This window comes from Longimicrobiales bacterium, from assembly GCA_029245345.1.
GTDB lineage: Bacteria > Gemmatimonadota > Gemmatimonadetes > Longimicrobiales > Gaopeijiaceae > CALFPJ01.
Map to the genome: position 1 here is coordinate 1 of JAQWPM010000013.1, position 57,671 is coordinate 57,671.

General features: G+C 62.2%; 49 protein-coding genes (1 of these 49 running past the window's edge). 25 read left to right on the forward strand and 24 right to left on the reverse strand.

What is annotated here, in order from left to right:
* The coding region (locus P8L30_07015) for a hypothetical protein (GenBank protein ID MDG2239936.1) at positions 1 to 615 on the forward strand (615 nt) is incomplete at its 5' end.
* A 157-nt stretch (positions 616 to 772) separates the two neighbouring features.
* Positions 773 to 1,219, forward strand: coding sequence for a hypothetical protein (locus P8L30_07020; protein ID MDG2239937.1), 447 nt, complete (start codon positions 773 to 775; stop codon positions 1,217 to 1,219).
* Between the two features lie 12 nt (positions 1,220 to 1,231).
* Here P8L30_07020 and P8L30_07025 read toward each other — a convergent pair whose 3' ends face one another.
* Positions 1,232 to 2,503, reverse strand: coding sequence for an anthrax toxin-like adenylyl cyclase domain-containing protein (locus P8L30_07025; protein MDG2239938.1), 1,272 nt, complete (start codon positions 2,501 to 2,503; stop codon positions 1,232 to 1,234).
* A gap of 232 nt (positions 2,504 to 2,735) precedes the next feature.
* On the opposite strand from P8L30_07025, the gene P8L30_07030 reads away from it, so the two are divergent.
* The 4 genes from P8L30_07030 (at position 2,736) to P8L30_07045 (ending at position 8,434) form a co-directional block, all read left to right on the forward strand.
* Positions 2,736 to 3,881: a fumarylacetoacetate hydrolase family protein gene (locus P8L30_07030; protein ID MDG2239939.1), complete on the forward strand. Its 1,146-nt coding sequence runs from the start codon at positions 2,736 to 2,738 to the stop codon at positions 3,879 to 3,881.
* Positions 3,882 to 4,016: 135 nt separating this feature from the next.
* On the forward strand, positions 4,017 to 4,235 hold the full coding sequence (locus tag P8L30_07035) for a hypothetical protein (protein ID MDG2239940.1): 219 nt from the start codon (positions 4,017 to 4,019) through the stop codon (positions 4,233 to 4,235).
* A 541-nt stretch (positions 4,236 to 4,776) separates the two neighbouring features.
* On the forward strand, positions 4,777 to 6,984 hold the full coding sequence (locus P8L30_07040; GenBank protein MDG2239941.1) for a TonB-dependent receptor: 2,208 nt from the start codon (positions 4,777 to 4,779) through the stop codon (positions 6,982 to 6,984).
* Positions 6,985 to 7,090: 106 nt separating this feature from the next.
* Complete coding sequence (locus P8L30_07045) at positions 7,091 to 8,434, forward strand: M24 family metallopeptidase (protein ID MDG2239942.1); 1,344 nt, start codon at positions 7,091 to 7,093, stop codon at positions 8,432 to 8,434.
* Between the two features lie 26 nt (positions 8,435 to 8,460).
* Here the strand turns inward: P8L30_07045 and P8L30_07050 are convergent, their stop codons facing one another.
* Together P8L30_07050 and P8L30_07055 are read right to left on the reverse strand one after the other, a co-directional pair.
* The gene (locus P8L30_07050) at positions 8,461 to 9,798 is read right to left on the reverse strand and encodes a M24 family metallopeptidase (GenBank protein MDG2239943.1); all 1,338 of its coding nucleotides are present in this window, start codon (positions 9,796 to 9,798) and stop codon (positions 8,461 to 8,463) included.
* An 83-nt stretch (positions 9,799 to 9,881) separates the two neighbouring features.
* Positions 9,882 to 10,751: a radical SAM protein gene (locus P8L30_07055; GenBank protein MDG2239944.1), complete on the reverse strand. Its 870-nt coding sequence runs from the start codon at positions 10,749 to 10,751 to the stop codon at positions 9,882 to 9,884.
* A 186-nt stretch (positions 10,752 to 10,937) separates the two neighbouring features.
* Here P8L30_07055 and P8L30_07060 point away from each other — a divergent pair, with 186 nt between their 5' ends.
* From P8L30_07060 to P8L30_07080, 5 genes are read left to right on the forward strand one after another with little or no spacing between them, the layout of a single operon-like run.
* Positions 10,938 to 11,510, forward strand: a complete 573-nt coding sequence (locus P8L30_07060; protein ID MDG2239945.1) for a RidA family protein — start codon at positions 10,938 to 10,940, stop codon at positions 11,508 to 11,510.
* A gap of 32 nt (positions 11,511 to 11,542) precedes the next feature.
* Positions 11,543 to 11,953, forward strand: a complete 411-nt coding sequence (locus tag P8L30_07065; GenBank protein MDG2239946.1) for a nuclear transport factor 2 family protein — start codon at positions 11,543 to 11,545, stop codon at positions 11,951 to 11,953.
* The gene (locus P8L30_07070) at positions 11,950 to 12,651 is read left to right on the forward strand and encodes a M15 family metallopeptidase (protein ID MDG2239947.1); all 702 of its coding nucleotides are present in this window, start codon (positions 11,950 to 11,952) and stop codon (positions 12,649 to 12,651) included. Before P8L30_07065 ends, P8L30_07070 begins: the two co-directional genes overlap by 4 nt.
* Positions 12,648 to 13,343, forward strand: a complete 696-nt coding sequence (mpaA, locus tag P8L30_07075; GenBank protein ID MDG2239948.1) for a murein tripeptide amidase MpaA — start codon at positions 12,648 to 12,650, stop codon at positions 13,341 to 13,343. Before P8L30_07070 ends, mpaA begins: the two co-directional genes overlap by 4 nt.
* Before the next feature lie 9 nt (positions 13,344 to 13,352).
* On the forward strand, positions 13,353 to 14,585 hold the full coding sequence (locus P8L30_07080) for a nucleoside recognition domain-containing protein (protein MDG2239949.1): 1,233 nt from the start codon (positions 13,353 to 13,355) through the stop codon (positions 14,583 to 14,585).
* Here the strand turns inward: P8L30_07080 and P8L30_07085 are convergent.
* The 5 genes from P8L30_07085 to P8L30_07105 form a co-directional block, all read right to left on the reverse strand.
* Positions 14,582 to 14,800: a hypothetical protein gene (locus P8L30_07085; GenBank protein ID MDG2239950.1), complete on the reverse strand. Its 219-nt coding sequence runs from the start codon at positions 14,798 to 14,800 to the stop codon at positions 14,582 to 14,584. The genes P8L30_07080 and P8L30_07085 overlap by 4 nt on opposite strands.
* On the reverse strand, positions 14,775 to 15,062 hold the full coding sequence (locus P8L30_07090) for an SRPBCC family protein (protein ID MDG2239951.1): 288 nt from the start codon (positions 15,060 to 15,062) through the stop codon (positions 14,775 to 14,777). The genes P8L30_07085 and P8L30_07090 overlap by 26 nt, the downstream gene beginning before the upstream one ends.
* A gap of 46 nt (positions 15,063 to 15,108) precedes the next feature.
* Positions 15,109 to 15,858 carry a hypothetical protein gene (locus P8L30_07095; GenBank protein ID MDG2239952.1) on the reverse strand — a complete coding sequence of 250 codons (750 nt, stop codon included), beginning with the start codon at positions 15,856 to 15,858 and terminating at the stop codon, positions 15,109 to 15,111.
* A gap of 178 nt (positions 15,859 to 16,036) precedes the next feature.
* Positions 16,037 to 17,800 (reverse strand): gamma-glutamyltransferase, encoded by a 1,764-nt coding sequence (gene ggt, locus P8L30_07100; GenBank protein MDG2239953.1) that lies wholly within the window; start codon positions 17,798 to 17,800, stop codon positions 16,037 to 16,039.
* Between the two features lie 198 nt (positions 17,801 to 17,998).
* Positions 17,999 to 18,985 (reverse strand): MBL fold metallo-hydrolase, encoded by a 987-nt coding sequence (locus tag P8L30_07105; protein ID MDG2239954.1) that lies wholly within the window; start codon positions 18,983 to 18,985, stop codon positions 17,999 to 18,001.
* A gap of 208 nt (positions 18,986 to 19,193) precedes the next feature.
* Between P8L30_07105 and P8L30_07110 the strand changes: the two genes are divergently transcribed.
* Entirely contained in the window at positions 19,194 to 20,426 is a 1,233-nt protein-coding gene (locus tag P8L30_07110; GenBank protein MDG2239955.1) for a serine hydrolase, read from the forward strand.
* A gap of 178 nt (positions 20,427 to 20,604) precedes the next feature.
* Here P8L30_07110 and P8L30_07115 read toward each other — a convergent pair whose 3' ends face one another.
* Both P8L30_07115 and P8L30_07120 read right to left on the reverse strand, forming a co-directional pair.
* On the reverse strand, positions 20,605 to 23,073 hold the full coding sequence (locus P8L30_07115) for a response regulator (protein ID MDG2239956.1): 2,469 nt from the start codon (positions 23,071 to 23,073) through the stop codon (positions 20,605 to 20,607).
* Between the two features lie 291 nt (positions 23,074 to 23,364).
* The gene (locus tag P8L30_07120) at positions 23,365 to 24,048 is read right to left on the reverse strand and encodes a hypothetical protein (protein MDG2239957.1); all 684 of its coding nucleotides are present in this window, start codon (positions 24,046 to 24,048) and stop codon (positions 23,365 to 23,367) included.
* A 252-nt stretch (positions 24,049 to 24,300) separates the two neighbouring features.
* Between P8L30_07120 and P8L30_07125 the strand changes: the two genes are divergently transcribed.
* Positions 24,301 to 24,438 carry a hypothetical protein gene (locus P8L30_07125; GenBank protein ID MDG2239958.1) on the forward strand — a complete coding sequence of 46 codons (138 nt, stop codon included), beginning with the start codon at positions 24,301 to 24,303 and terminating at the stop codon, positions 24,436 to 24,438.
* 12 nt (positions 24,439 to 24,450) lie between these two features.
* Here P8L30_07125 and P8L30_07130 read toward each other — a convergent pair whose 3' ends face one another.
* Complete coding sequence (locus P8L30_07130) at positions 24,451 to 25,914, reverse strand: hypothetical protein (GenBank protein ID MDG2239959.1); 1,464 nt, start codon at positions 25,912 to 25,914, stop codon at positions 24,451 to 24,453.
* A complete protein-coding gene (locus tag P8L30_07135) occupies positions 25,911 to 27,395 on the reverse strand; it encodes a DUF2867 domain-containing protein (GenBank protein MDG2239960.1) in 1,485 nt (494 codons plus the stop codon). Before P8L30_07135 ends, P8L30_07130 begins: the two co-directional genes overlap by 4 nt.
* Before the next feature lie 130 nt (positions 27,396 to 27,525).
* On the opposite strand from P8L30_07135, the gene P8L30_07140 reads away from it, so the two are divergent.
* Entirely contained in the window at positions 27,526 to 30,648 is a 3,123-nt protein-coding gene (locus tag P8L30_07140; protein MDG2239961.1) for a TonB-dependent receptor, read from the forward strand.
* On the opposite strand, the gene P8L30_07145 is transcribed toward P8L30_07140, so the two are convergent.
* From P8L30_07145 to P8L30_07155, 3 genes are all read right to left on the reverse strand, one after another.
* The gene (locus tag P8L30_07145) at positions 30,632 to 30,874 is read right to left on the reverse strand and encodes a hypothetical protein (protein MDG2239962.1); all 243 of its coding nucleotides are present in this window, start codon (positions 30,872 to 30,874) and stop codon (positions 30,632 to 30,634) included. The two genes, P8L30_07140 and P8L30_07145, sit on opposite strands and share 17 nt — an antisense overlap.
* 268 nt (positions 30,875 to 31,142) lie before the next feature.
* The gene (locus P8L30_07150) at positions 31,143 to 32,765 is read right to left on the reverse strand and encodes an SDR family oxidoreductase (GenBank protein ID MDG2239963.1); all 1,623 of its coding nucleotides are present in this window, start codon (positions 32,763 to 32,765) and stop codon (positions 31,143 to 31,145) included.
* Between the two features lie 45 nt (positions 32,766 to 32,810).
* Positions 32,811 to 34,388 (reverse strand): M20/M25/M40 family metallo-hydrolase, encoded by a 1,578-nt coding sequence (locus P8L30_07155; protein MDG2239964.1) that lies wholly within the window; start codon positions 34,386 to 34,388, stop codon positions 32,811 to 32,813.
* Positions 34,389 to 34,555: 167 nt separating this feature from the next.
* Here P8L30_07155 and P8L30_07160 point away from each other — a divergent pair, with 167 nt between their 5' ends.
* The 3 genes from P8L30_07160 to P8L30_07170 all read left to right on the forward strand — a co-directional run bounded on the left by P8L30_07160 (position 34,556) and on the right by P8L30_07170 (position 36,824).
* The gene (locus P8L30_07160) at positions 34,556 to 34,753 is read left to right on the forward strand and encodes a hypothetical protein (GenBank protein MDG2239965.1); all 198 of its coding nucleotides are present in this window, start codon (positions 34,556 to 34,558) and stop codon (positions 34,751 to 34,753) included.
* Between the two features lie 243 nt (positions 34,754 to 34,996).
* Complete coding sequence (locus P8L30_07165; GenBank protein MDG2239966.1) at positions 34,997 to 35,173, forward strand: hypothetical protein; 177 nt, start codon at positions 34,997 to 34,999, stop codon at positions 35,171 to 35,173.
* 103 nt (positions 35,174 to 35,276) lie between these two features.
* Entirely contained in the window at positions 35,277 to 36,824 is a 1,548-nt protein-coding gene (locus P8L30_07170; protein MDG2239967.1) for a M20/M25/M40 family metallo-hydrolase, read from the forward strand.
* Between the two features lie 15 nt (positions 36,825 to 36,839).
* Here the strand turns inward: P8L30_07170 and P8L30_07175 are convergent, their stop codons facing one another.
* Complete coding sequence (locus tag P8L30_07175; protein ID MDG2239968.1) at positions 36,840 to 38,414, reverse strand: benzoate-CoA ligase family protein; 1,575 nt, start codon at positions 38,412 to 38,414, stop codon at positions 36,840 to 36,842.
* A complete protein-coding gene (locus tag P8L30_07180; GenBank protein ID MDG2239969.1) occupies positions 38,411 to 38,680 on the reverse strand; it encodes an Lrp/AsnC ligand binding domain-containing protein in 270 nt (89 codons plus the stop codon). Before P8L30_07180 ends, P8L30_07175 begins: the two co-directional genes overlap by 4 nt.
* A 301-nt stretch (positions 38,681 to 38,981) precedes the next feature.
* Here P8L30_07180 and P8L30_07185 point away from each other — a divergent pair, with 301 nt between their 5' ends.
* A complete protein-coding gene (locus P8L30_07185) occupies positions 38,982 to 40,661 on the forward strand; it encodes a M1 family metallopeptidase (protein MDG2239970.1) in 1,680 nt (559 codons plus the stop codon).
* Between the two features lie 33 nt (positions 40,662 to 40,694).
* Here the strand turns inward: P8L30_07185 and P8L30_07190 are convergent, their stop codons facing one another.
* Both P8L30_07190 and P8L30_07195 read right to left on the reverse strand, forming a co-directional pair.
* Positions 40,695 to 43,109, reverse strand: coding sequence for a DUF5916 domain-containing protein (locus tag P8L30_07190; GenBank protein ID MDG2239971.1), 2,415 nt, complete (start codon positions 43,107 to 43,109; stop codon positions 40,695 to 40,697).
* Positions 43,110 to 43,223: 114 nt separating this feature from the next.
* A complete protein-coding gene (locus tag P8L30_07195) occupies positions 43,224 to 43,484 on the reverse strand; it encodes a hypothetical protein (protein MDG2239972.1) in 261 nt (86 codons plus the stop codon).
* Positions 43,485 to 43,797: 313 nt separating this feature from the next.
* Here P8L30_07195 and P8L30_07200 point away from each other — a divergent pair, with 313 nt between their 5' ends.
* Together P8L30_07200 and P8L30_07205 are read left to right on the forward strand one after the other, a co-directional pair.
* A complete protein-coding gene (locus tag P8L30_07200) occupies positions 43,798 to 44,187 on the forward strand; it encodes a PhnA domain-containing protein (GenBank protein ID MDG2239973.1) in 390 nt (129 codons plus the stop codon).
* Positions 44,187 to 46,067, forward strand: coding sequence for a hypothetical protein (locus P8L30_07205; GenBank protein MDG2239974.1), 1,881 nt, complete (start codon positions 44,187 to 44,189; stop codon positions 46,065 to 46,067). Before P8L30_07200 ends, P8L30_07205 begins: the two co-directional genes overlap by 1 nt.
* 70 nt (positions 46,068 to 46,137) lie before the next feature.
* Here P8L30_07205 and P8L30_07210 read toward each other — a convergent pair whose 3' ends face one another.
* Positions 46,138 to 46,398 (reverse strand): hypothetical protein, encoded by a 261-nt coding sequence (locus tag P8L30_07210; protein ID MDG2239975.1) that lies wholly within the window; start codon positions 46,396 to 46,398, stop codon positions 46,138 to 46,140.
* A gap of 605 nt (positions 46,399 to 47,003) precedes the next feature.
* Between P8L30_07210 and P8L30_07215 the strand changes: the two genes are divergently transcribed.
* The 3 genes from P8L30_07215 (at position 47,004) to P8L30_07225 (ending at position 51,519) form a co-directional block, all read left to right on the forward strand.
* A complete protein-coding gene (locus tag P8L30_07215; GenBank protein ID MDG2239976.1) occupies positions 47,004 to 48,491 on the forward strand; it encodes an acyl-CoA dehydrogenase in 1,488 nt (495 codons plus the stop codon).
* A gap of 115 nt (positions 48,492 to 48,606) precedes the next feature.
* The gene (locus tag P8L30_07220; protein ID MDG2239977.1) at positions 48,607 to 50,349 is read left to right on the forward strand and encodes a D-aminoacylase; all 1,743 of its coding nucleotides are present in this window, start codon (positions 48,607 to 48,609) and stop codon (positions 50,347 to 50,349) included.
* 9 nt (positions 50,350 to 50,358) lie between these two features.
* Positions 50,359 to 51,519 (forward strand): DUF819 family protein, encoded by a 1,161-nt coding sequence (locus tag P8L30_07225; GenBank protein MDG2239978.1) that lies wholly within the window; start codon positions 50,359 to 50,361, stop codon positions 51,517 to 51,519.
* A gap of 19 nt (positions 51,520 to 51,538) precedes the next feature.
* Here P8L30_07225 and P8L30_07230 read toward each other — a convergent pair whose 3' ends face one another.
* Both P8L30_07230 and P8L30_07235 read right to left on the reverse strand, forming a co-directional pair.
* On the reverse strand, positions 51,539 to 52,570 hold the full coding sequence (locus P8L30_07230) for a D-2-hydroxyacid dehydrogenase (protein ID MDG2239979.1): 1,032 nt from the start codon (positions 52,568 to 52,570) through the stop codon (positions 51,539 to 51,541).
* Positions 52,567 to 52,794, reverse strand: coding sequence for a hypothetical protein (locus tag P8L30_07235; GenBank protein ID MDG2239980.1), 228 nt, complete (start codon positions 52,792 to 52,794; stop codon positions 52,567 to 52,569). Before P8L30_07235 ends, P8L30_07230 begins: the two co-directional genes overlap by 4 nt.
* 87 nt (positions 52,795 to 52,881) lie before the next feature.
* On the opposite strand from P8L30_07235, the gene P8L30_07240 reads away from it, so the two are divergent.
* Positions 52,882 to 54,420: an insulinase family protein gene (locus P8L30_07240; protein MDG2239981.1), complete on the forward strand. Its 1,539-nt coding sequence runs from the start codon at positions 52,882 to 52,884 to the stop codon at positions 54,418 to 54,420.
* Positions 54,417 to 55,892 carry a pitrilysin family protein gene (locus P8L30_07245; protein MDG2239982.1) on the forward strand — a complete coding sequence of 492 codons (1,476 nt, stop codon included), beginning with the start codon at positions 54,417 to 54,419 and terminating at the stop codon, positions 55,890 to 55,892. The genes P8L30_07240 and P8L30_07245 overlap by 4 nt, the downstream gene beginning before the upstream one ends.
* Here P8L30_07245 and P8L30_07250 read toward each other — a convergent pair.
* Together P8L30_07250 and P8L30_07255 are read right to left on the reverse strand one after the other, a co-directional pair.
* The gene (locus P8L30_07250; protein ID MDG2239983.1) at positions 55,878 to 57,308 is read right to left on the reverse strand and encodes an aminotransferase class V-fold PLP-dependent enzyme; all 1,431 of its coding nucleotides are present in this window, start codon (positions 57,306 to 57,308) and stop codon (positions 55,878 to 55,880) included. The two genes, P8L30_07245 and P8L30_07250, sit on opposite strands and share 15 nt — an antisense overlap.
* Positions 57,305 to 57,671: the final stretch of an ABC-F family ATP-binding cassette domain-containing protein gene (locus P8L30_07255; GenBank protein ID MDG2239984.1), read on the reverse strand. It continues 1,589 nt past the right edge of the window; 367 of the gene's 1,956 nt are visible here — the last part of the coding sequence; its start codon lies off the right edge, out of view; its stop codon occupies positions 57,305 to 57,307. The genes P8L30_07250 and P8L30_07255 overlap by 4 nt, the downstream gene beginning before the upstream one ends.

Below are 57,671 nucleotides of genomic sequence, written 5' to 3' on the forward strand. Positions count from 1 at the left end.
GACGGTGAGGCTGCTGAGGAGGACGGCGGGGACGCCGAGGAAGACGGCGAAGGTGCCGAGGAAGACAGCGAGGACGCTGAAGAAGACGGTGAGGCCGCTGAAGAAGACGGCGAGGCCGCCGAGGAAGACGGCGAGGCCGCCGAAGAAGACGGCGAGGCCGCTGAAGAAGACGGCGAGGCCGCTGAGGGAGACGGCGGGGACGCCGAGGAAGACGGCGGGGCTGCTGAAGAAGACGGCGAGGCCGCTGAGGAAGACGGCGGGGACGCCGAGGAAGACGGCGGGGCTGCTGAAGAAGACGGTGAGGCTGCTGAAGAAGACAGCGAGGCCGCTGAAGAAGACAGTGAGGACGCTGAGGAAGCCGATTCCTCTGAGGAACAGTCCGACTCTGCCGACGAAGACGCCGCAGATGAAGAGTCCGATGCTGCTGGAGAGGAATCCGACTCCAGTCAGGAAGACACAGAGGCTACCGGTGAAGAAGCGGACCCAGCAGACGGGGACCCCGACGCGGCCGAACAGAAGCTAGATGGCGATCTCGGTGATGGTGACAGGCAGTCGCTGCTTGACCGTCTGGAGGGGAAAGCCGAGGACGTCGATCCTGATCTAGGCGGGATTTAGCCAAGTACTGGCTCCGCTTACGTGGTACGGCTGCTGTCCTGATCGCGCGGCTCTCTCAACTCGGCATGAACAGGCTGCGGATGGCGAAGACCGCCGACCCGTTAAGCCTGATCGGGGCGGACGCCAAAGCGGGCCTCAATGCGATTCATCTGATGATGTGGAACATGATAAGGAGTGCATCAACGTCGGAGTCCTCTCCGCGGCAAAATGGGTAAGGGAAGCCGAGAAGACCCTGCTAGCGACCTCAGACGAATACGCCAAACTCGCGGCCGACCTGGCGGGCAAGGTCAAGTCCAAGACACCGAACCCGATGATGGTCAGGGCGGGAATAAGACTCGTGCTGAAAGACAACGCCTTTGATATCCAACACCGGCGCTTCGTGGCTCAAGGATCCAGCACCCTCAGGTCGATTGGGCTAAGCGTACCGGTCACTCGCCTCGTCAACACCTTCGCCAACAAGGGGATCGAAGCGGGCGAAGGGGCGGGCAAGTCTTTTGCCCTGAAACAGGTCCACTCCCTCATCTCTGAAGTTCTCCATAAGAAGCGTGTCCCGAAACAAGTCGCCGACCAGGCAGCTGATGGTCTGGTGGCCGCGATCGCCTAGGGTGGCTGGCCGCTACTGCGAGCGCGTCCGATGGATCGCGGGGTTGTCGTAGATGACATAGTCACCCTCGTAAGCCCGAACCCACTGGTTCCACCCAATGGACCCCTGCGAGGCCCCGCCAGTGCCGGTGGACACGATGAACTGCGGGTGCATTTCCCCCGGTACGAAGGCGATCAACTCCTCTTCTACGTCGCTCCGGAACGGGTTTCCCAAATCATCGTTGTGATGAATCATATCACCGCCCAGGTACCCTTTTTTACGGATGCGCCGGTTGAGTTCCCGCGCGGTATGTAGTGTAAGAGCCGAGATGTTTCCCTTCTCCCTGTCCTCCTTGTACGTGCCGTACCCGTGCTGAGTGCGTTCTACAGCTTGGTCCCGGGTTGCCTGCTGCAGCCGCCGGATGCGGTCACCGATGCCTTCAGACACCTTTCTCTTGGCCGATCTCTTGGCCGAGGAAAAGATCTGCATCTGTCGATCCATTCCGTGAGCCGCGAGCGAGTGGGTGCTCGCGACGGAGGAGCCCTTCTTCGGGAAGACGCCCCAAAGATCGTAGTCACCTGCACAACACTGCCGATGAGGGTCCGTTGCGGATCCCGACTTGGCGGTGTTCGTCATCGCCCGAACCAATGTCCACTGCCCTCCTTTTTCCTGTACTATCTTACCGCCCTGCTCGTGGAAGCTGTCCTGGTGTTGAATTCCCCACCGCGCGGCACTTCCTGTCTTGAGATCGACGAGTCTGAAGTTCATGGGCCCGAATGGTGAGTTGCACGAGACCATCCCGCCGTCCCTGACGTGCAGAAAATCGATCACTTGCTGGGACCGCAGGTATTCCAGTCTCGGGGCGGACAGCTTCAGAATATCGGGAGCGGCCATCGATGAGTGCTGGTGGATGTGCCCGTCGGGTGGAGCATTGATGCCTCCGTCGTCGGTCGCCCCAAAGCCGGTGTCGGATCTACCGTGGGCGAAGAATTTTTGCTGCTTCTTCACAGCCTTCGGATCTGCGCCGGAGATCATCTTCGAGTATTGGACGTGGCTCATGGCGAAGCCCGCGAAGGGCCCCCAGTCACAGCTCTTCGCCTTGATCCCGAAGCCCTTCGACGAGTAGCCCTCATCGAGCAGGCCGATGGCGACGGTTGCGGCACACCGGGACACGATGATCCGCTCGAAGTCGTCCGCGACGAATTGGATGGCGAGGCCGTGTGCCGGATGGAAGCCAGCTCGCTCAAGAATCTTCCCGGCTGGCCCCGGAACGATCCACACCCCAGAGTTCGTGATTTTTGGCATGAAATCTCGGTAAGCTGGCCCCGTCGACCATTTGGTCGCAGGCTGTCCAGTTGAGGCACGGACTTTGTTAGAGGTCGCGTAGGATTGAATCTATTCTTGCTCAACATCGGACGCGAGACGACGTGGCCGTGATGTTGGTCTCGTGGCGCAGCAGCCGCGACCGATTGACACAAACACGCTCACACCGGCACTCTCATTCGCCCCGCAACTTCAACGCACGACGAGGTACAAGATGCGCAGCCGACTGGCACTCACGCTCTTCGTTTTCCTGGCGATCGCCCCGCCGACATTCGCCCAGATGAGCGTGGCCGAGCCGTTCAAGGTGGGCACCTTCGAGATCGACGGCATCGCGCAGGTCGGGATCGTGCTCCGGGACCAGCACATCGTAGAGCTGGCCAGGGCGAACGAGGCGCTCGAGCGGAATGCGGAGTACCCGGCGATTCCACTGCCAGCGGACATGCTCGAGCTCATCTCGCGCTACGAATACGGCATGAAGGCTCGCCTCTACGAGTTGGTGACCCACCTCGTCGAGAACGACATGATCACGGGTACACGACCGGACTACGTCTACGACCTGAGTGAGGTCGGGACGCTTCCGCCGATCATGTATCCCGGGAAGATCTTGAACGCCGCCGTGAACTTCTATAGCCACGTGAACGAGTCGGGCTCGGACGAGGACCGGACAGAGGCCCGTCGTCAGCGGCGAGAGAACCGAGGCATACCCTACCTCTTTCTCAAGCCGAGCCGCGGTGCCGTAGTCGGAAACGGGGCCCAGATCGTCCTCCCGTATGGTCGAACCCAGATCGACTGGGAAGTCGAGTTGGGCGCCGTCATCGGGCGGGCGGGGAAGTACATCTCTGCCGACGATGCAGAAGCGCACATCTTCGGCTACACCGTCACGATGGACATCTCGGATCGCGGGGGCCGTCCGCCGGGCGGCAACCCGCTGACGTCGGATTGGTTCGTTGGGAAGGGCCACGACACATTCGCTCCCATGGGCCCCTGGATCGTGCCGAAGGAGTTCTACGGCAACCCGATGGAGATCCTCCGACAGACGCTCAACGTCGGTGACGAGGTCATGCAGGAGGCCACGGCGGGCGACATGATCCACACGCTGTGGGAGGTGGTCGAATACGGATCGTCCATCATTACGCTTTATCCCGGCGACGTGATCAACAACGGCACATCGGGCGGCACCGGTGCGGGCACCGCGGTGCGCGGTGAGCAGCGCTTCCTGCAGGCCGGCGAAGTCGTGTCCGGTACGATCGACGGAATCGGTACGCTGATTATGCCGGTCATCGCGGAGGATGCGCCACAGGGACTGACGGGTGCCCAGCTCACTCCCGTCTGCGACTACCGGGAATGTAGGGGGCGATGAGCTGATGGATCGGGCAAGTTTTCTTGGTGCGGCCGCTACCTATCACACATGTCGAATCGTTAGGCATGCAACCTTCGTAGGCCCGCAGAGTTCAAAGTAGTTAGACGGCGACCACATTAGACTGAGACCGACTCAATGCGCTTTGCAGCGGCGGCTACCGCAACAGGAGTCGTTGGCTTCCTGCTTTTGGAAGCCCTCAAGATCCTGTTGGCTCCCGCGGCCCTCTGGGTGCTGGGCATGGCAATGATGGTGGTCAAGGTCGTGGCCCTAGGGTTCGTTGTGGTTCTGGCATTGGCCGGCTCGGTTTGGGCATTCCGCAGGTGGTCCCGAGACAGCAGCGAGATCCTGGCCTAGAGGCCTTCTCTCCCCTAGCAGTCGCAGGATCCCGGCAGGCATCGACGATCTCCTGCTCGAATTTCCCTGGATCTTTGAGTGCCGCCCAGAAGCCTTCCAAGTAGTCGAGGGCCCCACGACGTCGTCTGCCTCAGGCAGAGGGAAGCTCCTGAACACTCTTCGACCTGCAGGCGCTTGGAGCCGAACAGCGCGGCCACTACGTCGGCGTTGGCGGGCTCAGTGACCCATCTCACCCACTGGAGCTGTTCCTGGTAGAAACCGAGATCGTAGCCGCGCCCCCCGCACTCCAGGTAGACGTTCAGGTGATCGGTTGCGGGGGTGTTCCTCACGAATTGGGCAGCCAACTTCTGCGGAGTGAGCGCTAGAAGAGCGGCGCATGCGAGTCGGATCGAGAGCCCTGGCCGCAGGTGCCGCACATCGGGCGAAGGGTTTGGGCGGCGAGACGCATGCGCTCAAGACGCAGTTCAGTTAGGCAAGCCGCGAGCCGGTGGGGCGCTCAGCCCTCTGGGACTCACCTGTGGTACCAGCTAGGATGTTGCAGGTGGTATGGGCGCCAACCCTCTTGATGGAAGCGAAGCAACGCGTGGTGAACGGATTGAGGGCCCATCTGCCCGTCCTCTTGGCCTTCGTCATCGGCTCAGGTGTCTTCCTCCCCGCGGCGCTCGTCGCCCAGGCCGTCGGAGTCACGGTCAGCGTGGTGAGCGGCTCTGGTCCAGTCGAGGGAGTCGAGGTTACGGTCGGGTCCTTGGGAGTCCTCACAGATGAAAATGGCGAGGTGGTACTCCGCCTCCCTACTGGAGAGCACTCCATCGTGGCCAGCAGAATCGGCTTCGCGGACTCTCGAGTGTCCGTCGTCCTGACCGCTCTGCGCGACACCGCCGTTGTCATCGAACTCGAAGAAGAGGCCGTCGAGACCGAAGGCATCATCGTCGCTTCCACGCGCACGGACCGGCGGATCGAAGAAGAGCCGATGCGCGTCGAGGTCGTCAATCGCGAAGAGGTAGAGGAGAAGCTCCTCATGACCCCGGGCGACATCGCGATGCTCCTCAACGAGACGGCCGGCCTCCGCGTTCAGCCCACGGCGCCCTCGCTTGGTGGCGCGAGCGTGCGAATTCAGGGGCTGCGTGGGCGGTACACTCAGATTCTTTCTGATGGTCTGCCGCTCTATGGCGGCCAAGCCGGTGCACTGGGCCCGCTGCAGGTACCACCAATGGATCTGGCCCAGGTCGAGGTGATCAAGGGCGCGGCTTCGGCCCTATATGGATCAACGGCTCTCGGAGGTGTGGTCAATCTCATCTCTCGGAGACCGGCCAACGAAAGGGAGCTCTTGGTCAACGAGAGCTCGATGGATGGAACCGACGTCGTGGGATGGATGTCGGACGACATGAACGAGGATTGGGGATACACCCTGCTCACCAGCGTGCATCGTCAGGGCTTCACCGATGTCGATACGGATGGATGGGCTGACCTTCCACGCTTCCGCCGGGCCGTGGCACGGCCCCGGTTCTTCTGGAACAATCAGGAGGGCGGTTCGGCGATGTTCACCGTGGGTGGCATGGTCGAGGAGCGAGCAGGGGGCACGCTACCCGGGAGCCTGACTCCCGCCGGGACGGTGTTTCGCGAAGGACTCGACACCAAGCGCCTCGATGGCGGTTTCGTGGGGCGCATCCTCACCTCAGACACACGCTCCATCTCCGCTCGTGCGTCTGCATCCGTGCAGGGTCACGATCACGAATTCGGGTCACGGCTCGAGCGGGACACACACACGACCGGCTTCGCGGAGCTGGCGATGTCCGGGCACGACGCGGATCACCTATGGGTGGTCGGGGCTGCGGTTCAGTACGACGGATACGACGCACAGGATGTGCCGGGGTTCGACTTCGACTACGTCGTACCGGCCTTGTTTGCGCAGGACGAGTACGCCCCGACCGACTGGCTCGCTATTGCAGCCAGTGCCCGCCTGGATCAACACAGTGAGTACGGGACGAGGGTGAGCCCGAGAGTATCGCTGTTGGTCCGGCCCTCTGAGTGGATCATGCGTCTGTCCGCCGGGACCGGCTACTTCGCTCCGACGCCCTTTACGGAAGAGACTGAGGCGGTCGGCCTGAGTCGTCTGGTGCCCAACACCGGCTTGGGCGTCGAGCGTGCGAAGAGTGCAATGATCGACGTGGGCCGGGTCTTTGGCCCGTTGGAAGTCAACGTGAGTGCGTTCGGATCAGAGATCGATGATCCGCTCGTCACGCGTCGGGTAGGTGAGACGCTGGTCCTCGAGAATTCAGCCGAGCCGGTTCGCACTTGGGGCACCGAGGTCTTGGCTCGAGTGCGCCACGGCCCTCTTCGTCTGATCGCGACACATGCCTACCTCCGATCCACGGAGCTGGACCTCTACAGCCCCGGCCGCCGAGAGGTGCCCCTGACGCCACGCCACTCGGCTGGTCTCGTCGCCGCATGGGAAGTAGAGGACGTGGGACGGGCAGGCCTCGAGTTCTACTTCACGGGGCGTCAGGAGTTAGATGACAATCCGTACCGCGATGTGTCGAAGTCGCATGCGGTTGTTGGTTTCTTGGTCGACCGGCGCTTCGGGCGGTATCGGTTGTTCTTCAATGCGGAGAACATCCTCGATACTCGCCAGACCGGCTTCGACTCACTCGTTCGACCGTCGCAAACCCTGGACGGCCGCTGGATCACCGACGTTTGGGCCCCTCTGGATGGGCGGTCGTTCAACGGGGGTGTCTGGATCACGTTCTAGCGCGTTGCAGATGCGTCGCTCGCCTCAGCTGAGTGCTTGCGACAAGTTGTGCTCCGGCCGCGGCCGCGACGCGACGCTGTGGTACCCTCTGTCTCAGGAGCACCGAGTGCGGACTCCCTACGTTCTTCTGTGTGCTGCATCTCTCGGCCTGACCGCATGCGGGGCTCCGGGCGCACCCGCGGTCGCGTCAGACGGGCCGGCCCTCCTCACATGGTCCGAGCAGATGGCGGTGCGCGACCAGTGGCTCACGCAGCGTCACGATGCTCTCCTCCCCATGATGCGCCGGCACGGCATCGGGATGTGGATCGTGGTCAACGAGGAATTCCACGACGATCCGCTTACCGAGTACGTCGCTCCCGCACGTCCGTACACGGGGCGCCGTGACGTCTATGTGTTCGTCGATGCCGGGGACGCAGGGCTTCGGAAGGTGGCGGCCGTCGGCTATTGGGAGGAGACGGTCGCGAGCTTCTTTGAGGCGCCCGTGGATCCCGACCCGGCCAACGTTGTCCTGCAGAACCTCTATGAAGAGCACCAACCGGCGACGATCGGGCTCGGTATCGGGGGCAGCCGTGGCATGACACGAAGCCTGACCCACGACTCCTACGCGTTCCTAGCGAATGCCATGGGCCCTGAGGCCGAAGCGCGCTTCGTGAGCGCCGCACCGCTCATCGAGGAGTACCTCGCGACGCGCCTGCCTTCCGAGTTCGCCCACTATGAGCAGCTGGTGGCTCTGACGGAGGCGATCACGAAAACAGCCTTTTCGGGCGAGGTCATCACGCCCGGCACGACGACCGTGGGTGACGTGCGCCGCTTCATGTACGACGAGTTGTGGCGCAACGGGGTGGGGACTTGGTTCCAACCGGACCTCCGTGTTCAACGTCACGCGTTGGCGGAGGTCGGATCCCGTGGGTTCCTGGCCGTCGCATCCGAAACGACTGTGATCGAGCCGGGCGACCTCATCCACGTCGACTTCGGGATCTCGTACATGGGGCTCGACAGCGATTGGCAGAAGATGGCGTACGTGCTGGGGCCGGATGAAGACGACGCGCCGGATGGACTCAAGGCCGCGTTCGCGAACACGGTAGCGTTGCAGGATGCGCTGACGCTCCGCGCGTCGCGCCCCGGTCGCACGGCGGGCGAGGCTTATACGGCTGCGATGGAGGAGGTCGAGCAACTCGGCATCGAGGCGCAGATCTATTCGCATCCCTTGGGCAACCACGGACACGGCATGGGGCCGAGCATCGACTTTCGCAGCGCGGGTCGGTCAGACGCCACGTCGAAGCCGCTCGTCGAGGGCTCGTACATCTCCATCGAACTGAACACGAAGACAGCGGTAGCGGAGTGGGACGGGCAGGACGTGTACATCATGCAGGAGGACCCCGCCTTCCTCACCCCGGACGGGTGGCGTTTCTTCCGGCCTCGTCAGGAGGCGTTCTACCTCATTCGTTGAGGATGCGCTGAAGTGCTAGAAGCGCTTCAGCGAATCAGGTAGAACTCAGTCTGTCTCCCATCGACCCAATCCCACCCGTCCTCTAACAGTGCCGCGTCTTCCTCCAGCGCGAAACGCACGGATTGCCCGTCCCACTCCGGCACGTCGTAGCGCGCATTCAATTCGATGGAGTGCCAGGTGTTCGGACGCAGCTGATAGTCACCGCGGACGGGAACCCCAGTCTGGTAGTCCGTCATCCCTATTGGCGGGCCCGCGGCGTGTCCGTGGTATCCGATGGGGTGACAGTAGATCGTCGCTTGGAGGCCTTCGGTTGCGGCTTGGGCGAGCGCCCCGGCCAGGGCCTCGTTCCCCGTCGTGCCGGCAGGGCCGTTCATCATCGTCAGGTCCTGGAGCCGGTTCGCGCGGCGCAGACCTTCCTTGAGCCCCTCGGGTGCGTCGGTCTCTCCGGGCAGAAGCACGTACGCGTTGTGTTGCGTGTCGGTGGAGTAGCCCAGACCAATAATGCCGAAGTCGGTGTGCAGCATGTCTCCGCGTTCGATGACCGTGCCGTGCGCACCGGCCTCCGGGACTCCCCCGCGCCGCTGCACGTTCACAGACGGATGGAACCACTGCCCGAGCCCGAGCTCAGCGACCCGCTGACGCATCCACCAGACGACGTCCTGATTCGTCGTCACACCCGGGACGATCACCTCGTTGGAGAACGCTTCCGCGATGATCTGATGAGCAACACGCATCACGCTACGGTACTGATCCGTCTCCCGCGGCAGCTTCGCCTCGAGCCAACTCACGGCGAGCATCTCGGCGGATTCGAGCCGGTCCACGTACTTGTCGCTCAATGCGCCCTCTAGGCGCATGTACTCGTTGTGCGTGAGCCCGTCCGCGTGATTCCACCTGTCGGACACGTTGATCCCAATGCGCTGCGGGTCACGCTCCTCGATGAGGCGCGCGAGGTTCACGTACTGCGAGTCGTTGTGCGTCCGATACACGTCGAAGACGCCCTGATAGTCCGAGCGACCGACGCTGAGGCGTTCCACTCCCTGACCGGGACCGAGATCGTGGAACATGATGATGGTCCTACGCCGCGAAGAGTAGGTCGTGATGGGCGCCATCGAACGGAAGACCGGGTCCGAGTTGTACTCCCGCGTGATCACGAGCCACATGTCGAAGCCTTCTCGGCGCATCAACTCCGGCAGGAGCTCGTCGAACCGATCCGTGATGCGCTCCTTGATCAACGGATCTTCCTGGCGATGTGTCAGGACGACGTTGTCGGGGCGTGTCTGCTCGGCGCGTGGGAGCTGAGCGGCTGCCGGGCTCGCGACGAGGAGGAGCGAGAGGACAAGGAGGAGCGTGCGTGTAGGGGTCATCGGGGTCTGTCTCGGAGTGCGGATCGACTGAGGATCCATGCACAATGAGACGCCTCGCCATTGTACGCGAGCGGGGGGGCGGCCTACAAGCCGCGCATGTGCTCCGGCCGGAGCGGGATTTCGCCAGCCAGTGCCGCGTCCAACGCAGCAACCATGCGCTCTCGGTCCTGCGGCAGTCGCCCGCCGATCGGTACGTAATTCGATGCGTGGTTTGTGCGGAAGAGTGCGTTGGAGGGCCGCGCCTCGTGGACGATCGTGCGTAGCTCGGTAAGGAGCCCGTTCACGTCCGGAAGTTCGAAGCGTCCCTTCTCCATCATCCTCTGAAGGGGTGTGCCGGGGATGATGGTCAGCGTCAGCGATGCGAGATACTCAGGGTCCATCGCGGTGACGAGACGTGCCGTCGCTTTCGCATGTTCTGCGCTCCGCTCGACTCCGCCGGCTCCGAGGAGAGTGATCATACTCAGCTCGAGCCCCGCGGCATGAGTCTTGGCGGCCGCGTTTGCATGGTCGTCGAATGTCCCGCCCTTCACGAGCCGACGTAGTGTCTCGTCGTCTCCGGACTCTGGTCCGATGTAGAGGAGCGTCAGCCCCGCTTCGCGCAGCTGTTCGAGTTCAGCCTCGGTCTTCTCGAGCACGTTCCCGGCCGTGGCATAACAGGCGACTTGGCGGAGGAGCGGGAAGGCACTCTTGACGGCCTCGAGAACGGTAAGCCATCGATCGACGTCCATGACGAGTGCGTCGCCGTCCGCGACGAAGACCTTTTCTACGTCGTTGTAGAGTTGGCCGGCAGCCTCGACATCCTCGAGGACTTCGGGCAAGGGGCGTTCCCGGAAGTCCACGCCGCGGTACATGTCGCAGTACGTACACAGGTTGTGTGAACAACCGATGGTCGCTTGCATGATGTACGAGCGCGCCTCAGACGGCGGTCGGTAGACTTTGCCTTCGTAGCGCATGCGAGAAGTGTCTCTACGACTAGTTGATGGAGAAGTCCGGGACCGTGGGGCCGCATTTGGAAACATTCTATGCTCTCCACAGGTCAGCAAGTGACTGTGATGCCTGAGGGCTCTCCACTTGTTCAATCGACGGGGGCACCGCAAGCTCGGGTGAGCCCGCATCCACCAACAAAATTGAGTCATCCCATGCCCAATCTCCCGACCCGCCGCCGATTCTTTGGCGGCGCTGCGACCGCCGCCCTCGGATTCATGCTCCCGGAGCGCTTGATAGCGGTCACCGGACGCCCTCAGGTACGCCCCGAAGCCCGCCTCGCCGAACTCGGAATCGTCTTGCCGACACCGGTTGCTCCGGTCGCCACTTATGTGCCCACGGTCTTGGTGGGGAACGTTCTTTATGCTGCTGGACACACACCTCGCATGCCTGATGGCTCACCCGGTTTTCAGGGTAAGGTGGGAGACGATTATTCCCTAGAAGAAGGGCGTGCTGCCGCGTACCAATGCGGGTTGAACATCCTCGCCACGGTGCGGAACGCCTTGGGCAGCTTGGATCGTGTAGAGAGACTCATACGCACCTTCGGAATGGTGAACGCGACGCCTGATTTCACCCAACAGCCACAAGTCATCAATGGCTTCAGTGACTTCATGGTTGATATTTTTGGCGAAGAAGCGGGTAAGGGGACACGTGCGGCGGTGGGCATGGGCTCGCTACCGGGTGGCATGGCAGCCGAAATCGAAACGTACTGGGTGGTAAGGAACTGATCGGAATGGGACGATGTGGATCACGAGTACTTATGATGGCTGCGGTTGTCGTCGCCCTAGCACCGGATTCGGCCTCGGCGCAGTTCGATGGGCCAGAGGCTCAAGAGGTCCGAGCTCGTGAGGTCGCGTTTGCGAAGACTATGGCCGACCGAGACTTCGAGGCGTTCCTGACGTTCATCGCACCTGATGCTGTCTTCTTCGCCGGCCATCGGCCACAACGAGGCCGGACCGTCATTGGCGATGTGAGGCGATCCCTCTTCGAAGGTGACGGTGCTCCTTTTGCTTGGGGCTCTGACCTCGTGCAGGTGATGGACTCCGGAGATGTAGCCTTCTCCTCTGGGCCCGTGACGAGGCCGGACGGGGAGTCTACGTCTCAATTCAACTCCATCTGGCTGAAAGCCGACGATGAAGTTTGGTACGTGGTGTTGGACAAGGGCTCGTGAGCGACAGCACGATCTCCACGGGCCGTGACGAGTCACACCTCTGCTCGGCGGTCCAAAGCGAACGCCTGGGTGTTCGACTTCACAGGAGTGTCGTCGATCCGTTTCTGCGACTTCGCGACGAGGCTGCGATATCTGGGTTCGACCTCACGGTGCTGAGCGGTTTTCGCGCGTTCGATCACCAACTCTCCATCTGGAATCGCAAAGCCCGTGGCGACCTAGCCGTGCTGGATTCGGCGGCAGAGCCTCTTTCGATTCACGAGTTGAGCCCGGCGGAGTGGGTGTACGCCATCCTCAGGTGGTCCGCGCTGCCAGGTGCCTCGCGACACCATTGGGGCACGGACTTGGATGTCTATGACCACGCGGCCCGACCCGAGGGATATGAGATCGAGTTGATCCCTGAAGAGGTGGACTCTGGAGGGATGTTCGGCCCGCTGCACGATTGGCTCGATGAGCGTATATCTGCGGAGACGGCGGAGGGTTTTTTTCGCCCGTACGATCGCGATCGAGGAGGTGTAGCGCCGGAACGCTGGCATCTGAGCCATGAGCCGACGGCCTCGTCGCTCGAAGAAGCACTCTCCGTCGGCACGTTACGTGCTGTGCTCCAGAATGCGGATCTCGAATTGAAAGACGTGGTCCTCGGACACCTGGACGACATCTATGAACGCTTCGTCATCAACACGAACCGGATGACCGCTTGACCCTTCGCCCGAGACAGGACCGCGGCACGCTCGCTTCGGCGCCCGACGTATATGGGCGCTCCCACTTGGGAGCGCCTCTTGAAGTCTGGCGCCCATCGGGTCCCTGTGAGCTGCTGGTATTCGCTGCGATCCACGGTGAGGAAGGTGAGACCACGAGCGCTTTGTCCCGCGCGCTTCGTGCCCTGGGCGAACCGTCTCCGCACTGTGCGGTTGTGCTCGCAGCCAATCCGGATGGCTTGAGTCGCGGCACCCGTTGCAACGCCCGTGGCGTCGAGCTCAACAGGAACTTCCCGACCCGTGATTGGCAGCCCGACGCGGTCATGCACCGATCGACGCTTGATGCCCCACGTGACGTCGCCCTCAGTCCCGGCGACGGGCCGGGCTCGGAACCGGAGACCCAAGGGCTCATCCAGCTCATCCAGGCACTCGAGCCCAATGCGGTTGTCGCGCTCCACGCTCCGTTGGCGTGCATCGATGACCCGAACGACTCGGCCCTGGGGCGATGGCTCGCCGAACGAACGGAGCTTCCGCTCGTTCCGGACGTTGGATATCCCACGCCGGGTTCGTTCGGAACGTGGGGTGCGGAGCAGGGGCTGCCCGTCGTCACGTACGAGTTTGGGCAGACCACACCGGACGGAGCCGCGGCCGAGCATGTGCCGGTCTTGGTCGATCTCTTGAGCCAGCGGATCTAGGCAGAGCCCATGGTCCTCAACGTCATCTGGGTCGGCTTCTTCCTCGTCGCCTTTGCCGTAGCAGCGGTGAAGCTGCTCTTCATGGGCGACACGCAGGTCTTCAGTTCAATGGTCACGGCCACCTTCGATATGGCCGAGACCGCCTTCGAGATTTCACTGGGCCTGACCGGAGTGCTGACCCTTTGGTTGGGTCTGATGCGGGTAGGGGAGAAGGGCGGTGTGATCGCGGCCCTGTCCAAGGTCGTTCGGCCGTTCTTCCATCGGATCTTCCCGGAGATCCCGAAAAACCACCCGGTTCACGGCTCCATGGTCATGAACTTCGCCGCCAATATGTTGGGCCTGGACAATGCCGCGACGCCTTTGGGCCTGAAGGCGATGCAGGAGCTGCAGGAACTGAACCCGAGTGACGATACGGCGTCGAACGCTCAGATCATGTTCCTCGTGCTGAACACATCCGGACTGACGCTCATCCCGATCAGCGTCATGGTGTATCGCGCTCAAATGGGTGCAGCGAACCCGTCGGACGTCTTCCTTCCCATTCTGCTGACCACATTCTTCTCCACGATGGCGGGTCTTATCTCTGTCGCCATCGTGCAGCGCATCAACCTGTTCGACCGCGTCGTGATGGGCTATATGGGCGGGCTGACTGCTCTGATTGCGGGGATGCTCTTCTACTTCTCGCGGTTGCCGCAGGAGCAGGTCCAGCTGGTGTCGACCGTCGTGGCGAACGTTTTGCTCTTCGGCATCATCACCCTCTTCATCCTGATGGCTGCCATCAAACGAGTGAACGTCTACGAGGCGTTCATCGAGGGGGCGAAGGAAGGCTTCCCGGTGGTCATCAAGATCATTCCATACTTGGTTGCGATTCTGGTGGGCATTGGGGTGTTCCGGGCGTCAGGCGCCATGGATCTCTTGGTGGGGGGGATCGGTTGGAGCTTCGCGATGGTGGGGATGAACACTGATTTCATCGAAGCGTTGCCCACGGCGCTGATGAAACCCCTGAGTGGAAGCGGTGCACGCGGTATGATGGTTGATGCCATGCAGACCCACGGCGCCGACTCGTTCATTGGCCGACTGACGAGCACGTTCCAGGGGTCTACCGACACGACGTTCTACATCATCGCGCTCTATTTCGGGTCGGTTTCCATCAAGAAGACCCGACATGCCGTGGCCTGCGGCCTCATCGCGGACGGCACGGCCATCGTAGCAGGGATCTTCATCGGGTACGTGTTCTTCTACTAGGGTGCCTGCTGCAGGTCAGAAGATTGCTTCGCGTATGTTGCGATGCGCTCGCTTTCACGCTGAAGCGCCTTGGCCATACCGCCAATACCCTTCTTCATCTGCGTGTCGGTATCACCCTTCTTGGCGCGGCCCCGAAAAATGAGCTTATAGCTGTAGTGAATACTGAGCGCGGTGCCTCCTTCGTGTGGGTCAATCGTGAAGTCGGCGGTCGGCACCTGAGATCGGCAGCTTGAAGGGCTCGTAGAGGATGACGGTCATGCGTTGATTCGGCTCATACCCGTCGATGCGTTCGTGGACGCCGCGAAGCGGGGCGAAGTCGCAGTGCCTGGTAGAGCCTAGGCTCACGGGTCCCTCTGAAGTCAGCTCGGACGCGGTCACGCCGGGGCTCCACTCATGGATGGCTCCGAAGTCGTCGAGTGCCTCCCAGGCCTTCTCTACAGGTGCGTCGATCTGGCGTGTGATCGTGAAGCCCGGCACTGGTGGGGTCTCTTGAATCTGTTGGGCAGTCCAGTCCTGCGAGCAGTTATTTCGCCAGCGCTTCGTCCACCAGTTCCGACAAGTACTCCCAGTACAGATCGATATAGTTTCGTCCGTCCGGCCCATCCAGCAACCATGGGTTCATGAGCGTGTGCCGGAGAATGAAGATGTGATCCGCCTCGCGGTCGGCGTCCGCCGGCTCCGAGACGAACGTGCTCGGGTCGATGCCCAATTCATGAAGAATGCGGTCGGCTTGCCCACTCGGCAGGTTGTTCTTTTCGAGCGACGTGTAGGACCCAATGAACGTCTTAGCCTGAACGGGCTGGCTCGGGTCGACCTTCATGTTGGCGAATACGTCCCGAGAGAACGTGTTCATCCTTGCCAGGTTTTGGTTGCCGACCGGGTTCAGCGCGAGGCAGACGAGATTGCTGTCCGGTTCGAAGGGCACGACCAGGGTGACTCGGTCCGCGAGCCTTTCGGCCATGATCTGCGCGGAGTCCCAGAAGCGCTCGCCTGCGCGCAGCGTAATCCTGAGCAGTCTGCCCAAGCCTTCCGAGTCGAGCGGGAGCACCTTGTGCGTGACGTGCACCGCGGCAGCCGCAGCTCCGGGCTTCGAGCCTTCAAGGATGTATTGACCAAGGCGGTGGAGCTGCTCTCTCCGTGGCACTTCGTGCTCTCGATCCCCGAGATCGAAGACGTATGCGGCTTCCTGAGCGATGAAGTCGACGACTTCGCGGTCGCGAGCGATGAATGCCCCGGCCGCATAGGGGATGTAGCCCAGTTTGTGCGGATCCACCGTAATCGAATCCGCTTCGCAGACCGCCTCGAAAGCGTCGTAAACGAGCTGCGAAGGGAAGTAGGAGAACTCGTTCAGGAGTTCTTCACGCGGGGCGAAGTCCCCGTTCGGCTTCCGAAAAACGGACGTCAGGTATCCACCCCAGGCGCCGTCTACATGGATTCCGAAGTCGCGTCGATCAGCGTCCTCGCCGCACGCCGAGGCTCAAAGCCCCAGGACGCCGCGGATCCGAATACCCATAGAACACCCCGTCTTCGAACAGGACGGTTTGCAGGCTCCCCATGCCCCCGCTCGGCTGAACGTTGTGGCCGCGTGCCCGCAGCGACTGGATGGCGTCGGGGCTGAATCCGCTCTCGACCTCGAGTCGATCTGGGTACCACTGGTGATGCAGCCGCGGGGACGCCGCAGCGTCTGCGATATTCATGCCGTGCTCCATCACATTGAGGAGGAGCTGCATGTTGGTCGTGATGATTTTGCTCCCGCCTGGACTCCCCGTCAGTAGATGAGGAACTCCGTCCTCGAGGACGATAATCGGGGTCATCGAGCTGACTGGCCGTCGGCCTGCCACGATCTGGTTGTCCTCGCTGCCCATGAGTCCGAACGCATCAGGGATATCCGGGCGCAGCGTGAAGTTGCCCATGTTGTTGTTCATCAAGAATCCTGCGCCGTCAATCACGACTCCGGAGCCGTAGGAGAACATCAACGTGTAGGTGTTCACGACTGCGTTGCCTTGGTCATCCATGACCGAGTAGTGCGTCGTCTCCGGGCTCTCATAAGGAGTGAGGTCACCGGGCAGGATCTCGTCTGAGGGGCGTGCGCGATCCATGTCGATGCCGTCCGCGAGCGCCTTCGCGTAGGCCTTGCTGGTGAGGGCCTCTACCGGCAGGTCGAGGTGGTCGGGGTCGCCCAGGTACTTCGAGCGATCTGCGTAGGCGAGCTTCATCGCCTCGGCCATGATGTGCATGGCGTCTGAGCTGCCGTACCCCATCTCACGAATGGGGAAGTTCTCCATGATGTTGAGCATCTGGACGATGTGCATGCCGCCCGAACTCGGAGCCGACATCGCCGCGATGTCGAAGCCGCGGTACGTGCCGCGCACGGGCTCGCGCTCGACGACTCGATAATCCGCCAGGTCTTTTGCGGTGATGATGCCGTTGTGCTCCTCCATGTCCGCGACGATCCGCTCGGCGATGGAGCCGCGATAGAAGGCATCGGCGCCGCCTGCCTGGAGCTGCTCGAATGTCCAGGCGAGGTCGGGCTGGCGGAGCGTCTCGCCTGACCGGTAGTCGGAGCCGTCGGGCTTGTAGAATGCTGCCGCTGTGGCCGGGTTGTTGGTCAGGCGCGCTTTACTCTGACTGAGGTTCATCGCCAGGTCGTCGGTCACCTCAATGCCGTCACGTGCGAGCCGTAGTGCCGGCTCGATAACCTCGGCCCAGGTCATGGTGCCGTACTCGCGCAGGATGTGATCGAAGCCCGCGATGGTCCCGGGGACACCCGACGACTTGTGGGTGAAGCGGTACTCGGCGTTGTCCACCTCACCGTCTTCGCTGAAGTACATGTTGGAGTGGGCGAGGGCCGGTGCGACCTCGCGGAAGTCGATGGCGACGGTCCGGTCCTTATCTGCGAGGTGCACGACCATGAAGCCGCCGCCTCCCAGGTTGCCTGCGCGCGGGAGTGTTACCGCCAGTGCGAGCCCGACGCCGACCGCTGCATCGATGGCATTGCCGCCTCGCTCGAGGATCTCGACCCCGACCCGTGTGGATACAGCGTTTTGGCTGGAGACCATGCCGTCCCGACCCACCACCGGGTGGTGAATGGCATTGTAGGTGATGATCGGAGCCGACGGCTCGGCCGTGGCGACCTGGCCGAACGTCGATGACGGCCATGCCACAAGCAGAAAGGCGACGTTACTGATGAGGCGGTAGGTAGCCCGGGATCCCATCGAATCTCCATGTTCCAGCAGGTATTTGGTTGCGTACCGCAAGGTGCGTGGGCGCCGACGGCTGGGCCAGGCTAGGGCCGCAGTTGCCGACACCGGTAGCAACCGCCGAGCATCACAGATGCACAGACAGGACATGAAGCTCTCGAGGCTCGATGCGGGGATCTTCCTGATCAGCTTCGCTTTCCTGCTCCGCAGATGCTACCGCACCGACAGCCGGATCGGCTCTAGGTGCCGCGGGATGATCACTCGGGCATCTGGAGCGGCCGCGCGAATTTCGTCGGCGAAGGACGACACCCATTCCTCGCGATATGCCGTCGCGGCACCGTACGGCACGCGGAAGTTGTCAGCATGGGTTGGGATCACCACGCTAGGGTAACCGAGTGCCGCCATGAGCTTGGGCGTGTACTGGTAGATCTCCAGATGGGACGGCGCTGCCCCCACTAGTGCGATGTCCGGGCGGAGCCCTTCAACCTCTCGTTCGATGTAGTTCATCGAGCCCATCGTCATGACCTCGTGGCCACCGATCCGGATGAGGAACATCAGTGAGCCGCCTTCAACGAGCTGGTTGATGCGGAGCGGCCGTGTGGCTCCTCGCTCGACGACTGCTGACTGGTAGTAGCGCTTGTCATTGAGGGGGCTGTGCAGACTCGGGATCGCACGGATCGAGACATCGCCGAAGTCGTAGTCTTCGCCGCCGCGGACGGTGATGAGTTGCTGGGCCGGTATGCCGTAGGCCCGCATGATGTTGATCGTGCTCTCGTGGCCGATCACCACCGCGCCCGTCTTGAGTGCGAGGTAGGGCACGTCCATGACGTGGTCCGGATGGGAGTGCTGAACCAGGATGTAGTCGGCGCGCTCGATGATCTCGTCTATGGCCGCGACGTCACTGAAGAGTGTGTCGTTGCGGCTATAGATGGGCCGGGTGTCACCCGGGTCGGCGCTCGGCTGGCCGCTGTAGTTGGCGCGGGTCAGATAGGGATCGACGAGAACTACGACTGGGTCTGCCGAGCCTTCGCGCGGAGCTGAGATTTCCCAGCCAGCCGCACCCAGGTACCGCATGGTGAGGGTGTCGCCGGATTCAACGTTCTCGGTTTGCCCCGCTTCGGAGGGCTGGCTGGGCGCACACGCGGCCAGTGCAGTTGCGAGTGTGAATACGCATACCGATAGGGTGGTCCTGGGTCGCATTGATGCTCTCTGCGTGTTTGCCCGATGCATGATGGCCATGTCGGGCGTAATCTGGGCGGATACGCGATCGCCTCATCCGCTGAACGAAGGAGGCAAGATCCTATGTCCCTCACCAGCGCGCTAGCGAGGACTCGTCGCCGAGCCCATTGTCGCCGGACATCGGGCTTCGCCGTGGCCCGCCCATCTCTTCCTGTAGAGCATCGATCCCATGCGCCAACGATTGGTCTGGTCCTTACGATTGCTGCCAGTGCTTTTGATTGCCGCTAGCTCTTGTGCCCAAGAGGCCGAGCTTCAACCGAAGAACGATGATGCGCTGTTAGGAGCTCTCGGTGAAGGCATCGACATGGGCCTTCCGGGAATCTCCGCGGCCATCGGGGTAGGGGACGAAGTTGTGTGGACAGGCACTGCGGGCTTCAGCGATGTGCTGGGTGGGGTGCCGGTCACGCCGAGCGACCGCTTTGGCGTTGGGAGCATTACAAAGACGATGGTCGCCAGGGTGATCCTCCAGTTGGTGGACGAAGGCCTCGTCGACTTGGGCCGGACCCCAGCGGATTACTTGGACCTGCCTCTCATCGACAGGACCCCGAACGCGGGTTTGGCGACGCTCCGTAATCTTTTGAACCACCAGAGCGGGATCCCCACCTGGGAATTCCAGGAAGACTGGATTCGGAAGGGCAGGGGTGACGAGATGGAACTCGGGTACGTCTGGGGGAAGACCGAGACGCTGGAGTACTCGACGGATGACCTCTTGCCGCCGACCAATGCACCCGGTGAGCGCTACTCGTACTCGAATACGAACTACACGATTCTCGGGCTCATCATCGAAGCCGTGACCGGGAACGATGCGTCTGCGGAGATCCGGACACGGGTCCTCGAACCGTTGGGGATGGAGAACACCTTCCTGGAGTCTTTCGAGGAGATCCCGGGCGGGTATGTGAACCACTACCACTACGCGACTGAGACCTTCCAAGAAGTGGCTGGCGTGCATGCGGGCTTTCCTGAGATTCGACCTGAAATCGTCGAGTCGACGGCGGGCAATCTATCTCCGGAATGGACCGCAGGGGGCATCGTCTCCTCCGCGAGCGACCTTGTGCGCTGGGCGCGGGCCATTCGCGACGGGGAACTCGTGAGTCCTCAGATGAACGAAGAGGTGTTCACCTACTATCCACCTGAAGACGAAGCCGGACGGCGGTCTCGCTACCTGCAAGGGATCTCGTGGAGCCCGGGCTTTTATGAAGACTTCGCAGCCTTCGGCCACTCGGGGGGGACGTTGGGCTTCACGGCCTACATGTATTGGGTGGAAGACACCGACATTATTCTGGTGATGCTGACGAACGTGGGTGGCATGCATTCGGCGATGTCGCCGAACCCGGTGGGTGAATTCTTCCGGCGGACGTGGCTGCCGGCGGTCATGGTGTATTTGGACAACGTCACGCCGTAGTCTCCTATGTGCTTTGCGGCTCTTGAGTTTAGATGGGTTGGATTGGGGTCGGCGGGAACTCGGCCGAGTCACCAGGAGGCCCCCGATGGAAGGTTCGATCAAAGGAAGTTGGCCCGGCGGCCCTAGGCGCGAAGGCGAGCCAGGGTGATCGCCCGCGACATGGACGCCGCTGGGGGGCCTACTGGAGTTCCGTGTCCGCCGATGGGTTGATCGGGTCCGCGAGAGAAAGCAAGTGGTCCGCTCCAGTCCTCTCACAGATTGTGCCGAACGCCTCTACTACGGCCGGGTCGAACTGGCGGCCGGCGCAGCGTTTGATTTCTCTGACCGCCTCACTTGGAGAGAACGCTTCCTTGTAGGGCCTCGCATGCGAAAGCACGTCGAACACGTCCGCCACCGAGACGAGGCGCGCTTCGATTGGGATGTTCTCTCCAGACAGAGCATGCGGGTAGCCCGCGCCATCCCAACGTTCATGATGCGCCACCGCGATATTGCTCGCGACCGTCAGGACCTCGTGTCGACTCCCTCCCAGGATTTGCTCCCCGATCAAGGTGTGTCGCTTGATCGTGTTGAATTCTTCGTCGGAGAGGTCACCTGGTTTCATCAGGATCGCGTCCGGCACCCCGATCTTTCCGATGTCGTGGAGAGGGCCTGTTCGCCGGATGAGGTCGATATCTTTGGGTTTCATCCCCATTTCCGCCGCGATGCGCGAGGCCATAAGGCCCACCCGGAGCGCATGACGGCCGGTGATGTCATCCCGGTATTCTGCGGCGCGAGCCAGGCGGTGGAGCAATTCGGTTCTCGTGTCCGCCAGGTCTGCGATTCGGTCACGCACGAGGTGTTCGAGCTTTTCACCTCGACCGCTGAGTTGGCGGGTGAGCCTGCGAGTCGCTAGGAGGTTGCGCACCCGTGCCCTGGCTTCCACAACGTCGAACGGCTTCGCCAAGAAATCCATCGCTCCCGCCGCAAGGGCCGCCCGCCGTCTGTCTACGTCCGAGCTTCCAGTCAGCACGAGGATCGGGAAGTACTCTCTCGGCTTGAGCACCTCACGGAGTCGTTCCAGTACTTGGAATCCGTCCATGTGCGGCATGTCGATATCGAGGATCATGAGGTCTACCGCCTGCTCCCGAAGCACTTGGAAGACCTTCCTCGGGTCGGTCAAGCCGATCGGAGCCGCATAGCCGGCTTTCTTAAAGAGACGGACGAGAGCTCGCACGACTAGCGGGTCGTCGTCCAGAACGAGGATGCGAGCGTCCAGGACGTCACCAGAGTCCCATCGTTCGGATTCGTGTTCCGAAGCACCCTCCACTTCGATGGCCGACTGAGGCACATTCAGCCCCTCGTTCGGATCGGGTTGCAAGAGACCCTCCACCGCTTTGATCAGTTCATCCACCTCCATCGGTTTGGTCAGGAAGGCGCTCCGTGCCCCGGGAGTCCCACCCCAATAAACCTCCTCCTGGGCGTATCCCGATATGTAGAGCACCGGCAAGCCAGGGATTACTCGAGTCGCGAGGTCGACGAGGGTGAACCCGCTCATCTCAGGCATCACGATATCCGTCACGATCAAGTCCAGACTTGTGCCGCCAGTGATGATCTTAACCGCTTGTTTTGGGGACTCAGCGCTCAGTACAGAGCACCCCGCTCTCGTGAGTATGCGGCTCGTGGCACGTAGCGTCGCAGCATCGTCGTCTACCAGTAGAACTGTCACATCCGAAAGCGCCTTCGGCTGGACCTGCGGCAGCTCTTCTGCCGGGGCCAACTGCGCAACCGATCGGTTGCCTGCGCACACCTGATTCCGACCCCCTTCCTTGGCCACGTAGAGTTCCCGATCCGCCGCCGCGACCAATACGTCTGGCGAACCCATGCCTTCCTCGACCACGGCGACGCCCGCGCTCAGGGTGACGTCCCCCCATCCGAAGTGCAGTTCGGCGAATAGCTCGCGGACCTCATCCGCGAAAGCCACCGCCCGATCCAGTGGACAGTCGGGCAGGAGCGATATGAATTCCTCCCCGCCGAATCGAGCTGAGAGGTCCGTGGAGCGCGTGCGTTTTGACAGGATCCCAGCGAACGCTTGGAGTACACGATCACCCTCGGCATGCCCATGCACGTCGTTGACATGCTTGAAGTGATCGAGGTCGAAGATCACGACCGCAAGTCCACGCCCACGTAGCGTCGCGCCCCAATTCGCGTTCAAGATCAGCGACGCGTGTCGTCGATTGGGGAGTCCGGTCAGTTGGTCGGTGAAGGCAGCCTCCTCGGCATCCTCCCGAGCACGCAGGAGAAGCTCCCCCATCGTGCCGGCACCCAGCGTGACCGTAAGCAGGCCAGCAACGACTCCGAAGACTAATGCTCCGCTGGGGGCAGGCAGGTCCAGCAAACTGAGCTCGACCTCTACAAGCGCTAGCGTGGCCATGCCGCCGGCGAGTGCCACGGACGCTCCGTGCCACCCCTTGTAGTAGGCGAGGAGAAAGGCTGGGAGAATGGGGGGTAGCCAGACCAACAGAGCCCCTTCCGACTCGATCCAGTCGGGAGCGAGCAGGATCGCGCCTATCGGAATAAGTAGGACGCCGACGGCGAGCAGGAGCGCTCGCCCAGGTACGGTCCGAATCTTTGTACTGGATGTGGAGCCTATTATTGGCGCACCGCTCACTTAGCCAGTTCCGATAGCCGAACGCTCAGGCAAGAGGAGGCCCTTCACCCGCGCGCGGCCCACCCGCCCCACTGATTCCACCTGTGTTTCGTCATCGTCGACAACGACGACTCGCAAGTCTTCAGGGGTGACGCTCCGGAGAAGATGAGTTGCGAGATCCTGGATCCTGGGCGGCCAGAGGCATTTTCCTCTTCAGTTTGCGACACGAATCTCACGAGGCACGATACCGAAGGATTTCGGCGGTCGCCAGTTGCCGACCGTTGCTCCTCCCGTTTCGGGGCGGATGAATCGCTATGTGTGGTTATCCTGCCCCAAGCTCGGCGACGGATCGTGGGACACTCCAAAGAGCTTGAGGCTCGCCTGCATTGTCGGACCCATGAGCACGGCGAAGATCACCGTCCCTAGCCCGATCGAGCCACCTAGAAAGAACGCGATCACCAGCACCGTGGCCTCGATGCTGTTACGCGTGACCCGGAGGCTCCGTTTCACCTTTTGAGCCAGCCCCATCGCGAGGCCGTCGCGAGGCCCCGCGCCCATGCGCGCGCCGATGTAGGTCGCGGTCGCGAGGCCCATCACCAGGACTCCACTGACAAACTGTACGCTTCCCCATAGGTAGCCGGATTGCGTCGGGAACCAAGTGACCTCTCGAAGCAGGTCTACCCATGGGCCGATTACGAGCATGTTTAAGACGGTCGCGACTCCGGGCTTCACTGACAGGACGAATGCGCTGAAGAGGATCAGCAGGAGGCCGACACCTTGGGCTATCCTCCCGAAGCTCAGCCCTGACTTCTCGCTCAGCGCGTCGTGCAGCGACGACCATGGATCGAGTCCGATATTCGCCTCGAGCATCAGGGATACGGCGAGTCCGAACAGGAACAGGCCAAGCTGGAGACGGGCCATGTGGCTCCAGAACATCCAAGAGCGGTAGTGGTCCCAGCGCGAGGTGCCGGGCAGCCGACCTTCGTCCTTCTTCACAGATAGATTCCCTTCGTCGCTGGATCGCCATTGGTGGCCCCAAGATGGCATGGTGGCGCAAGCAGGGTGGGACCCTTCATGCGGCAGCCCAACATCGTCTGGCCAGCGCCCTCCCGACACCCCGAACTGCATCCGTTGCCTCACCTCCCGCGTCCTCCCACCTCGGGCTCATCAGGAGATTTCCGCTGTGCGTACTTCTGTGATCCGTGTCGTCCTGGCCATAGGCCTCGTTGTGGATCCAACGAGTCTTCGATGGCTCTGCTCAAGCGCTACATGATGACCGGAGGGGTGTTGCTGGCCGCCGAAGCGGCGTGGTGGGGGCTCTTTGCCGGTGGCATCTTCCAACGTGAGACCTGGCTTCCGGGAGCGATGCGGTACCTCGGGAGGTAGATGCCGGTAAGGTCAGCATTCACTCCATCGCTCCAAATATGCGTCCACGGACACCTTCCGCCGCGTCGACTTTGACGTCATCGACCGGACCTTTCCGAAGATGGGTCGCTCTGGCCATCCGCGGTCGAATCGTCCCATGGTCCAGAAGATGCCGCTGTAAGAGTTAGGGTCGCGTCCGTCGATGGCGTATCGATTGTTGAGTTCGACCATGACGTCGAGTGCTTCGCGTGGGTGCTCAGTCCACTCCAGGATCTTCTTTCCCCACAGCATGCGCAGGTAGTTGTGGATGCGGCCGGCCTGGACGAGTTGTCTTTGGGCGGCGTTCCACAGCTCGTCGTGCGTCTCTGCGTTGGTGAACTGCTCCAGCGAGTAGGTGTGGTCCCGTGGGTCCGACACGTGATCCTCCAGCGTGCCCCGCGCCCACTCCGGGAGCGTTTCGTAGCGCGCGTAGTCGGGCGCATGAGTGCAGTACCCATAGCCGAGCTCGCGCCACGTGATTAGTTGGTCCAGGAAGGCTTCGGCCGACTCGCTCATGCCCCACCAGCCCTTGCGGCGACCGTCCGCCTTTTCGGATAGCCGAAGCGGTGTCCAGCCCTCGGCTTGCGTGACCGTGCTGAAGATTTCGTGCGCTGAGATGTGTCCGTAATGTAGCCAGGTCGACAGCCCGCTTGGGGCGTCGAGGTCGGGATGGTTTCGCTCGTCCACATAGCGTGGGAGCCGGCCACGTACGAAGTCCAGCATCTCGGACCGCGCAGCTGTCGCTCCACCTTTCCACTCGGTGACCCCGACGGAGTGATCGATGGGAAGGGTGTCGACGAAGCCTCTCGAGGCGAGGTCCGTCTCCCTCGTGGGATCCCATCGCACCGTGACGGAGTCGGGGAGCGCATCGAGCCTCGGAATCTGCAGTCCACTCAAGCTGTCTGCAGCCGGCATGTCTCCGAGGTGTGTAGGCAGCTCTGTGTGGAGAAAGCGGCGGAAGTGGTAGGCGGCTGTGAAAACGCGGTCGGTAGCCCGCAGTGGCAGGAGACCACAACTGTCCACGGCCTCCACGCGCACACCCTTGAGCCGTGCCGCAGCTTCGAGCAGTCGAGGTGTCCCGAATACCGGGGAGTCGTCTGTGATGACGGCGCAGGCGGAGTCTGCCAGAGTCGAGAGGAGACCGGAACCCGCTCCCGGCTTCGACTCGACGTAGGGGAAGTAGCAGACGGCCTTGGACGCGAGGACTCGCTCGTGCTCGAGCATGCCGTCGAGGATCGCCTGGTGGTGTCGATCGGATGCCCACCGGTACCCCGCGGAAATGGCCTCGAAGATCACGAGCGGCTTCTGCAGCGTCTCGGCGAGCTGTGCGGCATGGTCTAGGGCGTAGTTCCGTTCCAGGCGTCGGGTGGCCGTCATCCAATACAGGACGTATTGGCCATCCGCGCGCGTTGGCGCCGCGGTCAGCGCTCGCACCCTAATGGGTGGGACCGGACTCACGACGACCCCCCGAGGGGGCTGAGGGCGTCTTTTGCGATCGCGCTCACCAGGTCACTGAAGATCCGGGCATGAAACGGATAGATGCCGTACCAATACAGCCACCCGAAAAATCCCGTCGGCGCAAAGAATGCGGTTTGCACCAGGCGCGTCTGGTTCCCTTCTGGAATCGCTTCGAACTGGAGCCATGCCTGGCCTGGGACCTTCATTTCGGCTCGCAGTCGCAGCAGTGACGTGGGCTGATATTCCTCGACGCGCCAGAAATCCAGGGCCTCCCCCGGGTAGAGCACGAGGGGGTCACGGCGGCCGCGCCGGAGTCCAGGGCCGCCAATCATCTGGTCGATGATCCCTCTAGCCGTCCAAGCCCAGTTCCAGACCCGCCAGCCCCGCGCGCCACCCAGGCTGGAGAATGCCGTGAAGACGTCGGCGGCTGGGGCGTCCACGAGCTTGGTCCTGACCTCTGTGACGACGCCTTCCTTGTCTTCCAGGAGAACACCCGGGTGGTTCGGTCCGCCGGAGACGCTCCAGCGAGTTGCGACCTTGCCGGTCCGCGTCCGCTCGAGCGCACGTGACACAGCCTCCCGGTATGGGATGGGGACGATGTCCGGGAACAGCTCCCGAGCCCGGCGCGTGTCCGCTACTCCGGGCTGAACCACGCCCTGAATCAGCGGGACAGCGAGACAGTTGGGAATCGGGGTGACGAGACCGACCCAGAGCGCTGCCAGGGAAGGAGCGAGCACGGGGACCGGGATTATGATGCGAGGCAAGCCCCGGACCGCAGCGTACCGCTCCATCATCTCCTTGAACGTGAGGCGGTCCGACCCGATGTCTGTGATGCCGATGGAGTCCACGCGCCCGACTGCCGCCACCAGATAGGCGAGCGCGTCGCGAATGCCGATCGGCTGCACCTCATTCAGGATCCACTTCGGCGCGACCATCACAGGGAGCCGTTCCGTCAGGTAGCGCACCATGTCGAACGATGCTGAGCCGTCCCCGATGATGGGGCCCGCTCGGAATTCTGTAACGGGTAGCCCTGCGTGGAGAATCGACACGATCTCGGCGCGGCTCTGCACATGCTCGGCGGTCGTGCCTCCCATGTCGTTCCCGGGAAGAAGTCCACCTAAGTAGATGACCTGGTCGACACCTTGAGCTGCCGCGACGAAGTTCTCGGCAGCCCGGCGATCTTGCGCGGCAAAGTCATCGCCCGAGCACATGGAGTGTACGAGGTAGTAGGCGACCGACACTCCGTCCAAAGCGTGCCGGACAGACATGAGGTCCATCAGATCGGCTTGTACGATTTCGACCTGAGCTGCCCAGGTGCGAGCCCGCGCGCACTTCGCGTCCCGGGCCATGACCCGAACCTTGTGTCCTGCTTCCAGCAAATCCTCGACGAGCCGGCCGCCTACGTATCCCGTGGCACCCGTCACCAGAATGAGCCCGGGCGGCGGGGGCGTGGCTTCCGTTACTGGACTGGGCTGCTCCATCGTCGATCGTTTGTAGAAGGAATGTGTGCCTACAGGGTTGTAGGATGGCACATTGTTGTGATTTGTCCAACTATTGTTAGACTATTGTATCACAAGTTTTGTGCTTCCCCAATCTCACACAGAGTCTTCGATGGCTGACACGGCGTTCTCGCCTCCTCGGGAGGACACCAGGGCAGGCGAGAGCGGGCGCGGGGCGGAAGGAGACCTCGTCCGCCAAATCGCCGGTGTGTTGACGTTCGCTTTCGTGATGTGGCTCAACGGACTCGCGGGGGCGGGAACGCTCAGCGGTGAATCGATCGGGGTAATCGCGAATCGCTACCCCTCGGCGTTCCTTCCAGCGGACTACGTCTTCGGGATCTGGGGCCTGATCTACCTGGCGCTGCTTGGCTTCACAATTTACCAGGCGCTTCCCGCTCAGCGCACCAATCCGGTTTTGCGCCGCCTCGGGTGGTGGTGGCCAGTCAACGGTCTGCTGAACGTAACTTGGATCGTGACGTTCTCGTTCAGCCACTTCGGGGCCGCTATGGTCATCATGCTCGCCTTGTTGGGCTCGCTCATCGTCATGCACCTCCGCATAGGGATCGAGGACGAGCTCGGGGTGATGGACCGCGTTCTCGTGGCGCTCCCGTTCGCGCTCTACCTCTCTTGGATCTCGGTCGCAGTCATTGCGAACACCTTCCAGTACGTGACGTATCTCGGCTGGAATATCCTTGGGCTCGGCGGCCCGTCGTGGTCCGTGATCATGATGATCATCGCGACCGTGCTCGGATCTTTCCTGGCGTGGCGTCGGCGGACGTGGGTGGCGCCCCTCGTAGTAGCCTGGGCGCTCGTTGGGATCGCGGTGCGGTTTGACGAGGTCCCGGTCATCGCGGTGACAGGGTGGGTGACGGCCTTGGCCGGGTTGGCGCTTCTGGCCGCCTCGCGGGCTGGAACCGGCTTGGGTCGCGGCGCCGTGGTCGTCTCCGTTTTCCTGGTTCTGTCGTTCGGGGACGCAGCGGCACAGGAGGCCTCACTGCGGGGTCGGGTGATGGACGCGGCGGACATGCGGCCGGTGCCGGGGGCGTTGGTCACCGTCGTGGAAACCGGCGCGCAGGTGCTCACCGGCGACGATGGCCGCTTTGTCGTGCGCGCTCTACCTCCAGGGCTCGTCTCAGTCGTGGTGGAGATGATCGGGTACGCGAGTGCTCGGCGAGCCGAGATCGTGCTGCAGTCGAGTCGTTCGACGTATGTCGAGTTCCAACTCGAACGGCAGGCGATACAGCTCGAGGGGATCGTCGTCGGTGCTCCGGCGTTCAGCGTCCCCAATGCCGCGCCCACGTCTGTCCAGCTCTTGTCCAACGAAGAACTGCGCAGGACGCCGGGTGGGTTCATGGACATCTCGCGGACGTTACTCTCGTTGCCCGGTGTTCTCGGGGGTGTCGACAACCGGAATGACCTCCTGGTCCGAGGCGGAGGCCCAGGTGAGAACGCTTACTACCTGGATGGCATCCGCATTCCGCAGATCAACCACTTCGCGACACAGGGCGCTTCCGGTGGCGCACTAGGGCTGGTCAACGTCGACTTCATCCGCGAGACCGAGTTCTTCAGCGGTGCATTTCCGGTTCGTTATGGAGACGCTCTGAGCTCGGTGCTGAGCATCGAGAATCGGCCGGGCAGCCCGGACGCCGTCAAAGGGGACTTCACGCTCGGTGCTACTGAAGCCGCATTGACGCTGGACGGCCCCCTAGGCTCCAACGGCAATTGGCTGTTCAGTGTTCGGCGGTCGTACCTGCAGTACTTGTTCGCTGCGATCGGACTCCCCATCAGGCCTGACTACTGGGACGCTCAGTTCCGGCTGGAGTACGAGCCGACTGCAGTCGACCGCTTTCTGGTCGTCGGGATCGGCGCGGTCGACAACTTCGGGATCGTTGCTCCCACGGCGGGAGACGAGTTCGACAACTTCGAGATCTTCGAGCGGGTCATCGATAATGACCAGCGGAGTTATACGGTCGGGGCAAGTTGGCGCCGGCTGATCTCGGGCGGGTTTGTCACGACCACGCTGAGTCGCTCGACGAGCGACTATACGTTCAGCGATCCAGGGTCTGATGGCATCCCTATCTTGACCAACGAGAGCCTCGAAATTGACAGGAGATTCTCGACCCGTGCTGGTCTCGCCTTGGGCGACAAAGTCACGTTCGAGGGCGGCGTGGATCTGATGCGCACCTCCCTGGACGTGGGTCTTTTTCAGCGGGCTGTGCCCGGCGGTTCCTTGCCGGCCGACCTCGCATGGGACGGACAGAACGCCCTTTGGAAGCTCGCAGGTTATGCCCAGTTGACTGGGGATGTGGGTGCGAGGACGACGTTGAGTGCCGGTGTTCGAGCGGACGAGGTTACGGCGCTCCAAAACGGGTTCGCTGTTTCACCCAGGGCCTCCGCAAAGGTGAGTCTGAGCAGCGACGTATCTGTGCAGGTGGCCGCTGGCGTATTCCACCAGTCGCCGAGCCTGTTGGCGCTCTCCGTCGAGGAAGGTGGTCGGCCGGTGAATCTGGGCCTGCGGCAGCAACGCAATGTCCAAGTCGCGGGCGGTCTATCGTGGGTCGCGAACCCGGGTCTTCGTATCACTGCGGAAGGTTTCTACAAGGATTACGACCGAGTGCCGCTCCTTCGCGACGACTCGCGGGTCGCGCTGTCCAACCTGGGCGGCGACTACGGCTTCGTCGGAGCAGAGCCGCTCACGGACGACGGCACAGGCCGCGCCCGGGGCTTGGAGCTCTTTGTTCAGCAGAAGCTCTTGGAGAGTGTCTACTTCTTGGGTGCGTACACGCTGTCGTGGAGTGAGTTCGCCGGCGGGGACGGGGTCCTTCGACCGTCTGCCTGGGACCGACGGCACGCAATGGATCTGACCCATGGCTTCCGGCCCAATGAGTCTTGGGAGTTTGGCGCGAAGCTAAGGTGGCTGTCCGGGCTCGCGACTACACCTTGGGACCTGGCTGCGTCTGAGGCCTCCTACGCCCTCACGGGTCGGGGCGTGCCGGATTGGGACAGGATTGGAAATATCCGGACACCGGTGTATCTCAGACTCGACCTACGTGCAGAGAGGCGGGTCAGCTACACCGGGTGGAACGCGGTCTTCTATCTCGATTTGCAGAATGTGCTGAATCGGAGGAACGCGGTCGGATTCGCCTATACCGAGAGCCCCGAATATCCCAACCGGATCAGGCCGATTGATGGTGCTGGATTCCTGCCGACGTTCGGGTTCAGTATCGAGTTTTAGGACGGGCTAGGAGGCTCGCCTGCATTGTCGGGCCCATGAGCACGGCGAAGATCACCGTCCCTAGCCCGATCGAGCCACCTAGAAAGAACGCGATCACCAGCACCGTGGCCTCGATGCTGTTACGCGTGACCCGTAGGCTTCGTTTCACCTTTTGAGCCAGCCCCATCGCGAGGCCGTCGCGAGGCCCATCACCAGGACTCCACCGACAAACTGTACGCTTCCCCATAGGTAGCCGGATTGCGTCGGGAACCAAGTGACCTCTCGAAGCAGGTCTACCCATGGGCCGATTACGAGCATGTCTAAGACGGTCGCGACTCCGGGCTTCACTGTCCTGGCCAAAGGCCTCGTTGTGGCAGTGCTCCGGTGAGTCGTTTCCGGCGAGGGCTCGCTGGGCCTCCCAAGCTAGAGAGCTTGAGCGGCATCATGATGGGAGCAGCTATGTCGATGTAAGACGCGGATCCGGTACGGTCGCTGCCGGAGGAGTCAGAGAGGGGCTACCAGTCCGTCGGTACGTAGTCCTTTAGGAACTGGCCCCACATGTGCTCGCCCGTGTTCACTCCATTGATGATCGGGTCCACGATGCGTGCTGCTCCATCCACGATGTCGAGTGGCGGGTGGAAGCGATGCATCTCGGTCTTCATGGCTGCGATCGATTCCGGATCCTCGTCCGTCACCCAGCCCGTATCGACGGCGTTCATATGGATGCCGTCGTTGTGATAATCGGTGGCTGACGTGCGCGTCATCATGTTCAGCGCGGCCTTTGCCATGTTCGTGTGCGGGTGGCGGGTCGTCTTCGCGTTTCGGTAGAACTGACCCTCTACTGCCGAGACGTTCACGATGTGTTTGTCTCGATCGTCGGTGCGCATCATGAGTGGCTTGAGGCGCGCATTGAGGACAAAGGGTGCGACGGCGTTCACGAGCTGGACTTCCAGGAGTTCGACCGTGGGCACGTCGGCGAGGAGCATGCGCCACGAATTGGTCTCACGTAGATCGATCTGCTGGAGGTCTTGGTCCAAGCGGCCAATGGGGAAGAGCGCCTTCTGGGCTTCGGTCTCCTCCGGGAGGAGCGGGAGCTGGGACAACGCAGCGGCGTGCGTGAGTCCCGGGGCCGCAGCGTCGGCCGGAGCCACCGTGCCCACATCTGCTGCGGGAGCCTTCCCGTCGGGCAGCAAGTCGTATCCGCGAAGTCCCTCGTAGTCACCGAGCAGCTTCTGTACGTGCTGGGGGAAGGCATCGAGGGCGGCTGCTTCGTCCTCCATCATATGCGCGTAGAAGTCGGGCGGACGGCGCACGGTCTGGCACGCGTTGCTGATGATGATGTCCAGTCGGTCGCGAGTCCGAAGTAGCTCCGCACAGAATGCCTCGACGCTAGGCGTGTGTCTGAGGTCGAGTCCGTAAATCTGGAGTCGGTCACCCCATTCGGCGAAGTCTTCCTCTTGGGCGTATCGGGCTGCCGCGTCCCGCGGAAAACGGGTCGTCACGATCAGGCTGGCCCCGCAGCGCAGGAGTTTGATGCCCGCCTGGTAGCCGATCTTCACGCGACCACCCGTGAGGAGTGCGACCTTGCCAGTCAGGTCCGCGAGTTCCCCCCGCTTCCGATAGTTCAATTCGGCGCATGGCGCGCAGAGCTGGTCGTAGAAGTGGTGCACATCAGTGAAGTGCTTCTTGCAGACGTAGCAGTGCTGGGTCTCGAGGCCCTCTGTGTATTCGGCCCCGGCGGATTCGTCGGAGGCTTCGTGTGCGGTTGCCGCTACCTCGCCGGCCAACGTGGGGGCGAAGACGTTTGGCGTCGTGAAGGTCGGTTTCCGACGGAGTGTGCGGATGCCGGTGCGGTTCAGCAGTTCCTCGCCACGGCGCTTCGCTTCGGCTTTGCGCTGCTTGGAGAGTTCTCGCGTGAGTTGGCGCCGCCGTGTCTCGTCTGGGTGCCACACCTTCCCGGCCGCGTGTACGAGGCGCCGTTGGGCGTTCTTGTCGACCTGCGCGAGAAGAGAACGGTCCTCACCGATCTGTTCCAGGAGGTCAGCCGCTGCCCGGATCTTGTCGGCGAGAGGGCCCTCGGTGGCCGAATCGTCCCCGGAGTCGTTCTGGGGCTCCTCGGGTTCGTCTTGTTTCAACATGGCAAGAAACTAAAGCCGGCCTGCCATGGGCCAATGGATGGGCGACTAGTTCCCTGCGGCTTTCCTCGGTAGCACCTCGTCCGCCATCGCCGCTTGATATACAAACACGGCCATGATCACGGCGTTCTTCTTGAGATCGTCGAGTGGGATCGTATCGAAGAAATCGAGATTCGTATGACCGCCTGTACCGCCCACGCGGGCCTGCAAGAATTGGAAGGCGGGTAGGCCGGCGGCGTCGAAGGGGACGTGGTCCGTGCTGCCCACGCCCTGCGGAGAGATGGTCGTCATGCCCATGTCACGCAGGGGCTCCATCCACGCTGAGAACGGTGTGCGCACGTGCTCGTTTCCTTGGAGCCAGATGCCGCGGTACTGACCCGGGCCATAGTCCTGGTTGAAGTACGCCGAGAATCTCTCGTAAGCGTCTGTCGTGCCCACTGACGGATCACTGGGATCCCCGAAGTGGTCGCGCACATACGCTCTGGAACCCCACAGCCCTTGCTCCTCCCCAGACCAAAGGGCGATCCGAATCGTGCGGCGCGGACGCGCACCGACCGCTTCCAGAATGCGCATCGCCTCGAGCATGACGGCGACACCCGAGGTGTTGTCTGAGGCGTTCGGACTCCCGTGCCAGGTGTCGAAGTGCGCGCCAAGCATGACGACTTCGTCAGCCTTGTCCGTCCCCGCGATTTCTCCGATCGCGTTGTGGGCCTCAGTCACCGCGTCGCCGTGGCGATTTCGCACCTCGACTTCCACCTCGACCGTGAGGCCCCGAGCTACGACTCGGTATATGCGGTTGTAGTGCTCGGGGGTCACCGCGACCACCGGCACCGAACCCAATGTCTCGGCCCGCGCCCACTGGTCCACTTTGGCTCCGGGTCTAGCGAAGCCCCGCACCGCACCAGGCCAGCCGCTGTTGGACTCCAGGACGACGGCCACACCCTCCTCCACGTAGAAGGCCAGCTTTTCTGCAGCGGTCAGTACCTCGGGATTGGAGGGAGCACCGGGATAGAGCTGTGAGAAATACGGGTCAGCACCGCGGATAGGTACGATGACGTCTTCTTCCAGCGCGCGAAGTTCTTCATCGGTCCGGCGGGGCGTGCCCGTGGCGAACCGCGTAAGGTCGATGGTCGGGGGCGGAGAAGAGAGGACCGCACGACCACGCAGCTTTCCTCGGTACTGTGCGAGGTCCGCGCGGGAACGGATCCCGCCCATGACGACCTCGAGGCGCTGCTTCCCATCCGTCCCCGGCGTGTGAGCGATCGGGTATGCGACCAAGGGTGAGTAGTCCGGCTCAATCATGTGAACCGAGACGTACTCGTTGTCCCAGCTCACGCCGTAGTCCATGAACGGCTCGAGATGCGTGTTCATCAGACCGATACGGTCCATTTCCGTCAGGACCCAGGACTGCGCGCGCCGCATATCGTCCGAATTCGTAAGCCGAGCCCCGAGCACATCGGTCATATACGAGAACGTGTTCGGGAGTTGAGACCGTTGGAGGCCCTCTTCTCGAATCTTGGCGATCATTTCGAGATCGGGCGCCCAACTGGCGTCTTGGGCGGTGGTCGGAGAGCCGATCGTCATGACGGCCAAGGCCAACAACCCAGACTTCGATACGCGTCGCATATGGAGATCCTCAGAACTGCGGAACGGGTGGTCAGGTTATGCAGCCGGGTTCTCTGTCGCTACTGGATCCCGTGTTTCTGTCCGCCGTCGCCTGTTGGCTGAGCCCTACAGCCCAAGGCCCAACCCAGTGGCTCTTGGGGCCGAAGCCCGGGATGTGGTGGACATGGTTGCACGCGAAGAGGGCCTCGATCGGGCTCGGGCTCGGAGCGACCATGCTTGTGCCCCTCACCGTGCTTCTCGGTGCGGTCCTGCGGGGCTTCGCGCTGGACCCGGTCACTCCAGTAACGCTGGTGTGGGTCGTCCTGGCTCTGTTCGTGTGGGGACGCTGGCCAGTGTCGTGCCTGCCACACGGGCATTGCGCGTAGACCCGGTGGCTGTGCTGAAGACGACCTAGCGGCTCGGCTGGCCGAACGGCCGAGTATGCCTAGTGGACCGGCTAGCGCTAGATCTTTCCGGTGGCTGTCTTGGGAAGTTCTTCGGCATGAAAAAAAGCTCATTCTGGGACGCAGTCGGCCAATGGATTAGAAGTCGGTCGTGCTCTTTGCAGCTTTTTGGAGTTGTCCAACCATGGCCCCTGACCAACCTCTCTGATCCAGCTCGAGTTGCCGATGCTCAGTCCCAAGCGCTTCCTCACATTCGTTGGTGTTCTCTGCGCCGCCTTCACCGACTCACACCACTACTCGGTTGGGATCCGGCATGTCTTCGTGGAGGGTGGGGAGGTTCTCGACGAAGGTCAGATGACCGCGGCTCGTCCTGGCCGTTTCTTGGAGCGCGCAGGCCGGTAGCGCTGACGGAGAACCTGTGGCTGACGCTCCACCGTCGGCGCAGTACATTGGTGCTTGCCCCCGCACATCGATGTTGCCGATCCGTCTTCGCAGGAAGAATCCAATGAAGTGCGTCGCCCGAACCCTCGCAGCGTTCTCGATTTTGGCCGCTCTCGCCGCACCTGCCGCCTCCCAAGAGGTCGTGCACTGGGATGTCGTGGATGACATCCGCACGGAGGGCTTGGACAACTCTCAGGTTATGGAATACGCCGGTTACCTCACGGATGTGATCGGGCCGCGCCTCACTGCGTCTCCCAACATGCGTGAGGCTCAGGAATACGTAATGGATCAGCTCCGCGCGCTCGGACTTTCAGCCATCGTGAAAGAGCCTTGGGGCGAAGAGGCCGTGGGCTGGGAGGTTCAGCGTGTATCCGTTCACATGACCGCGCCGGATTACCAAATGGTCATCGCGTATCCCTATGCGTTAACACCGGGAACGGACGGGCCGATCGTGACGCAGGCGGTAAACGCGGTGATCGAGACACGGGCGGATCTGGCCAAGTATCGGGGCCGTCTGGACGGCGCGATTGTGCTGGCTACACCGCCCATGCCGACGAGTCCGCGTTTTGTGCAGGACGCTTTTCGGCACACAGACGAATCCCTTCGGGTTTTTGAGACCGAAGGCCGTGATGTCATCAGCCAGACGTATGCTCGGGGCCAACTGGAACAGTCAACGTTCAGGCGCGAGGGGATCTCGGAAGCCGAGGTCGAGGAGTTCTACGCCTCGGAGGGCGTCGCTGTTGTGCTGAAGGCCAGCATCGGCGGAGACGGGACGGTCTCAGTGACGGGGCACCCGACCACGAGCGGAAATAGGACCCGGGCGGCCGTTGAGGCTGCGCTTCCGACTCTGGCGGTCGCTGCGGAGCACTACAACCGCTTATACAGGCTCAACGAGCGGGGCCTGCCGGTGACGATGGAGGTGGACGTCCGCGTGGCCATCGATGAAACGGACACGCGCACCTACAACGTCTTCGCAGAGATCCCGGGAACGGATCTAGCGCACGAGATAGTGGGCATCGGGGCGCACCTAGACTCCTGGCACAGTGGGACCGGAGCCACGGATAACGCCGGTGGTGTGTCTGTGATGCTTGAGGCGATGCGTATTCTGAAGTCGATCGATGTACAGCCGCGGCGCACGATCCGTGTCTTCCTGTGGAGCTACGAAGAGGGAGGGCTGCGCGGATCGAGAGGATACGTGAAGAACCACCTGGGTAACGCTTCCGAAGGGACCACGACTCCCGCACACGACAACTTTTCGGTCTATCTCAACACCGATAACGGGACGGGGCAGGCAAGGGGTGTGCATCTACAAGGGAACCGCCCCGCGGCACCCATATTCGAGGCATGGATGAAGCCGTTCTTGGATCTGGGTGTGGAGACGCTGTCCCAGTTCAGTAACCGGGCCACCGATCACCAGTCGTTCAATGAGGCGGGGCTGCCGGGCTTTCAGTTACTGCAGGACCGGATCGACTATCGCGCACGGACGCACCACTTCAGCATGGACAACTTCGATCAACTGTTGCCGAGAGATCTCGCCATCAACGCGACTGTGGTCGCGAGTTTCGCCTATCATGCGGCGATGCGCGAAGGGGTGTTCCCGCGTCCTAGATGAGCAGGCCGGAACGGTTCAGCCGGGGTGCCGCAGTCGGTACCGCTGGATCTTCCCGGTCGCGGTCTTCGGCAGCTCTTTGACGAACTCGATCCACCTGGGGCGCTTGTAGGCCGCCATGTTCTCGACGCAATGCGTAATCAAGTCGGCCGTCATGTCGTCGTTGGCGGGTTGGCCTTCTTGGAGCACAACAAATGCCTTGGGTTTGACCAGGTCCGAGCCGTCCGTTGCACCGACCACGGCACATTCGAGGACTGCGGCGTGAGCGATCAGGGTGCTTTCCACCTCTACGGGGGAAACCCAGATGCCGCCTACTTTGAGCATGTCGTCGGTGCGGCCTGCGTGCCAGAAATATCCGTCCTCGTCCTCCAAGTACTTGTCACCCGTGTCGAGCCACTCACCCAGAAAGGTCTGACGCGATCTCTCGGGGTCGTGTAGGTAGAAGAGGGTCGACGTCTCTCCTTTGATGTGGAGGTTCCCGATCTCTCCCTGAGGCACGGGTGCCCCGTCTGGATCGACGAGGCGGCACTCGTATCCCGGGACCGGCTTGCCACTACTGCCCGGACGGACATCGCCCGGCCGGTTCGAGACGAAGATGTGGAAGTTCTCGGTCGATCCAATGCCGTCGATCAGTTCGATGCCGGTGCGATCGAAGAAGTCCTGCCAAACTGGGGCGGGCAGCGCCTCGCCGGCCGAGACGCCAAGACGAATCGAGCACACGGCGTAGACGTTCGTGAAGTCGTCGACGGCGAGAATCGAGGCGTAGCTGGTCGGGGAGGTGAAGAAGATGGTCGGTCGGTGACGATCAACGACTGCGAGGACGTCCTTGGCCTGCCTCGGGCTCCCTGGATACAGCACGGAGGACGCTCCCACGAACCACGGGAAGATCAGATTCCCGCCGAGCCCGAAGGTGAAGAACAGCTTTGCGACCGAGAAGGTCCGGTCCTCGGCGGTCAGGCCGAGCACGTCGACGCCCCAGAGTTGTGCGGTGAGGGGGAGGTCCTGATGACTGTGCAAGATGCCCTTCGGGCGGCCCGTCGTGCCGCTCGAGTAGTTGAGTGTCGCGTAGTCGGTTCGGTGCGTGTCAGCCGCGGTCAGCTCAGTGGGTTCGCCAGATATCCACGATTCGTAGGTTAGGAACGCATCGTCGCGGTCTCCTTCAGAGCCGATAACGACCACGTGCTCGACGCTGGGCGCTTGGGGGATGGCCTCCTCCACGACTGAGACGAGTGACGCATGCACCAACAGTACCCGAGGTCGTGCGTCCCGCAGGACGTAGGTCTGTTCCTTTATGGTGAGCAACGTGCTCATGCCGACGGCGACAGCACCGACTTTCAGGCATGCGAAGAACGCGATCGGCCACTCTGCAGTGTCCAGACTCAGGAACGCAACCGTGTCGCCCTGGCGTACGCCGAGCTTGAGAAGTGCGTTGCCGACGCGATCGACCTCTTCGGCGACTTGGCCGAAGGTCAACTCTCGGTCGTCAGTGACGAGCGCGACTGAGTCGGCTCTGTCGATCAGATTGCGCGAGAGGATGTCGACCGCGTTGTAGTACTCGGGAAGGTCCGCGGCTCGGCGTGCGCCTCGGGTCACGCCGAGAACATGCCTTCGACGTCTTCTCGGGTGTAAACCCGGAAGGCAATCATCGTCTCGGTTTTTACGATACCCTCCAGATGTCGCATGCTGTCGCTCACGACGTCCGCCACGTCCTCATTGCTTTGGACGCGAACGATGGCGATGAGGTCGTATCGGCCCGCTACGGAGAACACCTCTTTGATGCCGTTCATCTCGACCAGTGTCTCGGCTAGGGTGTTGATTTTGTCGGTTTCGGCTTCGATGAGAACTACTGCGGTGACCATGACTGAAGTCCTCCAATCGGGCTTGTCGGGTTGGCACTGAATTTGGCCTATCATGAGGCTGAAGGTGAGAGATGTACAGGCGTGCGTCGCACCGGCTTGCTTTGATAGGGATGCTGGCTGAAGGTTGCCTTCGATTCATATCCCGAGGCATCACTCGACCCGAAGGGAAAAGGTACTCCAGCATGGCGAAGCACAGTGGGTGACCACGAAGTTCATGCCTCGTGGTGAAGGGCTGAACATCGTGACTTCACTGGCACAGCCAGAAACTGCGTAGCCGTCGGCCTCAACAATGGACTTTCGCATGTTCCGTTTGCCCCGTTTCACCGTGATCGCAGCACTGTCGACCCTCTTTTGGACGATGGCTGCCATTCCGGCGAGCGACGTGACCGTCGCTCTAGAGTCAGTGACTTCTGCCGTTCGCTTCGATGCGTATGTGAAACAACCCGGCATCGACGCGATCCACTACACCTTTGGGATCACCCTGAGTGATGAGTCGGACGAGATCCGAGCAGAGTCCGTTGCTGATCTGCGCTTCGTTCAGGGCGGGGTCACCAGCCTGTTTCTCGACCTCACGTCAATCATGTCTGAGGGGACAGGGATGGTTGTGGAGTCCGTCACGATGGACGGGCGTCCCGTCGCGTTCGTCCACGAAGACGATCATCTCACACTGACTCTGGACGTTGCACCCGCGGTCGGTGAGCGCCGACGGTTCACGGTGCGTTACAGCGGCATTCCTGGGGCGGGACTGTGGATCGGCCTCAATCGGCATGACGAGCGGAGTTTCTTCAGCACGAACTGGCCCGACGAAGCCCGCGAGTGGTTGCCCGTGATCGACCATCCGTCCGACAAAGCGACGAGCGAGTTCATCGTCGTAGCGCCCGATCACTACCAGGTCGTGGCGAACGGACTGCTCGTCGAGCAGAACGACCGGCCGGACGGGACGCGAAGAACGCATTGGAAACAATCAGTACCGATCTCTACGTGGCTCAACGCACTGGGAGTGGCGCGCTTCACTTCGCGGACATTCGCCACAGTCGATGGCGGCATCGAGCTGCAGACCTGGGTGAGCCATCAAGAACGTGAGGAAGGCATCGCCACCTTCGAGATTCCCGTCATGCAGGCGTACGACTTCTACACCTCCCATATCGGACCGTATTCGTACGAGAAGTTGGCGAACGTCGAGGCTGCCGGGATGGGTGGAGGAATGGAGCACGCGAGCGTCATCTTCTACGGCGAAAGATCCGTCTCGATGGAGCCCGCGACAGGACTCGTGGCGCATGAAATCGCACACCAGTGGTGGGGAAATTCGGTCACGGAGAGCGATTGGAACGACGTGTGGCTCAGTGAGGGATTCGCCACCTACTTCACGCTCCTGACGACCGAACACTACCGTGGACGCGACGCTTTTGTGGCCGGCCTGCAACGCAGTCGCGCTTCGGTTTTCGAAGCAGAAGAGAGGCGTCCTGACGCTTCAGTCGTCCATCCGGACTTAGGTGACATGAGCGGCATCTTCAATGGTCTCCAGTACGGAAAGGGCGGGTGGGTCCTACACGTGCTTCGCGGCCAGATAGGGACCGAGTTGTTCTGGGCCGGCATTCGCGAATACTATGCGCTCTATCAGAACAGCACCGCTTCCACCGACGACTTTCAGCGAGTGATGGAGGAAGTGTCGGGCCAGGAACTACAGTGGTTCTTCGATCAGTGGCTGCGCAGGGAAGGGTCCTCGCCGATGGTCGAGGGAACGTGGGCGTACCAGGGCGGCCAGATCGTTTTGGAGCTGACTCAGACGCAACCGGGTGCCCCATACCGGGTAGGGCTCGACGTTGGGATCACAGCGGACGGGGACGGATCTCGGGTCGAAAGGGTCGAGATGACAGAGAAGTCCCAGCGGTTTGAGATCGCGGTTGGCGATGCGGTCACGGGTGTCGTGCTGGACCCTGGGACTTGGATGCTTGCTGGACTGTCGCTGGAGCGCCGCTGAATCGCTGCGGATCTCTAGGACCAAAAAGGCCCGCTACTTCCTGAACAGGTAGCTGAATTTCACAAATAAGCCTTCTTCGACCGGGTCGAGCCGCGAGAGCTGGTAGCTGCGCTCACCGACCATCAATCGACTGTATCCGAAGTAGACGATCGTTCCCGGCGATGGTTCGTACTGGAGCAGGAATTGTCCCTGAAACTCGCCACCCTCTCTAGCCGCTACCGGAGTCCCCGCGTAGGCGAGTTGCTGGCCCGTGGTGGGGTCTTGGAGGGCTTCACGGTTGTCCAACTCGTATTGGACGCTGCCACGCGCCATCAGCGATTTGTTGAACTGATATTGGAGTCGGAAGTTCGTCACGTTCACCGTCGAATAGAGTTCCTTGTTCGATATGGTGACCGTGCGCTGCACGGAGGTACCCAGGCCATTGAGGCCCGATGTGGACTGGGTGAGGGCTTCTGTCTCTTCTGAAGTGCGCCAAATCCTGGAGAACGTGTGATTCAGTGAAACCTGAAGGCGTATCGTCGGACGCCATTGAACGTCAGGGCGGAATTGGAGCTCGTAGCCGCGTGACGCTTCAGAGAAAATTGGAATCTCTCTGGCGATGAACGAGCCGTTCATATTCAACTGATTGTTGATGCGCGTTCGCGGCATGATCGCGATGCCCTTCAGATTTTGGAGCGCCTCTGGTGTGACGAACGCTGCCTGGGCGCCCCCGTCATCAACCACCGTGTAGTACCGGTAGGCTTCTGGCCGGAAGCGGAAGTACCCGTTCCGCAGGACGATCGTGAGGCTTCGGCCACCCTTGAAGGCGAACGAAGGCGTCACTCGGACTTCGTGTTCAAACGGAGTGTCTCCGCTCCAGAAGCCGTCGTGATCGAAGTAGTTCGTCGTAGTGATCGAGAGAGATTTTCGCTCGAGCGTGGCGCCCGCCCGTCCGAATCGAGTGAGCGTCGCACCGGCGTTCACCTGCGTGTCACCGGCGCGTGTGATGAATCCGCTGCGAGCACGAAAGTCTGGGTGAATGTCCGTCAGGCTCATGTTCCAGTTGAACGTGCGCCCACTCTTTGCGAACGCGGCCGTGAAGAGTGGCTTGAATCCGGTATGTCCTAGGTCAGTTGCGGTGCGGTCAAAGCTGCCCGCGAACTGGGTGGTGAGCGTGTAGCGGCCCTTGATCAGGAACCGAGCATCGGCAGCGACCAGTCGATTGAACGCTCCGGAACCGTCGGTCAGCACGCGATCCGTGTAGAGCATGCCCACTGTTGAGCCCGTGCCTACATCGCGTCGTGCTCTGAAGATGTTGAAGCCGGCCCGCCCGCTGCCGCCACTGATCGACGTAGGACTGTCGTCGAGTGCTCCGATGTAGCCCATGCTGACGCCGCCGATTTTCGCGGTGAGCTTCGCGCCGCCAATGGGATCCACGATCTGCCGGGTGTGCACGAGTCGCTGGGGTGTGCTGAAGATGTCCGCGCCTTCCAAGAAGAACGCACGCTTTTCCGCGAAAAACAGGGTGAAGCGTTCGTTCACCGTGAGTCGATTGACGTCAGCCTCGACCTGTGAAAAATCTGGATTGTATGTGCCGTCCAGTACGATGTTCTGGGTGATACCGACGCGGGCGTTCACGCCGAAGTCGCCCTCCGGGTCGGCGCGCTGGAAGGATCCGGTGGCCAGAGTGCCTTCTCGCACTCCGGTGATCACCGGGTTCACTTCGATGAGCCGACGTGGGTGGATGTCCCGGAGGCCTACGAGGCGTCCACTCTGAGCGAGCGTGCTCGTAGCGTTCTTGGTCAGGGGAGCCCAGGACTGCTTGAAGCTCCGGCGCTTCACTTCGCGGGCAACCTGGAGCCCCCACGTCTGTTCCGGAACCTCACGGAATCGGAGAGAGACGTACGGGATGCGCACCTCAGCCGTCCAGCCTTCTGCGTCCACGTGCCCATCGGATTCCCAGAGGAAATCAGGGTTGTAGTCGACTGAGCTGGCCGCGCTGCTGCGGCCTCGACCACTGCTGCGGCCTTCGACCCACAAGCCGTCGGTTTGGAGACCCAACGGGTTTACATAGAAGATGTAGCCCTGACGCTGGTCGTTATACGTATCGAGCGTGAGGCGGACCCAGTCGTCGTTGAACACGACTCGGTCTCGTTCTCCCAAACGTGCGAGGATCAGCTCGGGGTTCTCATCGTACGCCCGGATGCCGAAGTAGATCGCTTCGTCGGTATAGAACACCCTGACCTCTGTGTTTTCCGACGCCTCGATGCCTTCCACGGGCTCGTACTGCGTGAATCCGGTCAGGATGGCTGCGTCCGACCAAACAGCCTCATCCATTCGGCCGTCGATGCTAACGGACGGGCTGGAAATCCGGGGCGGGCTCACATCCAAATGGCCCGCACGCCCGCTGTAGATGACGGAATCCGCTGGTGCGGAGAGCAGAGCCACGAGGCTCAGAAGCTTCAGCATATGAAATCTACAAGAACAGGTGCGGAGGGCCCGCGTTTAGGTCCTCTAGGACACGCGCCTCCCCGAAGGTGCTGGCCGGGGAAAGTCGACACCGACCCGGCGCGTGAACGGAGGCTAAGTCAGCTCCGTATCTGAGGAGGGGGCTCCGCGTTGTTTGTCCGGAGCCTCAAGCAGCTGTTTGTAGAAGTCCCGTTCCTCTTCGAGTCGGCCGAGCCGGCCGCTCAGGTCATCCATCGCCTCGTTGATCCTCCCCGCGTCGCCCGGGCTGAACTGAGGAGCTTCGCTCGGTGCTTTGACTTGGGGAACTCGACGAGTCAGGACTCTTCCGATCGTCAAGATCATGACCATGATGATGATGAACTCGAATACGCCCACTGCGCGCGTCCTCCGAAGGATGCCAATCGTGGCAGGAAGATCCCTGCCTACCAGAAGATAGTCGATGCTAGCTTATCGCAACGAGCCGAGCCCACCCGAAACGCAGAGTGTGATGAGTATAGGAGATGCCCTTCGCCTTCGCAGTGAAGCCAGGTGCGAGCTGTGTCGTGGCATCGACGATCTCGCCGTTGTCGACGTGCCGCCGGACAGGGATGGGTCTCCGGATCGGTGTGTGCTGATTTGCAGCTCCTGTGTGGCGGCTCTCGACCACCCGGCAGCCGACGCCCAACGATGGCGCCCCCTAGCTGACACCATGTGGACCCCTGTTCCGGCGGTCCAAGTGATGGCATGGCGCGTCTTGAAACGACTGCCTGCTGAGAGCTGGGCGCAGGACCTCCTAGAGACGCTTTACCTGGACGAGGAAACCCGGCTCTGGGCCGAAGCGATGGATCAGGCACCCGACGACGCAGATCACGGTGGCCCCGCGCTCGTGCACCGGGACGGCAACGGAACGGTCTTGGCGGACGGGGATGCGGTGACCCTCATCAAGGACCTCAAGGTGAAGGGTGCGGGCTTCACCGCGAAACGAGGGACGGCTGTCCGTAACATCACCCTGGTTCGCGACAACGCGGGCCACATCGAGGGGAAGGTGAGCGGACAGCAGATCGTCATCCTCACCGAGTTCGTGAAGAAGTCGGGCTGATGGATTCCGGGACGCCGCGGGAGCGCTATGTCGAGCTCCGAGCGCACCACCAAGAGGGTCTCGATTCGTCGAAGGCCCGGTCTTTCCGGCTTGGCACCTCGAGGGCGATCACTTTTGTGGGCCTCAGCGCCGGGCTGGTCGCGTTCGATGTGCTCGAGGGCGCCGGTGAGACGGTGGCGCTCCTGGTCAGCGCCGCTCTTCTGGCGGTCTTTGTTTGGCAGGTAATGGTTCACCGCGGTGTGCGGCGGGAGCAGCGGTGGCATGCGGTGCTGCTGGGTCTGGTGAACGAAGGCGTTCTGAGGTCGGATCGCGCATGGGGTGACCTCGACGAGGCGATCCCTGCTCGTGAGCGCCCTGTCGCGGTAGATGTGAGCGGTCACCCGTTCTCTCGAGATCTGGCGGTACTCGGGCCTGCGTCGCTTTTCCGGTTGCTCGGTCCCGTTACGGGTGAGCCAGGCCGAGTGACAGCGTCCGAGTGGCTTCTCGTTCCGGCGACCCCGGAAGTGGCACTGATGCGGTCTGAGGCGGTTCGGGAACTCAGCGAAGCTTTCGACACCCGTCTGACCCTCGCGGCGCACGGGCGCTTGGCGCCTGATGCCGATCCGCGGGCGGTGTCCAAGTTCCAGGAGTGGGCGGCGGGTGAGGCCTGGATGCTCGGAGAAAGCAGGATCCGAGTGGCGGCGTGGATTCTCCCGACGCTTCTCATTGGTGCCGCGGCCGCAGACATCTTCATGGGAGCGCCTCCTTTTTGGCTGCTACCCGGCCTGGTGCAACTCGGGGTCGTTCGTCGAGTGACGAAGCGTCTGAGTGATGACTTCGCGGCGGTCGAATACATGGCGCCCGCGCTGGCCGCCTACGTTCCCCAACTCCGCGAAGTCTCCTCGTGGCAGATGCAGGCGCCTGCACTCCGCGATGTAGTCGCGCGAATGGAGAGCGACGGAAGGCCCGCCCACGAACGACTGGCAAGCCTTGGACGTCTCGTAGACACGGTGGCGAGCAGGAGAAACATCGTCTACGCGAGCCTCGCTCCCTTTCTGTTGCTCGACGTTCACCTCGCGGTCCGGTTGGACCGGTGGAGGTCAGCGCACGGGCCGAATGCGGTTGGCTGGATCGGCGCCTTGGGGGAAATGGAGGCGTTGTGTGGACTCGGGTCTCTTGCGCATGACCACCCGGAGTGGGCGTTTCCTGAGTGGAATGAGGACGGATCTGCAAGGGTCGAAGCGAGCTCTTTGGGCCACCCTCTGCTCGCTCCGGGCGACTGCGTCAGAAATGACGTCACGGTTGGGCCTCCGGGCAGCTTCACATTGGTGACCGGCTCGAATATGTCCGGGAAGAGCACCCTTTTACGTAGCATCGGTACCAACGCGGTCCTGGCCGGCGCGGGCGCCCCGGTGTGTGCCGCCTCCATGAGCCTCCCGCGACTCCGTGTACGTACGTCGATGAGCATCGAGGATTCGCTTTCGACTGGAGTGTCGTTGTTCATGGCGCAGTTGCTTCGCGTCCGCGACATCGTTCAGGAAGCCGGGAGCGGTGACTCGGAAGAGGGCCCGGTGCTCTTTTTACTCGATGAAATGCTCCACGGCACCAACAGTGCGGAGCGCAGGATCGCGGCTCAGGCCGTGCTGCGTCATCTGCTCGAACACGAGGCGATTGGTGCGGTCAGCACGCACGACCTAGGCCTCGCGGACTCCGAAGACCTCAGGGCGGCAGCCCATGCCGTCCACTTCCGTGAGACCGTCCATCGTGACCAAGGCACCACCCGACTCGAATTCGATTACCTCATGCGCCCCGGCTTGGCCCAGACGAGCAATGCGTTGGTGCTCCTGGAGGCGGTCGGACTAGATCCCAAGCGTAGCAGGGACGACTCCACCTCCCCCTAGGTCGTGAGGGGGCACGCGCGTGGTTGCTGGGCGGGGACCTCCCGTCAATTCGGTAGAAACAGCGCCATGTTCACCAGATCGACATCGGTCCGCGCGCGTATTTCGCGCGCGGTTCCGCTGAAACCCATAACTCCCCACCCGAAGGGTGGACTGCCATGACGATGGGTACGTCGGGAACCGACACACGCTGAATCACTCGCCGCTCTGCGACGTCGATCACGGAGATGTCGTGACTTGCGGTGTTGTTCACGAAAGCAAGGCGCCCGTTCGGGGTGACGACCAGGGAGAAGGGAGAAGCCCCGATTCCGTCCGACAGCTCTCCGGTGTTCAAATGGGACGCCGTGTTTGATGAACACGATCTTGTCGTCGCCTCGAATGAAGAATGCGTATTCGATGTCTCCGGACATGACTGACCCACCGCTGGACTGCACACCCACGTCCGAGGCAGCTGGAGAATCACCGGAGCAGGCTCCGGCCACGAGACAGAGCGCGTGAAGCGCCAGGGAGGGCTGTCCACGGTGCCCCAGGCGCCGACGGGCAGCAAGCAGTGTCGGACGGGCGTTAGCCCTCCGTGCCGCTGATGACTGACTGGGACGACCCTGCTTATGAGATCAGCCGTTTGAGCGCGAGCTTGCTCTCGAAAATGCGGCTGCTCAGGCCCGGCGATAACTCCACGGGACACGAAGCGGCGACCACCTTCGCTCAACAATTCACCGCGGCGTGCTCATGCTTGTGGGTCGCGCGATCTGTTCGTGGTCGCCAAATTTCTTAGCTTCCTAAGTCCAGTCCCCGGTAGCACACGGGGCTCACATCCCACGCAAGGTATTCATGAGGTCATCCAGGTCATTGGATCTGCTCGCCCCAGGTAGCGAGAAATTGATCTATATGCGGCGTGCATCGGTGTGCAGCGAGAACTCTTTTTGGACTGGAGCCTAGGTGACGGGGCCTCGCACTGCGCAAAACACGACCCCGAGTCCAACGGGGATAGCAGCAGATGGAGCGACTGCCTGGATGGCGTCGGAGTGTGACGGCGTCAAGGGCCGTATCTCTCGTCTGAACACCCGCCTGACGGATATGTCCCTCCCGGGTCACACCACGCCTCAGGCTGAGATCCAACGCGGGCTGATTCGAGACGTCTTTGCCGACGTATGGGATTGCCAGCCACTTCACGGCTTCATGCCGGAAGCGATGGGCGGCTCCACTGAAGAGATCTTGGCGACGGTTGAGACCGTGGCGTATCACCATCTCCCGATGGCCCTGTCCATGGCGATCAACGGGGTCCTCTTTCTTCTCCCCGTCGGCCAGTATGCCGAATCTAGGGTGCGTGATGAGGTGATGAGCCGTTTTTCCGGCTCGGATGTGGTGCTCGGTGGAATGATGATGACCGAGCCGCACTGTGGGACGGACCTCTTCGCAGCAAAGACTACCGCGAAGCGAGGGGCTACGAGCACTCGCATCCGTGGTGAGAAGCATTGGTCCGGACTTACGGGTCACGCAGACTATTGGATGGTCTTCGCGAGGGACGAGGAGGCTGGCCGGCGGGACCGGTTTGCCTTCCATGTCGCATCCGCGGACGATCCGGGCTTCAAAGTCTCCGAGTACTACGAGGCGTGCGGGCTCTGCCCGATTCCGTACGGCCGGACCCAGGTCGACATTGAACTGCCCAACGACGCCAGGATCGGGAAGGGGGCTGCATATTCGTCGGTTGTTGCCGGAATCCTGCAGCGGAGCCGACTGATCTCTGGAGGCGTGGCGCACGGATTCGCCCGGCGTGTGCTGACCGAGGCTCGCAACTATGCCGAGTCTAGGACGGCTTTCGGTGAGCCTTTGGCCCGCCTGGATCAGGTCGCGTACAGGCTGGAGCGCATTCAGTTCACGGAGCTTATGGCTCGGGCTATGCTCTCCTACGCCGCCAACTCAGTAGGCACGCTTCACCAGCCTGTGCCTGAGTCGCGCGGTTGTTCGCGGACCATCAAGGCTTTGGCGACCGGCCTCATGGTCGATGCGTCGGACCACCTCTCTATGATCCAGGGCGCGCACGGGTTCCGTCGGACAACGATGGGCTTAAGCGCTTTGACGGATGCGCACCCGTTCCGGATCTTCGAAGGGCCGAACGATGTCCTCTTCGACCAAGGCGCATGTGACGATCTGCGCCGCGCCAAGGGGCAGAGCCTGGGCGAGATGCTTAGTGGTCACCAGTTCACGCCGAGCACCAGTACACTCGCGAGTCTGCTCGACCGGGGGGTTGAAGATCTCCCCCAGCGCGACCGAGTCGTGCTCGGGCGAATGATTGCCCTGGCCGATGCGATGTGCTGGATGAGCGAGGCCGTGTGTTTCTCGGATGAAGAGCTGGAGTTGGCTGCGCGGCATGCGGAAGCAGATATGGCCCGGATGGCTGTGACGTTGGAGATGACGACGGCCTAAGGTGCACCGCGCCTCGAGTGCATCACCCTCGCTTGCTGCGTTGGCAAGCGCGTACCTTCCCCGCCGTACGTCCCGCGGGCGTAGTGCGCCCGAGACCTCCAGATTGAGACATCGCATGTTCAGACCGGCCCTTGCTTCTGTCTTAGCGCTTGTAGTTTTCTCCGCCTGCGACGACACGACCTCCTACGACGTGCTCATCACGGGCGGCACGGTGTACGACGGCTCCGGCTCCGCCCCCTTCGTGGGTGACGTTGCGATTGACGGCGATCGGGTCGTCGCGGTGGGCGATCTGTCGGGTGCCACTGCGGCCAACGTCGTCGATGCATCGGGAATGGCAGTCTCACCTGGCTTCGTGAACATGCTCTCGTGGGCCACCGAGACTCTCATCGTCGACGGGATGTCTCAGGGGGACATCCGGCAGGGTGTGACGCTGGAAGTCTTCGGCGAAGGCAATTCGATGGGGCCCATGAACGACGCCATGAAGGCCGAGTTCTTGGACGGCTTCAAGGACTTCGTGGGTGGTGAGGATGCGGCCGCCGCGCTCCTCGGTGGGAGCTTCGAAGTGCCGTGGACGTCGCTGGGTGAGTACATGGAGTTCCTTGAAACCAAGGGTGTCTCGACGAATGTGGCCTCGTTCCTAGGTGCGACCACCGCCAGGATTCACGAGCTCGGGTACGCAAACCGTCCACCTGATGCGGAGGAGTTGGACGCGATGCGTGCGCTCACTCATGCCGCCATGCAGGAAGGTGCCGTCGGCATCGGCTCATCGCTCATCTATGCTCCCGCGTTCTATGCGGAGACGGACGAGTTGGTAGCGCTCTCCGAAGTCGCGGGTGAATACGGCGGCATGTACATCTCGCATATGCGTTCCGAGGGGAACCGCATTCTCGAAGCGATCGAAGAGTTGATCACGATATCCCGCGAAGCTGGCCTCCCGGCTGAGATCTATCACCTGAAGCAGGGCGGTGAGGGGAATTGGGACAAACTCGACGATGTGATCGACATGGTCGAAGCGGCGAGGGCTGAAGGCCTGCGGATCACCGCCGACATGTATACCTACACTGCGGGCTCGACGGGCCTGGACGCAGCGATGCCGCCGTGGGTCCAGGAGGGCGGCTACGAGGCGTGGGCGGAGCGCCTGCAGGACCCAGCGGTTCGTGGGCGAGTCATGAGTGAGATGGTGGCGCAGCAGGATGATTGGGAGAACCTCATGCAGGGTGCCACGCCTGAAGGCACGCTCCTCGTCGGCTTCAGGAACCCCGATCTGCGCGGCTATATGGGGCGGACTCTGGCGGACGTTGCCGCCGAGCGGGGTGTGTCGGCCCAGAATGCCGCCATGGATCTCGTTGTCGAGGACGGTAGCCGGGTCCAAGTCGTCTACTTCTTGATGTCCGAAGAAAACGTGAAGCGGCAGATCGCTTTGCCGTGGGTTGCATTCGATTCGGATGCGGGCTCGATGGCGCCTGAGCCTCCGTTCACGGATGCGAGCACACACCCGCGGGCCTACGGCAACTTCGCTCGGCTGCTGGGCAAGTATGTTCGTGAGGAAGGGGTCATCCCCCTGGAAGAAGCGGTACGCCGCCTCACGTCTTTTTCAACGACCAACCTCGGCATCACGGACCGCGGCCTGCTCGCCGAGGGCTACTACGCCGACGTCGTCGTCTTTGACCCCGAGACGATCACTGACCACGCGACGTTCGAGGAACCGCACCAGTATTCGACGGGGGTGATCCACGTGTTCGTCAATGGTGGGCACGTACTGAGCGATGGTGAGCACACGGGTGCTACGCCCGGTCGTGTTGTGAGAGGGCCGGGGTGGACCGGAGGGGGCGATAGGCCACCTGAAGGGAGTCGGTGAGGGTCGGTCATGATTCGCGATCCTACCGCCGTCTTCTTTGTCCTCGCGGCTATTGTGGCCGTCGCGGTGACGCTCGAGTCACGCTACAAGACCTTCCAGGCCCTAGGCTCAGCGTTGGTTGGGATTCTCGGCGGGATGCTCCTGTCGAACATCGGGATCATCCCTGGTGAGTCGTATGCCTACGTCTTCTTGGGCGGAGCAGGAGTCAGCGCCGGGATCGTGCTCATTCTCCTCACCGTCGATGTGCGCAGCGTCATCCAAGCCGGTCCCCGCATGCTGGCGGCCTTTGGCATCGGGGCCCTCGGCTCGGCGATCGGGGCGACCGTGGCCGCTCTGCTCCTAGCCGACTCGATTGGGCCTGAGACGTGGAAGCTCGCCGGCCAGTACGCGGCTACCTATACCGGCGGGGGTGTGAACTTTGCGGCTGTTGGTGCCGCTCTCGAGACGAGCGGCGATCTGTTCGCTGCGGGCATCGCCGCCGACGTGATCGTCACCGCCGTTTGGATGGCTGCCTGTTTGGCCGTGCCAATCTTGTTTTCCGCGCGGGTCCGCCAAGCTACGCGGGAATCCTCTCCCGCAGACCGCGTGGTTCCGGATCCCGACGAGCCTCCCAACCTCCACCAGATGCTCTACTCCAGCATCGGGGCGCTGGAGTTGCAGGGTATCGCGCTCATGGTGTCGGTCGTGCTTGGGACGTTATGGGTCTCCGGCATGCTCGGTGACCTCCTCGCCCCCATTCCCAGCGTGCTCTGGCTCACGACGATCGCACTCCTCCTTGCTCAGGTGCCGCATATCAAGCGCCTCAAGGGTGCCGGTGTGATCGGCAACTACATCGTCCTCCTATTTCTTGCGAGCAATGGAGCACGGTCGGTGATCGCGAATATCATCGAGGTAGGGCCGCCCATCGTGTACTACGCGTTGATCACCGTAGGCATCCATGGCCTCGTCATTTTCGGAGTGGGGCGTCTGGTCGGGCTCGACCTGAAGACACTGGCGGTGGCGTCCCAGGCGGCCGTCGGTGGACCTGCGTCCGCGATGGCGCTCGCCACTGCTCGAGGCTACACGGACCGGCTACTGCCCGGGGTCGCTGCCGGGCTTCTAGGATACGCGGCCGGAAACTATCTGGGGCTCGTCGTGGCATCCGTACTCAGGGGCGTGCTCGCCGGCTAGCTGGTGGCAGCCGGTTCCGTCAGTAAAGCAGCACAGTGTCGAGCACGTTCAGCTGCGGCTCGCCGGCCAGGTAACGCCGCAGGTTCTCGCAGAAAATGTCGATGATCCTGCCGTTTTCGCGATCGCTCGTGCTCGCTGAATGGGGAGTGATCAAGACGTTGGGCATCTCCCAAAGTGGACTGTTCATTGGGAGTGGCTCCTCTGCGAAGACATCGAGGTAGGCGGCGGCCACATGGCCCGACTCCAGCGATGCGATCAGAGCTGGCTCGTCGACTAAAGCTCCCCTCCCGATGTTGATGAGGGCGGCCCCCCGTGGCAGTGCCGCGAGCTGTTTGGCCCCGATCATGCCTTCAGTCTCGGGGGTATGCGGAGCGACCAAGATGAGGAAGTCTGCATCTGGGAGGTGCGTCATCAAGTGACTTGGGCCCACGAGTTCGTCGACCGGAAGTGTGTCGGCCCCGGTTGTGTTCCGACGGACGCCCACGACGCGAAGGCGGAGTGCCTGAGCGACACGGGCGACCTCGCTCCCCACCGCCCCTAGGCCGACAACCACCGCCGTGCGTCCAACGAGATCCGTGGCCGCATAACGCTCCCATTCCTTGTTCGACTGAAGCGCCTGGAAATGACCGGCTCGGCGGGAGTGCATAAGCATGGACATCGCCGCGAATTCTGCCAATGGAATGGCGTGCACGCCCCTGGCGGTGGTAAACACAGTGTCCGGCATACGATCTGCATATGCCTGACGCCCCACTAGCTGTCCGATACCCGCACTGGTGGCCTGGACCCAATGGACGTTCGGCGCCAAGTCAGGCAGGTCGTCGAGGTGAGTGTGGTCAAAGTCGTACAGGATGGTGGCTTCCCCGAGGAGCCCACGCCATTCGGCTTCCTGCTCGGGCGTTCGGTCGCGATCTGCTCCCTTGTGGTCGGCGGGATACCGTGGAGGCCTGAGGAGGTCCGGCCGGTAGATGACCTCGATCTCTGGCACAGTCCGCTGCACACGCTCCACGAGATCTGGCTCGACATAACTCGCGATAAGGATTCGTTCTGTCATGACTGGCTCACGGCGAAGGATTCGATGTGGTCGAGTCGGATCCTCGGCCCGTTGTCGAGCACGAGGTATTCGGCACCATCGGACACGACGATATCAGTGATTATGCCGGTGCGCTCTCCGAGGCTGTCGGGATACCTTGCCGTGAGCGACATCCGTTGCCGTCTAACGGCTGCGGCTTCGTAATGATCGTGCAGCGAGCAGTCGATCGGTTTATATGGCTCCATCGGGTCTCTCCCTGAGTCGCGTCAGTCTTGCCGCTCCGTGCGCACCGGCGGACCTTGGCATCATCGTCAATCTCGTGGAGTTCGACCATGCGCCAAATACTTACACTCGTAGCCCTACTGGGCGTCGTCTCGCCTCTCTCCGCTCAGGACTTCGACTACACGTTGCCCATTGAGGAGCACGTCTTCGAAAATGGGCTCCGTCTTCTGGTCATGCACCGGGCGGACGATCCACGGGTCGCGGCGAAGATCTTCACGGATTTCGGGGCGATCGTCGAGGAACCGGGTGAGTTGGGTGCCGCTCACTACCTCGAGCATCTGATGTTCAAGGGCACCCAGACCATGGGGACGACGAACTGGGAAGCGGAAGAGCCTCTCATCGAAGCGCTGTTTGCCACAGAACTCGAGCTCGAAGAAGCACTCAACGCGGCCCGCAACGACATCCGAGAGCGCGGTGTGTGGGGTGACTACAAACACTCAGAGAGCACGCCCCGCATCGACTCACTTCAAGCCGAGATCGCACGCATCGATGCAGAGATCGCACAGTACCGAGACAATGGCGTCACCATGCGATGGTACCAGGCGTTTGGCGGGACCGGGCTGACCGCGACCACCGAGCAAGAGTACATGAAGTTCGACATCAATCTCCCGGCGGAGCGAGTCGGCCTTTTCTTGCGCGTCGAAGCCGACCGCATGAGGAACACCGTATTCCGTGAGTTTGATGAAGAGAGGATGATCTTGGTCGAGCAGCGTTTGGGCGACCTGAATGGGCCTGCCACGCCCTACTACGAACAGATGGCGGGCCTCACGGGCCTGGTCCATCCGGTCTTTTGGCCGGAAGGCTACATGACGGACTTCGGCGAGTATTCACGTTGGTATCAGAAGGACCTCTACGACCGTTACTTCCAGCCGAACAACACGACGCTGGTGTTCATTGGCGGCGTGACGTTGGAAGAGATGATCCCGCAGGTGGATCGTTACTTCGGGTGGATGGAACGTGTGCCGGAGCCGACCCGGGCGCGGGCTGTGGAGCCGCCGCCGGCGTCCGAGCGATCGCTGACGTACCGGAGCGACGACCTGCCGCCGCGCGTCGAGGTGCGCCACATGATTCCCGGCGTGGGGCATCCGGATCGTCCGCACTTCGACGTGGTGGGTGAAGTGCTGACCATTCAACTCGAACGTGCGCTCGAAGAGGCTGGCATCACCGCCTCTGTGAGTGTGAACACGCGCGTCGTGCACACATCACGCTTCGGTGTCCCGGGGTCGATCAACGTCGAAGTCGTGACCGGCGAGGAGAATCTCCGGGTGGCACAGTCGCTTATCGAGACCACGCTCGGCTCGTTCGGATCAGCGGAGATGACCGACGACGATCTGTGGCTTGCGAAGAAGCGTCTGCGCACGGCTTGGCATCGGACGATGCGGGATCCAGATCAGTTGGCGTTCGAGATCGGGCATTTCCAAACGATGGATCAGTGGGAGACGCTCGTCCCCTATATGGAGGCTCGTGAGACGACGACCGCAGAGGACCTGAATCGACTCGCGGCAGAGTACTTCATACCCAACAACCGCTCGTGGGGCTTCGTGAGGCCGAAGACGTCCAGGCCCATCTCTCAGGAGGACGATCGATGAGGCGCGTGAACGAAGTGAGGCCGTCCGTGTTGCTCGCCGTTGCGCTTCCGATCGCGGTTGGGGCGTTCACGTTATCCGGTTCGACCGCAGACCTGTCCGCGCAGGTCACGCCGCACCCCAGAGAGATGGGGCTGCCCACACCTGAGTCCACGCGCCCGGATCCCCCTGATTACAGGGTCGAACTCACCAACGGCCTCGTCGCCTACGTCGTGGCAGATGCCGCGGTCCCTCTCGTGACGCTCACCGCCTTCATTGGTGCGGGTTACGTCGATGGGCCAGATGGTGCGGCAGAGGTGCTCGCGCACGGACTGCGCGCGAACGGTCCGGCCGGGCTCGCTCCCGGGGCTTTTCACGAGTCGCTCCGTAGGATGACTGCCGACTACTCGGTAGCCCTCGGGCCCGAGCAGATCGAGATCACGCTGGACGTTCCCGAGGAGGACGCCTGGGGTGCGTTGGCGCTTCTCTCTGGCATGCTCCTTCGGGGCCCCGCGCTTAGCCAGGCGGACATCGATGCGCTTCAGTCCCGTGCACAGCCAGAAGGAGAGCTGATCTACGATGGATCGCTCGCGGGAGCGGCCAGCATGCACCGGCGGGGCGTGTTGGGTGGTGGGGCGTACGGCAGCGAACCTACGCCAGCGGATTATGGCCAGCTGTCGCTCCGGGACGTGGACGCATATCGATCGCGCTTCCTCGTGGCGGAAAACGTCGCCCTCGCAGTGGCGGGCCCGCTCACCATGGCGAGTGTCGAAGCGGCATTGGCGGAAGGGCTCGCCGGCATGGCATCGGGTTCAAGGCACGAGCGAAGTCGCTCTGCGGTGACGGATGCCCCGACCGAGCGGTCCGTACACACGTACCCAGCTGAAAAGCTGCAGGGTTGGCTCGTGATTGGACACGAACTACCTGTGGTGCCGGAGGAGGACGAGGCGGCGCTTCAGGTGATGAACTACATCTTGGGTGGAGGGCATTTCGATACACGTCTCTTCCGGGCTACGCGTGATCGTCGCGGCCTCACGAACGACGACTCCGGCTTTTTAGAGATGAATCGAGACGGGCCCGGGACGTATCAGTTCCAAACGTACGGACGGCCGGAGGTGGTCAGGTTGCTTCTGCACCTCACGCTCGAGGAAATCGATCGCATCAGGGCCGAACCAGTCACGGAGGAAGAACTCTTTGTCGCGAAGGGAGCACTCGCGGACGGGGTCTTCGCCGCTGGCTACCGAGATGGCTGGGCTGCAGCTCGGACGCTTGCTCAGGAGTGGGTGCGCGACGGGAGCCACGAGGCGTCCGCGTCGTATCAGGACCGCATAAGGTCCGTGACCGCGGCCGACGTGTTGGAAGCGGCTCGGCGCTACCTCCACCCTGAACGGATGACGACGGTCTTGGTGGGTCCCCTCGATGAGATCGGGAGTGCTCCGGCTATGGAAAACGAAGGGAGCTTGTCGGACTACGGGAGGGTGTCAGGAGGGCGCTGACATCTCTGCGGTGGCTTCGCGGATATCCGCCAAACACTGCTCCATCCGGTCCATATGAGTGCGAAACGACAGCACACAGATGCGGAGCAAGAAGCGCCCGTCGACGGTGGTGGCAGTGAGGTAGACGTTCTGCTTCGCGTTGACGCGCGCGAGGAGGTCTTGGTTGAGTGCGCCGAGTTCTTCTTCGCCCATCCCCGCCGGTGCCAACCTGAACGCCGTCAGCGACAAGCGCGCCTCCGCGACGATCTCCATGTCTGGGATTCCGCGGAGTTCCTCTGCAGCCCAGCGCGCGAGGTCCATCTTTTCGTCGAGCGCGTCGCGGAAAGCATCGATGCCGAACAGCTTGATGGGGAGCCAGGCGCGAAGACCCCGAAAGTCGCGTGAGAGCTCGGGGGAGATGTCGCAGAAGTCCACGAAGTCCGCGTCGTGCTGCATGACGGGCATGTAGTCAGCGAACGTTGCGTGGGCTCTGCGCAGCGTGTGCTCGTCCCGGACGATCAGGGCTCCGGTTCCATAGGGCAGGAAGAGGCCTTTGTGCGGGTCGAGAGTGACCGAGTTGGCCCGGGAGAGACCATCCATGAGCGTTCTCCCTCGCTCCGTAAGCATGAACGGAGCTCCGTACGCCCCGTCCACGTGGAGCCAGAGTTTCTCGCGCTCTGCGAGGTCCGCGATCTCGGAGAGTGGGTCCACGGCCCCTGTGTTCGTGGTGCCTGCGCTGGCCACTATTAAGAAGGGCTCGAGTCCCGCTTCGCGGTCGGCCGCGATCTGTGCCTCGAGTGCATCCACACGCATCTCGAATACTGCGTTGGTTGGGATCTCTCGAAGGTTGCCTTCGGGGAATCCAGCGAGCACAGCGGCCTTTCGAACCGAGTGATGCGTCTGGTCCGAGGTGTACATCGTACCGGACCGGAATTCCTCTGGAAGTCGCTCTCGGCGTGCCGTGACGATCGCGGTGAGGTTCGCGAGCGATCCACCGCTGGTGAGGATGCCGCCGCTCCCGGGTCCGTACCCCACAATCGTGCAGAACCAGCGCACGACGTTGAGTTCGAGTTGCACGAGGGCAGGAGCCGCCACCCACACACCGACGTATCGATTGATGGCGTTGGCCACGAGGTCGGCGACGGCGGAAGGGAAGAGCCCTCCACCGGGGATGTAGGCCAGATACCCCGGACCGGCAGTGTTAAACGAGGTTGGAAGAGCGTCTTCGAAGATCACCTTCATGAGGCTATCGAAGTCGGTCGCCCCTTCCGGAAGAGGTTCTGCGAGCGCTCGGGCCTCACTGCGTCCGTCGGTTGCGTAGGCCGCAGGTTGCTCAGACAGCGTCGAGATGTGGTCGACCACGAGACGAGAAGCTTCGGCCAGCATCTCCTGCATTTCTTGCTGGGATGGTTCCAGCGGGTAGCGTCGCTCGGTCACGAGTTTGGCACTCGCTCGATCTCGCGCTCGACTCCTTCCCATTGGGACATCACGTCCTCGACCTTCCCCTTCAGCTTCGCGCGCTCGTTGTCGAGGTCGGCCACTTCGTCTGCAGACGTGTCCTCGAAGAACCCGGGCTCACAAAAGGCTTGGTCGATCTCGGAGATCCGGGCTTCGGCGGTTTCGATCTTCCGAGTGAGGTCGTCACGCTGGCGGGTGAGCCGGTTCAGAAGGACCTCCGGCGCGACCGATCTCGCCTTCTTGTTCTCCTTCCACGAGTCTTTTCCGCTCTTCTTGGAGTCCTTTCGCTCTGCTTTTGCCTTCATGACTACGCTGTCGGAGTCGAGGTGGTCGTCTCCGCAG

What these genes read in the sequence shown, in the direction of transcription:
- P8L30_07140 (MDG2239961.1), top strand. Translation starts at nt 27,526, where the DNA reads ATGGCTGACACGGCGTTCTCGCCTCCTCGGGAGGACACCAGGGCAGGC.
- P8L30_07125 (MDG2239958.1), top strand. Translation starts at nt 24,301, where the DNA reads ATGGCTCTGCTCAAGCGCTACATGATGACCGGAGGGGTGTTGCTGGCC.
- P8L30_07050 (MDG2239943.1), bottom strand. Translation starts at nt 9,798, where the DNA reads ATGACCCCTACACGCACGCTCCTCCTTGTCCTCTCGCTCCTCCTCGTC.
- P8L30_07180 (MDG2239969.1), bottom strand. Translation starts at nt 38,680, where the DNA reads ATGGTCACCGCAGTAGTTCTCATCGAAGCCGAAACCGACAAAATCAAC.
- P8L30_07205 (MDG2239974.1), top strand. Translation starts at nt 44,187, where the DNA reads ATGGATTCCGGGACGCCGCGGGAGCGCTATGTCGAGCTCCGAGCGCAC.
- P8L30_07105 (MDG2239954.1), bottom strand. Translation starts at nt 18,985, where the DNA reads ATGCGACCCAGGACCACCCTATCGGTATGCGTATTCACACTCGCAACT.
- P8L30_07155 (MDG2239964.1), bottom strand. Translation starts at nt 34,388, where the DNA reads ATGCGACGCGTATCGAAGTCTGGGTTGTTGGCCTTGGCCGTCATGACG.
- P8L30_07030 (MDG2239939.1), top strand. Translation starts at nt 2,736, where the DNA reads ATGCGCAGCCGACTGGCACTCACGCTCTTCGTTTTCCTGGCGATCGCC.
- P8L30_07035 (MDG2239940.1), top strand. Translation starts at nt 4,017, where the DNA reads ATGCGCTTTGCAGCGGCGGCTACCGCAACAGGAGTCGTTGGCTTCCTG.
- P8L30_07225 (MDG2239978.1), top strand. Translation starts at nt 50,359, where the DNA reads ATGATTCGCGATCCTACCGCCGTCTTCTTTGTCCTCGCGGCTATTGTG.
- P8L30_07170 (MDG2239967.1), top strand. Translation starts at nt 35,277, where the DNA reads ATGAAGTGCGTCGCCCGAACCCTCGCAGCGTTCTCGATTTTGGCCGCT.
- P8L30_07165 (MDG2239966.1), top strand. Translation starts at nt 34,997, where the DNA reads ATGCTCAGTCCCAAGCGCTTCCTCACATTCGTTGGTGTTCTCTGCGCC.
- P8L30_07065 (MDG2239946.1), top strand. Translation starts at nt 11,543, where the DNA reads ATGATGGCTGCGGTTGTCGTCGCCCTAGCACCGGATTCGGCCTCGGCG.
- P8L30_07230 (MDG2239979.1), bottom strand. Translation starts at nt 52,570, where the DNA reads ATGACAGAACGAATCCTTATCGCGAGTTATGTCGAGCCAGATCTCGTG.
- ggt (MDG2239953.1), bottom strand. Translation starts at nt 17,800, where the DNA reads ATGGGATCCCGGGCTACCTACCGCCTCATCAGTAACGTCGCCTTTCTG.
- P8L30_07025 (MDG2239938.1), bottom strand. Translation starts at nt 2,503, where the DNA reads ATGCCAAAAATCACGAACTCTGGGGTGTGGATCGTTCCGGGGCCAGCC.
- P8L30_07190 (MDG2239971.1), bottom strand. Translation starts at nt 43,109, where the DNA reads ATGCTGAAGCTTCTGAGCCTCGTGGCTCTGCTCTCCGCACCAGCGGAT.
- P8L30_07235 (MDG2239980.1), bottom strand. Translation starts at nt 52,794, where the DNA reads ATGGAGCCATATAAACCGATCGACTGCTCGCTGCACGATCATTACGAA.
- P8L30_07145 (MDG2239962.1), bottom strand. Translation starts at nt 30,874, where the DNA reads ATGGGGAAGCGTACAGTTTGTCGGTGGAGTCCTGGTGATGGGCCTCGC.
- P8L30_07080 (MDG2239949.1), top strand. Translation starts at nt 13,353, where the DNA reads ATGGTCCTCAACGTCATCTGGGTCGGCTTCTTCCTCGTCGCCTTTGCC.
- P8L30_07200 (MDG2239973.1), top strand. Translation starts at nt 43,798, where the DNA reads ATGTGGACCCCTGTTCCGGCGGTCCAAGTGATGGCATGGCGCGTCTTG.
- P8L30_07240 (MDG2239981.1), top strand. Translation starts at nt 52,882, where the DNA reads ATGCGCCAAATACTTACACTCGTAGCCCTACTGGGCGTCGTCTCGCCT.
- P8L30_07220 (MDG2239977.1), top strand. Translation starts at nt 48,607, where the DNA reads ATGTTCAGACCGGCCCTTGCTTCTGTCTTAGCGCTTGTAGTTTTCTCC.
- P8L30_07185 (MDG2239970.1), top strand. Translation starts at nt 38,982, where the DNA reads ATGTTCCGTTTGCCCCGTTTCACCGTGATCGCAGCACTGTCGACCCTC.
- P8L30_07150 (MDG2239963.1), bottom strand. Translation starts at nt 32,765, where the DNA reads ATGTTGAAACAAGACGAACCCGAGGAGCCCCAGAACGACTCCGGGGAC.
- P8L30_07110 (MDG2239955.1), top strand. Translation starts at nt 19,194, where the DNA reads ATGCGCCAACGATTGGTCTGGTCCTTACGATTGCTGCCAGTGCTTTTG.
- P8L30_07060 (MDG2239945.1), top strand. Translation starts at nt 10,938, where the DNA reads ATGCCCAATCTCCCGACCCGCCGCCGATTCTTTGGCGGCGCTGCGACC.
- P8L30_07135 (MDG2239960.1), bottom strand. Translation starts at nt 27,395, where the DNA reads ATGGAGCAGCCCAGTCCAGTAACGGAAGCCACGCCCCCGCCGCCCGGG.
- P8L30_07055 (MDG2239944.1), bottom strand. Translation starts at nt 10,751, where the DNA reads ATGCGCTACGAAGGCAAAGTCTACCGACCGCCGTCTGAGGCGCGCTCG.
- P8L30_07245 (MDG2239982.1), top strand. Translation starts at nt 54,417, where the DNA reads ATGAGGCGCGTGAACGAAGTGAGGCCGTCCGTGTTGCTCGCCGTTGCG.